General features: G+C 44.7%; 59 protein-coding genes (2 of these 59 cut by a window edge). 5 read left to right on the top strand and 54 right to left on the bottom strand.

Features of this window, described 5'->3' with window-relative positions:
* The 16 genes from sucC to smc all read right to left on the bottom strand — a co-directional run.
* Positions 1-546: the 5' end (the start) of an ADP-forming succinate--CoA ligase subunit beta gene (gene sucC, locus B9Y67_RS16140; protein WP_062445823.1), read on the bottom strand. The gene continues 615 nt to the left of window position 1, outside the view; only the first 546 of its 1,161 coding nucleotides appear in the window; its start codon is at positions 544-546; the stop codon falls past the left edge of the window.
* A gap of 157 nt (positions 547-703) precedes the next feature.
* The gene (locus B9Y67_RS16135; protein WP_085508245.1) at positions 704-967 is read right to left on the bottom strand and encodes an EscU/YscU/HrcU family type III secretion system export apparatus switch protein; all 264 of its coding nucleotides are present in this window, start codon (positions 965-967) and stop codon (positions 704-706) included.
* Complete coding sequence (locus tag B9Y67_RS16130) at positions 964-2,229, bottom strand: hypothetical protein (RefSeq protein WP_085508243.1); 1,266 nt, start codon at positions 2,227-2,229, stop codon at positions 964-966. Before B9Y67_RS16130 ends, B9Y67_RS16135 begins: the two co-directional genes overlap by 4 nt.
* A gap of 15 nt (positions 2,230-2,244) precedes the next feature.
* Entirely contained in the window at positions 2,245-3,018 is a 774-nt protein-coding gene (locus B9Y67_RS16125; RefSeq protein WP_085508241.1) for a ribonuclease HII, read from the bottom strand.
* A gap of 357 nt (positions 3,019-3,375) precedes the next feature.
* A complete protein-coding gene (ylqF, locus tag B9Y67_RS16120; protein WP_085508239.1) occupies positions 3,376-4,221 on the bottom strand; it encodes a ribosome biogenesis GTPase YlqF in 846 nt (281 codons plus the stop codon).
* A 15-nt stretch (positions 4,222-4,236) separates the two neighbouring features.
* Complete coding sequence (gene lepB, locus B9Y67_RS16115) at positions 4,237-4,797, bottom strand: signal peptidase I (RefSeq protein ID WP_085508237.1); 561 nt, start codon at positions 4,795-4,797, stop codon at positions 4,237-4,239.
* A gap of 142 nt (positions 4,798-4,939) precedes the next feature.
* On the bottom strand, positions 4,940-5,284 hold the full coding sequence (gene rplS, locus B9Y67_RS16110) for a 50S ribosomal protein L19 (RefSeq protein ID WP_028782766.1): 345 nt from the start codon (positions 5,282-5,284) through the stop codon (positions 4,940-4,942).
* A 129-nt stretch (positions 5,285-5,413) separates the two neighbouring features.
* Positions 5,414-6,145 carry a tRNA (guanosine(37)-N1)-methyltransferase TrmD gene (gene trmD / locus B9Y67_RS16105; protein WP_085508235.1) on the bottom strand — a complete coding sequence of 244 codons (732 nt, stop codon included), beginning with the start codon at positions 6,143-6,145 and terminating at the stop codon, positions 5,414-5,416.
* The gene (gene rimM, locus B9Y67_RS16100; RefSeq protein WP_085508233.1) at positions 6,145-6,660 is read right to left on the bottom strand and encodes a ribosome maturation factor RimM; all 516 of its coding nucleotides are present in this window, start codon (positions 6,658-6,660) and stop codon (positions 6,145-6,147) included. The genes trmD and rimM overlap by 1 nt, the downstream gene beginning before the upstream one ends.
* 4 nt (positions 6,661-6,664) lie before the next feature.
* Entirely contained in the window at positions 6,665-7,051 is a 387-nt protein-coding gene (locus B9Y67_RS16095; protein ID WP_085508231.1) for a YlqD family protein, read from the bottom strand.
* 101 nt (positions 7,052-7,152) lie between these two features.
* Positions 7,153-7,380, bottom strand: coding sequence for a KH domain-containing protein (locus B9Y67_RS16090; RefSeq protein WP_085508229.1), 228 nt, complete (start codon positions 7,378-7,380; stop codon positions 7,153-7,155).
* Positions 7,381-7,395: 15 nt separating this feature from the next.
* Positions 7,396-7,668, bottom strand: coding sequence for a 30S ribosomal protein S16 (gene rpsP, locus B9Y67_RS16085; RefSeq protein ID WP_062445812.1), 273 nt, complete (start codon positions 7,666-7,668; stop codon positions 7,396-7,398).
* 84 nt (positions 7,669-7,752) lie between these two features.
* On the bottom strand, positions 7,753-9,096 hold the full coding sequence (gene ffh, locus B9Y67_RS16080; protein WP_085508226.1) for a signal recognition particle protein: 1,344 nt from the start codon (positions 9,094-9,096) through the stop codon (positions 7,753-7,755).
* A 13-nt stretch (positions 9,097-9,109) separates the two neighbouring features.
* Positions 9,110-9,430 carry a putative DNA-binding protein gene (locus B9Y67_RS16075; protein WP_085508224.1) on the bottom strand — a complete coding sequence of 107 codons (321 nt, stop codon included), beginning with the start codon at positions 9,428-9,430 and terminating at the stop codon, positions 9,110-9,112.
* A 75-nt stretch (positions 9,431-9,505) separates the two neighbouring features.
* The gene (gene ftsY, locus B9Y67_RS16070) at positions 9,506-10,462 is read right to left on the bottom strand and encodes a signal recognition particle-docking protein FtsY (RefSeq protein WP_441007564.1); all 957 of its coding nucleotides are present in this window, start codon (positions 10,460-10,462) and stop codon (positions 9,506-9,508) included.
* A gap of 379 nt (positions 10,463-10,841) precedes the next feature.
* Positions 10,842-14,408 (bottom strand): chromosome segregation protein SMC, encoded by a 3,567-nt coding sequence (gene smc / locus B9Y67_RS16065; protein ID WP_085508219.1) that lies wholly within the window; start codon positions 14,406-14,408, stop codon positions 10,842-10,844.
* Between the two features lie 123 nt (positions 14,409-14,531).
* Here smc and B9Y67_RS16060 point away from each other — a divergent pair, with 123 nt between their 5' ends.
* Positions 14,532-14,753: a DUF1128 domain-containing protein gene (locus tag B9Y67_RS16060; RefSeq protein ID WP_085508217.1), complete on the top strand. Its 222-nt coding sequence runs from the start codon at positions 14,532-14,534 to the stop codon at positions 14,751-14,753.
* A 317-nt stretch (positions 14,754-15,070) separates the two neighbouring features.
* On the opposite strand, the gene rnc is transcribed toward B9Y67_RS16060, so the two are convergent.
* From rnc to sdaAB, 18 genes are all read right to left on the bottom strand, one after another.
* Complete coding sequence (gene rnc, locus B9Y67_RS16055) at positions 15,071-15,763, bottom strand: ribonuclease III (RefSeq protein WP_085508215.1); 693 nt, start codon at positions 15,761-15,763, stop codon at positions 15,071-15,073.
* 81 nt (positions 15,764-15,844) lie between these two features.
* Complete coding sequence (acpP, locus tag B9Y67_RS16050) at positions 15,845-16,078, bottom strand: acyl carrier protein (RefSeq protein ID WP_062445806.1); 234 nt, start codon at positions 16,076-16,078, stop codon at positions 15,845-15,847.
* 102 nt (positions 16,079-16,180) lie between these two features.
* Positions 16,181-16,921 (bottom strand): 3-oxoacyl-[acyl-carrier-protein] reductase, encoded by a 741-nt coding sequence (fabG, locus tag B9Y67_RS16045; RefSeq protein ID WP_085508212.1) that lies wholly within the window; start codon positions 16,919-16,921, stop codon positions 16,181-16,183.
* Complete coding sequence (gene fabD / locus B9Y67_RS16040) at positions 16,921-17,862, bottom strand: ACP S-malonyltransferase (RefSeq protein WP_085508210.1); 942 nt, start codon at positions 17,860-17,862, stop codon at positions 16,921-16,923. Before fabD ends, fabG begins: the two co-directional genes overlap by 1 nt.
* Positions 17,859-18,866: a phosphate acyltransferase PlsX gene (plsX, locus tag B9Y67_RS16035; protein WP_085508208.1), complete on the bottom strand. Its 1,008-nt coding sequence runs from the start codon at positions 18,864-18,866 to the stop codon at positions 17,859-17,861. Before plsX ends, fabD begins: the two co-directional genes overlap by 4 nt.
* Complete coding sequence (fapR, locus tag B9Y67_RS16030) at positions 18,866-19,441, bottom strand: transcription factor FapR (protein ID WP_085508206.1); 576 nt, start codon at positions 19,439-19,441, stop codon at positions 18,866-18,868. Before fapR ends, plsX begins: the two co-directional genes overlap by 1 nt.
* A gap of 249 nt (positions 19,442-19,690) precedes the next feature.
* Positions 19,691-20,653 (bottom strand): ABC transporter ATP-binding protein, encoded by a 963-nt coding sequence (locus B9Y67_RS16025; RefSeq protein WP_441007563.1) that lies wholly within the window; start codon positions 20,651-20,653, stop codon positions 19,691-19,693.
* Positions 20,654-20,700: 47 nt separating this feature from the next.
* The gene (locus tag B9Y67_RS16020; RefSeq protein WP_085508202.1) at positions 20,701-21,642 is read right to left on the bottom strand and encodes a C40 family peptidase; all 942 of its coding nucleotides are present in this window, start codon (positions 21,640-21,642) and stop codon (positions 20,701-20,703) included.
* Complete coding sequence (locus B9Y67_RS16015) at positions 21,635-22,753, bottom strand: mandelate racemase/muconate lactonizing enzyme family protein (RefSeq protein ID WP_085508200.1); 1,119 nt, start codon at positions 22,751-22,753, stop codon at positions 21,635-21,637. The genes B9Y67_RS16020 and B9Y67_RS16015 overlap by 8 nt, the downstream gene beginning before the upstream one ends.
* 20 nt (positions 22,754-22,773) lie before the next feature.
* Positions 22,774-23,691: a S66 peptidase family protein gene (locus tag B9Y67_RS16010; protein WP_139823826.1), complete on the bottom strand. Its 918-nt coding sequence runs from the start codon at positions 23,689-23,691 to the stop codon at positions 22,774-22,776.
* A gap of 139 nt (positions 23,692-23,830) precedes the next feature.
* Complete coding sequence (locus tag B9Y67_RS16005) at positions 23,831-25,459, bottom strand: peptide ABC transporter substrate-binding protein (RefSeq protein ID WP_085508196.1); 1,629 nt, start codon at positions 25,457-25,459, stop codon at positions 23,831-23,833.
* A gap of 40 nt (positions 25,460-25,499) precedes the next feature.
* Positions 25,500-26,495, bottom strand: a complete 996-nt coding sequence (locus tag B9Y67_RS16000) for an ABC transporter ATP-binding protein (protein ID WP_085508194.1) — start codon at positions 26,493-26,495, stop codon at positions 25,500-25,502.
* A gap of 5 nt (positions 26,496-26,500) precedes the next feature.
* Positions 26,501-27,463, bottom strand: coding sequence for an ABC transporter permease (locus tag B9Y67_RS15995; RefSeq protein WP_085508192.1), 963 nt, complete (start codon positions 27,461-27,463; stop codon positions 26,501-26,503).
* Between the two features lie 2 nt (positions 27,464-27,465).
* Positions 27,466-28,398, bottom strand: coding sequence for an ABC transporter permease (locus B9Y67_RS15990; protein ID WP_085508190.1), 933 nt, complete (start codon positions 28,396-28,398; stop codon positions 27,466-27,468).
* Between the two features lie 13 nt (positions 28,399-28,411).
* Positions 28,412-29,236 (bottom strand): M55 family metallopeptidase, encoded by an 825-nt coding sequence (locus B9Y67_RS15985; protein WP_085508188.1) that lies wholly within the window; start codon positions 29,234-29,236, stop codon positions 28,412-28,414.
* 207 nt (positions 29,237-29,443) lie between these two features.
* A complete protein-coding gene (gene recG / locus B9Y67_RS15980) occupies positions 29,444-31,480 on the bottom strand; it encodes an ATP-dependent DNA helicase RecG (protein ID WP_085508186.1) in 2,037 nt (678 codons plus the stop codon).
* Positions 31,481-31,484: 4 nt separating this feature from the next.
* A complete protein-coding gene (gene sdaAA, locus B9Y67_RS15975) occupies positions 31,485-32,369 on the bottom strand; it encodes an L-serine ammonia-lyase, iron-sulfur-dependent, subunit alpha (protein WP_085508184.1) in 885 nt (294 codons plus the stop codon).
* A gap of 18 nt (positions 32,370-32,387) precedes the next feature.
* Positions 32,388-33,050, bottom strand: coding sequence for an L-serine ammonia-lyase, iron-sulfur-dependent subunit beta (sdaAB, locus tag B9Y67_RS15970; RefSeq protein ID WP_085508181.1), 663 nt, complete (start codon positions 33,048-33,050; stop codon positions 32,388-32,390).
* A 231-nt stretch (positions 33,051-33,281) separates the two neighbouring features.
* On the opposite strand from sdaAB, the gene B9Y67_RS15965 reads away from it, so the two are divergent.
* A complete protein-coding gene (locus B9Y67_RS15965; RefSeq protein ID WP_085508179.1) occupies positions 33,282-34,559 on the top strand; it encodes an NCS2 family permease in 1,278 nt (425 codons plus the stop codon).
* Between the two features lie 256 nt (positions 34,560-34,815).
* On the opposite strand, the gene B9Y67_RS15960 is transcribed toward B9Y67_RS15965, so the two are convergent.
* From B9Y67_RS15960 to B9Y67_RS15945, 4 genes are all read right to left on the bottom strand, one after another.
* Positions 34,816-35,712: an IS3 family transposase gene (locus tag B9Y67_RS15960; protein ID WP_254901863.1), complete on the bottom strand. Its 897-nt coding sequence runs from the start codon at positions 35,710-35,712 to the stop codon at positions 34,816-34,818.
* Between the two features lie 11 nt (positions 35,713-35,723).
* Positions 35,724-36,032: a transposase gene (locus B9Y67_RS15955; protein WP_085505303.1), complete on the bottom strand. Its 309-nt coding sequence runs from the start codon at positions 36,030-36,032 to the stop codon at positions 35,724-35,726.
* Positions 36,033-36,225: 193 nt separating this feature from the next.
* Entirely contained in the window at positions 36,226-36,966 is a 741-nt protein-coding gene (locus B9Y67_RS15950) for an SDR family NAD(P)-dependent oxidoreductase (RefSeq protein ID WP_176224027.1), read from the bottom strand.
* Positions 36,967-37,052: 86 nt separating this feature from the next.
* Entirely contained in the window at positions 37,053-38,519 is a 1,467-nt protein-coding gene (locus B9Y67_RS15945) for a protein adenylyltransferase SelO (protein WP_085508172.1), read from the bottom strand.
* A gap of 377 nt (positions 38,520-38,896) precedes the next feature.
* On the opposite strand from B9Y67_RS15945, the gene B9Y67_RS15940 reads away from it, so the two are divergent.
* Positions 38,897-40,618: an IS1182 family transposase gene (locus B9Y67_RS15940; protein ID WP_085509221.1), complete on the top strand. Its 1,722-nt coding sequence runs from the start codon at positions 38,897-38,899 to the stop codon at positions 40,616-40,618.
* On the opposite strand, the gene B9Y67_RS15935 is transcribed toward B9Y67_RS15940, so the two are convergent.
* The gene (locus B9Y67_RS15935; protein WP_085508171.1) at positions 40,599-42,260 is read right to left on the bottom strand and encodes a DAK2 domain-containing protein; all 1,662 of its coding nucleotides are present in this window, start codon (positions 42,258-42,260) and stop codon (positions 40,599-40,601) included. The genes B9Y67_RS15940 and B9Y67_RS15935 overlap by 20 nt on opposite strands.
* Positions 42,261-42,305: 45 nt before the next feature.
* On the bottom strand, positions 42,306-42,668 hold the full coding sequence (locus tag B9Y67_RS15930; RefSeq protein WP_062445785.1) for an Asp23/Gls24 family envelope stress response protein: 363 nt from the start codon (positions 42,666-42,668) through the stop codon (positions 42,306-42,308).
* A gap of 267 nt (positions 42,669-42,935) precedes the next feature.
* On the opposite strand from B9Y67_RS15930, the gene rpmB reads away from it, so the two are divergent.
* Positions 42,936-43,124 (top strand): 50S ribosomal protein L28, encoded by a 189-nt coding sequence (rpmB, locus tag B9Y67_RS15925; RefSeq protein ID WP_028782733.1) that lies wholly within the window; start codon positions 42,936-42,938, stop codon positions 43,122-43,124.
* A gap of 126 nt (positions 43,125-43,250) precedes the next feature.
* Here rpmB and spoVM read toward each other — a convergent pair whose 3' ends face one another.
* From spoVM to B9Y67_RS15855, 14 genes are all read right to left on the bottom strand, one after another.
* On the bottom strand, positions 43,251-43,331 hold the full coding sequence (gene spoVM, locus B9Y67_RS15920; RefSeq protein WP_037985670.1) for a stage V sporulation protein SpoVM: 81 nt from the start codon (positions 43,329-43,331) through the stop codon (positions 43,251-43,253).
* 56 nt (positions 43,332-43,387) lie between these two features.
* A complete protein-coding gene (locus B9Y67_RS15915; RefSeq protein ID WP_085508169.1) occupies positions 43,388-44,035 on the bottom strand; it encodes a thiamine diphosphokinase in 648 nt (215 codons plus the stop codon).
* A 52-nt stretch (positions 44,036-44,087) separates the two neighbouring features.
* The gene (rpe, locus tag B9Y67_RS15910; RefSeq protein WP_085508167.1) at positions 44,088-44,738 is read right to left on the bottom strand and encodes a ribulose-phosphate 3-epimerase; all 651 of its coding nucleotides are present in this window, start codon (positions 44,736-44,738) and stop codon (positions 44,088-44,090) included.
* Between the two features lie 2 nt (positions 44,739-44,740).
* Positions 44,741-45,616, bottom strand: a complete 876-nt coding sequence (rsgA, locus tag B9Y67_RS15905; RefSeq protein WP_085508165.1) for a ribosome small subunit-dependent GTPase A — start codon at positions 45,614-45,616, stop codon at positions 44,741-44,743.
* Positions 45,617-45,628: 12 nt separating this feature from the next.
* Complete coding sequence (gene pknB / locus B9Y67_RS15900; protein ID WP_085508163.1) at positions 45,629-47,686, bottom strand: Stk1 family PASTA domain-containing Ser/Thr kinase; 2,058 nt, start codon at positions 47,684-47,686, stop codon at positions 45,629-45,631.
* Positions 47,686-48,444 carry a Stp1/IreP family PP2C-type Ser/Thr phosphatase gene (locus B9Y67_RS15895; protein ID WP_085508161.1) on the bottom strand — a complete coding sequence of 253 codons (759 nt, stop codon included), beginning with the start codon at positions 48,442-48,444 and terminating at the stop codon, positions 47,686-47,688. The genes pknB and B9Y67_RS15895 overlap by 1 nt, the downstream gene beginning before the upstream one ends.
* Positions 48,445-48,488: 44 nt before the next feature.
* Positions 48,489-49,838, bottom strand: coding sequence for a 16S rRNA (cytosine(967)-C(5))-methyltransferase RsmB (gene rsmB / locus B9Y67_RS15890; RefSeq protein WP_085508159.1), 1,350 nt, complete (start codon positions 49,836-49,838; stop codon positions 48,489-48,491).
* Positions 49,831-50,778 carry a methionyl-tRNA formyltransferase gene (gene fmt, locus B9Y67_RS15885; protein WP_085508157.1) on the bottom strand — a complete coding sequence of 316 codons (948 nt, stop codon included), beginning with the start codon at positions 50,776-50,778 and terminating at the stop codon, positions 49,831-49,833. The genes rsmB and fmt overlap by 8 nt, the downstream gene beginning before the upstream one ends.
* A gap of 18 nt (positions 50,779-50,796) precedes the next feature.
* The gene (gene priA, locus B9Y67_RS15880) at positions 50,797-53,214 is read right to left on the bottom strand and encodes a primosomal protein N' (RefSeq protein WP_085508154.1); all 2,418 of its coding nucleotides are present in this window, start codon (positions 53,212-53,214) and stop codon (positions 50,797-50,799) included.
* Positions 53,207-54,403, bottom strand: a complete 1,197-nt coding sequence (gene coaBC / locus B9Y67_RS15875) for a bifunctional phosphopantothenoylcysteine decarboxylase/phosphopantothenate--cysteine ligase CoaBC (RefSeq protein WP_085508151.1) — start codon at positions 54,401-54,403, stop codon at positions 53,207-53,209. Before coaBC ends, priA begins: the two co-directional genes overlap by 8 nt.
* A 148-nt stretch (positions 54,404-54,551) precedes the next feature.
* Positions 54,552-54,773, bottom strand: a complete 222-nt coding sequence (gene rpoZ / locus B9Y67_RS15870; RefSeq protein WP_085508149.1) for a DNA-directed RNA polymerase subunit omega — start codon at positions 54,771-54,773, stop codon at positions 54,552-54,554.
* A complete protein-coding gene (gene gmk, locus B9Y67_RS15865; protein WP_085508148.1) occupies positions 54,770-55,390 on the bottom strand; it encodes a guanylate kinase in 621 nt (206 codons plus the stop codon). Before gmk ends, rpoZ begins: the two co-directional genes overlap by 4 nt.
* An 11-nt stretch (positions 55,391-55,401) precedes the next feature.
* Positions 55,402-55,665 (bottom strand): extracellular matrix/biofilm regulator RemA, encoded by a 264-nt coding sequence (gene remA, locus B9Y67_RS15860; protein WP_028782721.1) that lies wholly within the window; start codon positions 55,663-55,665, stop codon positions 55,402-55,404.
* A gap of 175 nt (positions 55,666-55,840) precedes the next feature.
* Positions 55,841-56,776 carry a YicC/YloC family endoribonuclease gene (locus B9Y67_RS15855; protein ID WP_254901828.1) on the bottom strand — a complete coding sequence of 312 codons (936 nt, stop codon included), beginning with the start codon at positions 56,774-56,776 and terminating at the stop codon, positions 55,841-55,843.
* 93 nt (positions 56,777-56,869) lie between these two features.
* Between B9Y67_RS15855 and B9Y67_RS15850 the strand changes: the two genes are divergently transcribed.
* Positions 56,870-57,671, top strand: partial view of an Rqc2 family fibronectin-binding protein gene (locus tag B9Y67_RS15850; protein ID WP_085508146.1) — the start only. The gene runs 920 nt beyond the window's last position; only the first 802 of its 1,722 coding nucleotides appear in the window; it begins with the start codon at positions 56,870-56,872; its stop codon lies off the right edge, out of view.

Raw genomic sequence — 57,671 nt, 5'->3', positions numbered from 1 at the left:
CATCATGAATTTCACAGCTTTTGAAATTTGCTCTTTCGGAATGTTGATGTTGAATGCCAGACGACGGGCCTGGAAAGGAGTCAATCCGACTACTGGGTCGATGACTTCTTTAAAGATTTTTTCAGGAGTTGCTGCTGCAACTTCTTCAATTTCCGTTCCGCCTTCTTCTGAAGCCATCATCGTAACACGGCTTGTTGCGCGGTCTAATACAAGGCCGACATAATATTCACTCTTAATGTCGCAGCCTTCCTCAATCAGTAAGCGCTTTACTTCCTTACCCTCTGGACCGGTTTGATGAGTAACGAGCGTTTTGCCAAGAATCTCATCGGCATATGTACGCACTTCATCAGCATTTTTTGCGATTTTGACACCGCCGGCTTTACCGCGGCCTCCCGCATGGATTTGCGCTTTCACTACTGTGACACCTGAACCTAATTTTTCAGCTGCTTCAACAGCTTCATCTACGGTATATGCCACATGACCATTTGGTACTGAAACGCCAAATTCGCGTAGAATGTCTTTCCCTTGATACTCGTGAATGTTCATGTTCCATCCTCCCATCATTTTAACTGCATTACCATTGTATAAAAAAACGTCGGGAATTGTCCACAGTAACCGTCGGGAACTTGTCGAAAAAGTGTCACATACAGAAACAAAGAGACCATAACTTAATTATGTAAACAATAAAGGTGAACTCTTTCTATTATATATCCTGGTCTGCCCGGTAAATAAAAGCAAATACTTCTGCCACCACCTGATACAGCTCCTCTGGTATTTCTTCATTAATATTCAATTGGGAAAGCAGTTCCACTAAGGAAGCGTCCTCCTGGATGGGAACACCGTTTTTTACTGCGTTTTCAATCAGATTGGCTGCCACATAGCCTTTCCCCTTGGCCAGCACTTTAGGGGCATGATCCTGATTCTGCTTATAACCTAATGCCATAGCCTGTTTCTTTTTATCCTTCATACTTTTAAATCCACTCCGCTCTCCGAAAAATAGCTTGGAAAAGTAACACCATCACTGGAACCTTTGATTTTTTTAAATTGAATCGAAGCAAGATCAAAACCCGCTTGATTAAGCCCGTTTTCCAATTGCGACTGAAAATGGGTGGTCTTTTTTAGTGACTCATTATGTTCATTATAAACGGTCAGGAATACTTTGCGCTGACGAATGGACATATCTACCACTGTTTCCTTTAAGTGCTCTAATTCTAAATAAAATAGAACATGACAAAATTCAGGATCGATATCGCCCTTTTCATTTTTTCTGCCTTCTATATTAACCTGGATGTCCTTTGCTTTCATAAATGTACCGGGTAACACGAGGCTCCACTGTACCATTTGTGTATTATCCTGATGAGCTGTCAACTGAATTCCATTCAGAAAATGGAGAATTTGCTGCATCCGTTCTAACTGTGACTTCCCCGATTGCTGTTCATTCAGTACCTGAAGCAGAAGTGTTTTCATACTTTGATTTGACTGAAGTTCCTCGTGGTTAGATAACTGTTTCAACAACTGCATTTCATCATCACACCCTGCCAACAGCATCATGTTTTTCACTTGAAGGTAGATTTTTTGTGAAAGATTTTCCGCTTGAACCGGAGATCCTGGAGTCCCATTCAAACTGGCCAGGTTGTGAAGAAGGGCTTTTTCCGTATTGCTCAATGACGGTTTTTCCGTCAGATACCTCTCTGTTTCTTGCAGAAGGGATGATAACGTTGCATGTTGGCGTACGGTCAAGGCTTCTATGATGCCAGAACGGAAAGGAAGCTGCTTTTCAATGGCTTGAAGCAAAGCTCCCAAAGTTTTTTGTTTATCACTTGCCTTATGTAAGAGGGATGAGGCCTGCTTCAATGCTGACTGACGGAAAGGAAGGTTCCGCTCTACTAATAATGACACCAGACGTTTGTTATCTGCAGTCGCTGCTAACCCAAGTCGCTCTAACACCTGTTTAGCATCATAAATGAACTCTTTCGATTGTTTCGTTAATATTTTCAATTCGATTTTATCTTCCAGGGAAAGTATTTGAAATAGATACTGATCTCCAGATGTCACAGGAGCTTGCAACTGGGCAGTCACTTGTTGATTTCCTAACGATATGACTGCCGTATCATTTGGCATCAGTTTTATCACGCGCCCGGACAACACCTGCCCATGAAGCAGCCCTGGTCTGTTATCACTGGTCACTCGGTGTAATGCCTGAAATAACCCTGATGCTATACCTTTCAATGCGAAGTTCCTCCTTTAAGGCCGGATTGCTGCTGACACTGGAGAAAAACTGTACCTGTGATAAGGGGAAGGGCCGAATTGTTCCAAAGCCTTCATATGTGTGCTTGTTCCATAGCCCTGATTTGATTGAAAATCATACATCGGAAACTCTTCGTGAATTTTTGCCATCATCCGGTCTCTTGTCACTTTTGCGACAATGCTTCCTGCCGCAATAGACACACTTCTTTGGTCTCCTTTGATTAATGCCTCTCCAGTACAAGGCATTCCATCAAGGTTGACTGCATCAATTAATAAATGATCAGGAGTGATTCCTAGGTCGTTCACTGCTCGTCTCATGGCCATTTTTGTTGCTTCATATATGTTGTAGCGATCAATTTCCTCATTTGTTACTTCGCCAATGCCATAGGCCAGTGCATCAGCTGTAATCCGTTCAAACAACATTTCTCTTTTTTCCTGTGATAATTGCTTTGAATCATTCAGGCCTTCTAAATAATAATCTTTATGTAAAATGACACAACCGGCTACTACCGGTCCGGCAAGTGGTCCTCTTCCAGCCTCATCAACACCGGCTACATATTGTTTGCCTGCTTCGTATTGTTTCTGTTCAAATACCATCATTTCTTGATATTTAACTTGGAGTAATTTTTCTTTTTCTAACTGGCGTTCATACTGAAGGAGCAACTTTTGAACACCTTTACGAGGGTCCTGTTTTAACGCTGTCCATTCATGCTCAGCTAACTGCCTTCCTGCCAGCTTTTCTTTCACTTGTGCAATCGTCCATTTCCCCACCGTACATTCTCCTATCCTTATTCTATTTATCGGAAGTTTCTTCTTAAAATAAAGGCTCTGTTAAACGTTAAGCTCACATTTCATGCTTAGCTCACTCATTTTTTGAAGAACGATATAACGATGTTTCCGTTTCTCCTATAAACGCAAGGAGGGCCGGGAAATTGCGAGACTCCTATGGGAGGATAGTACATGGTGAGATCCCGTAGGGCTTTAGCCCGAGGAAGCTCACCGTACGCCCATGGAAAGCGAGTGATTTCCCGGACCTCCAAACCGTTACTACCGTAACGGAAACATTTTACAGATTCAATTTCAAAGAAAAAAGCGCACTTTTGAGGTCAAAAATGCGCTCTTATACTATTACTCTGTCGGAACATCGAAGGTAATCCTGCCCAGTTTGCCTGACCTCAGATCCTGAATGATGACTTCCGCTGTTTTTTCGTAATTGACACGCGCTCCTGCTTCCAGGCAGCCACGCCGTTTCCCAATCGTTTCGAAAGCCTCGATCATATCCTCAAAATTCGAGAAGCCGAACCTTTCATTTAAAAGGTCAGGATAAAAATTCTTCAGATAATCTAATATATAAGCTGCTACATCCTCAATCGGCAAGATTTGATCTTTAATCGTACCGATAGCAGCAAGGCGGTACCCTACTTCTTCATCTTCGAACTTTGGCCACAGAATACCTGGTGTATCCAATAGCTCAAAATCCTTCTTGACTTTAATCCATTGCTGGCTTGTTGTAACACCAGGACGATCGCCTGTTTTAGCGATTTTCTTATTGGCAAGACGGTTGATCAGAGTAGATTTTCCAACATTCGGTATTCCTAGAATCATAGCTCTGGCTGGCCGTGGGTTTATCCCTTTGGCTTTCATTTTGTTCATTTTATCTTCAGCCATATGCTTGGCAAGGTTGATTAGCGCCTGGATATCTTTTTTATCCTGGGCGTTAACCGCTACCGCAGATACGTTATCCTTCTTGAAGGTTTCCATCCACTCTTCAGACAACTTAGGGTCTGCAAGGTCTTTCTTCATCATAACGATCATCTTTGGTTTTGTCTGAAGTAATTGCTGAAGCATCGGATTCTGTGATGATTCCGGTGCCCGGGCATCCACAAGTTCGATGACGAAATCGACCAGCTTTAATTTTTCTGCAACTTCTCTTTTTGCTTTGGCCATGTGGCCAGGGAACCATTGTATTGTCATAACATCACCTTATTCTTAATCTACGAGCCGGATGCGATCGAGTGGCCAATAAGTAAATACTGCTTCCCCGACAATTTGATCCATAGGAACGACACCGAACATACGGCTGTCAGTCGAATTATTACGGTTATCTCCCAGGACGAATACATGCCCTTCCGGCACTGTTTCATAATCTTCTTCTGTTACTTGTTCTAACGTGAAATCCTGGGTTAGAATCTGATTCTCGGCCAGCTGATCTTTTCTTTCCTCCAGGTAAGGTTCTGCCACTCTCTCTCCATTAATATACAGCTCATCATTCTCGACAGCTACATGATCACCTGGGACCCCAATTACCCGTTTGATATAATCTCGTCTCTCTGTGGCATGAAAGACGACAATATCAAAGCGTTCCGGTTTTCCCAGCGTGTAATTGATTTTACTGACAATCAGATGATCATTATTTTCCAATGTCGGAAGCATTGATGGCCCTTCGACAACAACAGGAGCAAATAGTATAACCCTTACCAAAATGGCTAGTATGGCAGCGATCAGGAATGCTTTGATCCATTCCATCCATGCATTTTTCATGAAGGCCATCCCTTTCCTCTAAACTAACTGTTCCTACTACGTTATATTTCTTTAAGTTTAAGAAATACATTAATCTGTTAACAAAGTTAAGTTTTCTTAAAGTACAAGTAGAAAAAAGGAGCTTGGCGTCTGCAAGCTCCTTCCTGTTTCATTAGATGATTTCTTTAATACGTGCTGCTTTACCACGCAGGTTGCGTAGATAGTATAGCTTCGCACGACGAACTTTACCACGACGTGTACGTTCGATTTTCTCGATACGTGGGGAATGTAGCGGGAATGTACGCTCGATTCCTACACCGTAAGAAATTTTACGTACAGTGAATGTTTCGCTGATTCCGCCGTTTTGACGTTTGATTACAACGCCTTCGAATACCTGGATACGCTCGCGAGTTCCTTCCACGACTTTAACGTGGACCTTCACTGTGTCACCAGGACGAAAATCAGGATGGTCTGTACGAAGTTGATCTTTTGTAATTTCGTTAATCAAATCTTGCATCCTCTTTCACTCCTTCCAAACTAATGCTCTTGACTTACTAGGAGACAGCGGAACATCGTTTTCCGCTTAAACCGACGTTTAAGCACAAAATTTAATATATCATAGATTCTTTGCTACTGCAACAAGCTGTCAGCTATTTTCCCATTTTTCTATCCAGGATTTTTCTTTCTCGGTCAATTCCCTTTCTTTCAACAGATCCGGCCTGCGTTCCCATGTACGGTATAAAGATTGTTGGTGGCGCCATTCTTCAATACGGGCATGATCGCCGGACAAGAGTATGTCTGGTACTTTCATTCCCCGAAAATCAGCTGGACGGGTATAATGGGGATGTTCAAGTAAACCGTTCGAAAAAGAATCTTCAGGTGCCGATTGTTTATTACCGAGCGCATCAGGCAATAAGCGTACGACCGAATCGATCACAACCATTGCACCAAGCTCTCCACCTGTCAATACATAATCACCAATAGACAGCTCGTCCGTTACGATATGCTGACGGATACGTTCGTCATAACCTTCATAATGTCCACATAGAAAAATTAAATGATCTTCTTCGGAAAGTTCTAAAGCCTTACTCTGCGAATGTGTTTCCCCCTGTGGGCACATCAGGATGACACGAGGCTTCGTGTTCCGCTTCTTCTTTGCCGTTTCCACTGCATCGAACAGCGGTTGGGGAGTAAGCACCATTCCGGCACCTCCCCCGTATGGATAGTCATCAACTTTCTGGTGTTTATTATTACTGTAATCCCGGAAGTTGATGAACTCATAACTGAAAATATCGCGCTCTTGCGCTTTTTTTAAAATAGAGTTATTCAACACGCCTTCAAACATTTCTGGAAACAACGTCAGAATATCAATATGCATCAGTCAAGCAGCCCTTCTATTGGATCAATGACAATCCTTCCTTCTTCTATATACACTTCTTTCACGACATCATCGATATATGGAATAAGGACATCAGACTTTCCTTCTCGCTCTACGACCCAGACATCATTCGCTCCGGGGGTGAGGATTTCTTTTACTTCCCCAAGTTCTGTTCCATCCATTAGGAAGACACGGCAGCCGATAATTTCATGGAAATAATATTCTCCCTCTTCTAAATCCGACAACTGCTCCTCCCGAATCTGAAGGATGCCGCCCTTTAAGCGCTCGACATCATTAATGGTCGGGAGTCCTTCAAACGTAAGCAGATCAAACCCTTTATGCTCCCGGTGACCGGAGACAATCAATTTCTCCGGTTTCCCGCCGTCCTTCACCCAATACAAAGGCGCTCCTGGCTGGAATCTATCGTCAAAGTCAGTGATGCGAATCACTTTCACTTCTCCTTTGATTCCGTGCGTATTGACAATTTTCCCTACATTATACATCTGTTGTTCCATTTCATTACCTCGCTTGGATTACTATTCCATCTTTTATGACGATTGTCTGATGTTCATATATTTCATCCCATCTGGCACCTTCGGTTACTTCAACAATCGCTTCGACTTCTTCGATGAACAATTCGCTGCCCTCTGGCAGTATTTCTAGTTGTTGGAGTTTATATTCTACCCAGTTCATCTTTTCTTTGCGAAGTTTGATTTCCTGTGTAAACCGTTTTTCTATTTCACTTGGTGAGATGTCACTTCTTTTCTCAAGCTTTCGCTGTTCAAAACGCAACTGCTGGCATTCACGGTCATATCTTTGATACCTTGACTGGAAATCTTGTGACAGCTGTTTTTTACTGTCTGCAGTCAGTACTTGTTTTACAGGAATTTTTTTTATAATTTTCATGTTCCTGCCCCTTTTTCTCAAAGCTTCCGTTCTGTGTCCATTCTTCAATAAATAAAAAGTAAATTGTAAAAAAGGGAAAGGTAATTGCTCCCTCTCCCTCATTACATGATATCCAAGTAAATTCTCTTTTTAGAGTCTGACCCTGCTGCGTAAACAACTGTCCGGATCGCTTTTGCTATCCGACCGTTCTTTCCAATCACCTTGCCGACATCCTCCTGGTTGACCGTCAAATGATAAACGATTTTGCGTTCCTCTTCTTTGACGTCTACCTGGATGTCTTCCGGGTGATCGACAAGCGGACTGACAATAGTTTCAATCAAGGCTTTCATGGTATCACCACTACTTTACTTTTGGTTTTTTGCTTCGTGGAACTTCGTCATGATGCCTTCATTTGAGAATAGGTTACGAACCGTGTCGCTCGGCTTAGCGCCATTAGTCATCCAGTTCAAAGCTTTTTCTTCATCAATATCAACCTCAACTGGGTTTGCTACTGGATTATATGTGCCAATTTGTTCAATGAAACGTCCATCACGAGGAGAACGTGAATCAGCTACAACTACACGGTAGAATGGGTTACGTTTTGATCCCATGCGCTTTAGGCGAATTTTTACTGCCATCTTTAAGCACCTCCATAAATTATTAATGTTTCGCACAAGTTTAGATTTTAGCAGATGTTTTTCTGTGTGTAAAGGATTTTTCCATTACATGAATGGAAAATTCATTCCCTTGCCTTTTTTTCCTTTTTGCATATTGGTCATTTGTTTCATCATTTTCTTCATTTCTTCAAACTGTTTCAGCAGTCGGTTGACCTCAGATACGGATGTTCCGGAACCTTTAGCGATCCGGCGTTTACGGCTTGCATTCATCAGGGATGGATCCTGCCGTTCTTTCTTCGTCATCGACTGGATGATTGCTTCTACATGCGAGATTTGTTTGTCGTCAATCTGGGCATTCTTCAGCCCCTTCATCTTGTTGGCTCCTGGAATCATATCGAGTAATTCATCCAATGGTCCCATGTTTCGGACTTGACCCATTTGTTCCAGAAAGTCATCAAAGGTGAATGAAGCCGATCGCATTTTCTGTTCTAATTCTTTCGCACGGTTTTCATCTACACTATCCTGAGCTTTTTCAATCAGTGTCAGTACATCTCCCATACCCAGAATACGGGATGCCATCCTCTCAGGATGGAAGGGTTCCAACTGATCGAGCTTTTCACCCATACCGGCGAATTTGATCGGTTTACCTGTTACAGCCTTAATAGACAATGCGGCACCGCCACGGGTGTCCCCATCGAGTTTCGTCAATACAACACCACTGACTTCCAGCTGTTCGTCAAAACTTTCCGCAACATTGACAGCATCCTGCCCGGTCATGGCATCGACGACAAGGAAGATTTCATCCGGCTGGACATTTTCTTTGATTTGCTGCAATTCTCCCATCAAATCGCTATCAACATGAAGACGGCCAGCCGTATCGATGATAACGTAGTCGTTGTGGTTTTCTTTCGCTTCGGCGATCGCTTCATTGGCAATATCAACCGGATCGGCATCCGTACCTTTTGCATAGACAGGCAAATCCAATTGCTTGCCGAGTGTCTGAAGCTGATTGATGGCTGCAGGCCGATAAACGTCAGCCGCCACAAGTAACGGTTTACGATTGTGTTTTTTACGCAGGTGATTGGCAAGTTTACCGGTAGTGGTCGTCTTACCGGCACCTTGAAGACCGACCATCATGATGACGGTCGGGGGACGCTTCGCAACTGCGATCTTACTTTCGTCACCGCCCATCAAATCGGTCAATTCTTCTTTAACCACTTTGATTACCTGCTGACCTGGTGTCAGGCTTTCCATTACTTCCTGACCGATGGCCCGCTCTTTCACGCGTTTGACAAAGTCTTTGACGACCTTGAAGTTGACGTCTGCCTCAAGGAGGGCAAGACGGACTTCCCGGGTCATTTCTTTTACATCTTGTTCGGTTACCTTCCCTTTACCTTTGATCCGTTGGATTGTATTTTGTAAACGGTCGGCTAAACCTTCAAATGCCATAGAAGGAGCCCTCCTAATCTAATTCTTTTAATCGTTCGAGTGAATCCAGAACTTCTTTCTGATCTGTGAGTTTACCTTGCAGTTCTTCAATCAATTGCTGCCGTTCCTGGAACTTCGCATACAAGTTCAATTTTTCTTCGTATTCTTCCAGCATGGCTTCTGTACGGCGGATATTATCGTAGACAGCCTGCCTCGAGACATGGAATGTCTCAGAGATTTCACCAAGAGAATAATCTTCTAAATAATACAATTCCATATAGTTCCGTTGTTTAGGTGTCAGCAACGTCTGATAAAAATCAAAAAGATAATTAATTCTGGTCGTCTTCTCCAGCACGGCAACCACTCCTTGTTAAGTGAAATGCCTTTACATATATGAATATTACAGAATGAAAGGCATAGCTGTCAAGCATCACTGCTCTTTTTCTTCGTCATGACCTTCCACCATATCAGCGAACAGGCCATAGACGAATGCATGAGCATCAAACGGTTGAAGGTCGGTCACTTTCTCACCAAGCCCTACCAGTTTAACAGGAATCTCCAGCTCATTACGAATCGCAAGCACAATTCCCCCTTTAGCTGTACCATCGAGTTTCGTCAACACAATTCCCGATACATCAGTAGCTTCCGAGAAGGTCTTCGCCTGGATCATTGCATTCTGTCCCGTAGTCGCATCCAGCACAAGGAGCACTTCATGAGGAGCAGTTGGTACTTCTCGCTCGATGACACGTTTCACTTTAGCTAATTCATTCATCAGATTGACTTTATTCTGAAGTCGTCCGGCAGTATCACATAGCAGTACGTCTGCGTTCCGGGATTTGGCTGCCTGGATGGCATCAAAAATGACTGCAGCCGGGTCACTTCCGGCACTATGCTTCACGACATTAACGCCGACTCGCTCACCCCAGGCATCCAGCTGTTCAATGGCCCCGGCACGGAACGTATCCCCTGCGGCAAGCATGACATTTTTTCCTTCGCTTTTTAACTGGTGGGCGAGTTTACCAATCGTAGTCGTTTTTCCGACGCCGTTAACTCCGACAAACAGGACGATCGACAATCCATCATGATTAATATTCAACTCTTCCATTTCTTCGCTGTCGTCATCGCCATAATAGATTTCAACAAGCTTCTCGGAAATAACTTCCCTTACCTGTTTCGTATCTTTGATATTTCGTCTTTTTACTTCCATTTCCAGTTCATCAATCATTTCCATTACCGTGGTGACGCCGACATCAGCAGAAATTAGGATTTCTTCTAAATCCTCGAAAAAATCTTCATCAACTGTGCGGTAGCGGGCAACCAGGTCATTAATCCTTCCAGAGAAGGAGTCTCTCGTTTTTGTCAAACCTATACGGAACTTAGCTGCAATTGATTTCTCTCGTGCAGAAGGGTCTGCTTCCGGCTCTTCCACCTGAGGCGTCTCCTCTTCTACAGGAAGGGAAGGGGCAGCCTCTGGCTCTTCGAGCTGCTCTTTTGTCTCTGGGGTAGTATCCAATTGTTTTACAGGTTCTTCAGCGGTGTCCTCTTCCTCGATTTCTTTCTCTTCCTCCACAACTGGTTGATCATCAGGTAGAGAGTCTGTTTCTTGAGGCATAGCTTCTTCTGGCGTTTCTGTTTCTTCCATATCTGAATGTTGTTCTTCCAGCTCCTCTGCCTGCTCTTTCTCCATTTCTTTCAAATCTTGCTCAAAAGGATCTAAAATGAATTTGTCCTTTAACTTCTTGAAAAAGCTCATCCAACCTTCCTTTCTATACTTCTAATAAGTCGGCCGATTCTTCTAATCTCACAGAAACCAGCTTCGAAACGCCGGATTCCTGCATCGTAACACCGTAAAGCACATCCGATTCTTCCATCGTGCCTTTCCGGTGAGTTATGACGATAAATTGTGTCTTTTCACTGAATACTTTCAAATAACGGGCGAACCGGTCCACATTGGCATCATCCAGTGCCGCTTCTACTTCATCCAGCACACAGAACGGTACAGGGCGAACCCTAAGGATAGCGAATAGCAGAGCGATGGCCGTCAACGCACGCTCGCCCCCTGACAATAGACTGAGATTTTGAAGCTTCTTGCCCGGTGGCTGCGCTACAATATCCACACCAGTTTCAAGCATATTGTCAGGGTCCGTCAAACGAAGGTCGGCTCGTCCACCGCCGAATAACTCGGTGAAAACGACGGAGAACTCCTGTTTAATCTGAGTGAATGTCTCTTCGAACCTGCGATGCATTTCCCCATCCATTTCAGAAATGACAGAATAAAGTGTATCTTTCGCTTCGTTCAGGTCCGCCTGTTGGTCTTTCAAAAACTGATAGCGTTCCTGGATACGATCAAATTCATCAATGGCACCCAGATTGACATTCCCCAGCTCATCAATCGCACGCTTGATCAATTTTACTTTCGTCGTGCTGGCATTAATATCAGCTGCACGTTCATATTCCTGCTGTGCGCGTTCAAAAGTAAGGAAATATTCTTTTTGTAAATACCCAAGCATGTTTTCAAGTTCAACATCCATTCGGTTCGCTTTGACCTCTTTATCCTGGATGTCCTGAACATAGTGATGATGGGTACGATTTTGCTCTTTCAATTCCTGGTCTTTCTGTTTAATATGCTCGGCATGTTCGTTCCTTTTATTTCTTTGGCTAGCGATTTGGGCTGCTGTCTCTTCTTTGTCGGACTTTTTATCCTGAATAGAGGCTTCTAATTCGGCTTCTGTCTGTTTATTGTTGGCTATATCCATCAACTGGCTGTACTGCTGACGGTTTTCTTCCAGGCTTTGTTCCAGTTCGGCTATTTGTTCTTTCAGTCCTTGCCACTTCTCCTGATGATATTTCACATCAGAATCTTGCTCTGTGAGTTTGACCTGCAACTCATGCTGCCTGGCTTTCAAACTTTCTTCGTTTTCGGACTGTTGTTTTTCCGCTTCTGTTAACGTATCGATTTGCTGTTGAGCCTTTGTCAATTGTACTTCCAGATCCTCCAGCTCAAGAGCCAGATCAGCCAGACGAGCTTTTAATTGATCACGGTCCTGTTCGTATTGTTCCTGGTCCTGATCAAACAGCACCAATTGATCATTTACGTTATCATGCTTCACTTGGACTTCACGAAGGACTGCCCGCTTTTCCTGCTCCTGTTCTTTTAAATTGTCTTTAGAAACACGGAGTTCCTGCAATGTTTCCTTCTGTTCTTCGTTCATTCGCTTTAATTGCTGCATTTCTTGTTCTGCAGCCCTTGTTTTCTTATCAAAAGTGGACAGTTTATCATGCAGTTCCTGCAATTCTCTTTCTCTCGTAAACAAGGACTGATTTGTTTTCTTTTTTGCTCCTCCAGTCATCGCTCCGCCTGGATTGATAACGTCTCCTTCTAATGTAACAATGCGGAAGCGCCGCTGCATCGTTTGTGCCAATTTGTTTGCTGTCTCTAAATCTTCCGCGATGACAATGTGACCCAGAAGGTGACGAATGGCCCGGTCGTATTGATGGTTAAAATCAACCAAATCAGCAGCTACTCCTACAAACCCAGGCTGGCTGTTAATTCGAGCCGTCATATCTGCAGGAATAAATCGGGGCTGGATTGTTTCCAGCGGCAGGAATGTCGCTCTCCCTTTATTATGCTGACGAAGCCAGTGGATCGCCTGACGGGCAGCAGATTCATTGGTCATGATGACATGCTGCGCCTGTGCGCCCAACGCTGTCTCGATAGCTGTAATTAAATCGCCAGGGACATCGATTAACTCAAGGACTGCACCTTCAATCCCCTGGATGTATTGCTGTTCTCTCGCTTTCAATACTTCTTTAACACCTTGGAAATACCCGGAGAAATCCTCTTTCATTTCTTCCAGCATTTCTTTCTTGGATTTCAGCTTTTCGACATATTGGTACCCTTGATAAAGTTTGCTTTGCAACTCCTGGTATCTGGTTTGGCTGGTGTTCAGTTTTTCTTCCAGTGCGGTCAGTTGCTGCTCTTTTTTTACACGCTGTTCGGAGATGTGGTTGACTTCCTGTTCGATCTCTTCTTTTCTGGCAATCAACCGCTCCCTTTCTTCACGCATATCTTTGAATTTATCTCTTTGCACTTCACTTTTTGAGCCGATTTGATCCAGCTGTCGGGAAACCGACTGCTTTTCATTTCGTTTGGCAGCCTGTTCATTCAATAATTCAATATAGTCACCTTTCAGCTCTTCAATCTGTTCTCCGATATCCTGACTCTCCAGCTCCAGCTGTCTGGTTGTTTCTTTATAAGCTTTTCTTGTTTCTGCTTGCTGTTTTTTTCTTTCTTTTAGTTCTGCTTCGTGTTTTTCACACACTGCTTTCGTCTGCTCCAGACGGGACGACAGCTGAGTAAACTCTTCTTCCAGCTTCACTTTATTCTCTTCAAAATGCTTGAATTGTTCTTTGACGAGCTGCTTTTTTCCTTCGAGATTCTCCAGCTCTTGAGTCAGGGTGAGCAGTTTCTCTTGCAGCTTTTCTATCGATTCATCCAAGACCAATACCTGGTCTCGCTCTTTTTCCACTACGGTTTCTTTCTGTTCGATAGCAGCCCTGATTTCAGCTTCTTTCCCTTTCATTTCTTCCAGGTTGTCCAATAAGTCCTGCCATTCGTTGTTCAACGTTTCTATTTGTGCGATTAATAGAGATATCTCTACGTGTTTCAATTCCTCTTTTTTCTCCAGATAATCTTTCGCAATGGCCGCCTGTTCTTTTAATGGTTCGAGCTGACCTTCTATCTCATGAATGATATCTTCCACTCTGTTCAGGTTTTCCTGTGTTTCGGCCAGCTTGTATTCTGCCTTTTTCTTACGCTGTTTGTATTTCAGCACCCCGGCAGCTTCTTCAAAAATACTGCGCCGTTCTTCCGCTTTCGAACTTAAAATTTCCTCTACTTTTCCCTGGCTGATAATGGAAAAGGCTTCCCGGCCTAAGCCAGAATCCATAAACAGATCGACGATATCTTTGAGGCGGCAAGGCTGTTTATTTATATAAAAAGCACTTTCACCCGATCGATAGACCCTACGGGTAACACTGACCTCCTGGTAATCAAGCGGCAATGTCTGATCTTCGTTATCCAATGTCAGCGTGACTTCCGCCATGTTCAGGGCATTTCTCGTATCACTTCCGGCAAATATGATGTCTTCCATCTTACTGCCGCGAAGGGACCGGGCGGATTGTTCACCGAGCACCCAGCGGATGGCATCGGTAATATTACTTTTCCCGCTTCCATTCGGTCCGACTACTGAAGTGACACCTGGCACAAAATCAACGGTGACCCTTTCGGCAAAAGATTTGAATCCAATGGTATCTAAACGTTTGAGGAACATCTGCATCCTCCTATGTAATTAACTTTCCTGTAGTTTTAAGCTTGCATTTCAACTCATTTATTTTATCATAAACATTAAGGCTATAGAAGAAGCCAAACAACCCCGCAATGAGGAGGAATCGTCGTGAGCTTGAATGAACCCACGCAAAAAAACTTAGAAACGATCATTAATGACCTGGCTGACCGTCTGCAGGTAGTCAACCGTTCGATCATGGACCCTGCTGACTATGACCTGGACAATTATGATGAAATCAAATCTCTGCATGACATGATTGTTACGAAGGGACAGCTAAGTGTCTCAGAGACACAGGCATTTGTCGAAGAGTTAGGCAACTACCGGAAATAATATCGAAAGCTTAGAAAGACTGGGCTTGTCGCCAATAACTTATGGCGAAAGCCTTCGTACTTTCTTATGCTTTAATCTTTTAACAAAATTAATTTTTCTTAAAGTGCAACAGAAAGCCGCGCAGCAATTGCGCGGCTTTGTTACAGATTAGGAAATTATAAACTTGTCTTTCTGTGGACAACGTTAGGCTGCGAGTCTCATCCAGCTCCAGCGCCTACCCCCTCGAGATCTTAAGTCAATCCTCTCTGTGACAAAGAACGTCACGGCGAGGCTTGTCTTAAGCTTGTCGGGGGTGAGCAAGGCGCTTGCGCTTTTGTTTATTTACATGCTCCTGATTTTCGGAGTGCTTCTTCAGCAGCTTTTTGTTCTGCTTCTTTTTTTGTGCGGCCGATGCCGATGCCGGCGGTTTCATCCGAAATTCGGACATGGGCCACGAATTCGCGATTGTGGGCCGGGCCAAGTTCCTCCACGATTTCATATTCGATTACCCTGTTCTTCTCACGCTGCACTACTTCCTGCAATTGGCTTTTGAAATCCATCGCATGCGAAAAAGCACCTTTTTTCACCTTTGGATATACATATTTCTCCAAAAAGGCAAGGACTGCCTCATACCCCTGGTCCAGATAAAGAGCACCAATGAATGCTTCAAATACATCCGCAAGCAAGGCTGGGCGATTTCTACCGCCTGTCATCTCTTCCCCTTTTCCTAATTGGATCAGCTCACTGAAATTCAGTTCATCAGCAAACCGAACGAGAGAGATTTCACAGACGATCGAAGCGCGAAGTTTCGTCAACTCGCCTTCACTCATGTCCGGGTACTTGCGGTAAAGGTACTGGGAGACACCAAGTTCCAGCACAGCGTCACCAAGAAATTCGAGACGCTCATTATCCTTACGCTCTGTCTTACGATGCTCATTCACATAAGATGAATGGGTAAATGCTTGTTTTAAAAGTTCGATATCTTCGAAGTGGATACCTATTTTCTCTTGAAAGGTTGAAAAGTCCTCCATCGCTCACCTAAACCCTTTCAGTTAGTATTGACGACATATAGGAAGGGCTGTCCATATATAGGACAGCACCTTGCCAAACTGTTATTGGATGCTGTTTATGTAATTCACAGCGTCACCAACAGTATTAATTTTTTCTGCTTCTTCATCAGCGATCTCCGTATCGAATTCATCTTCAAGCTCCATAACAAGCTCAACTACATCCAAAGAATCCGCTTCAAGATCATCTTTGAAGGAAGCCTCCATTGTGACCTTAGATTCATCTACATCAAGACGATCGACAATGATTTGTTTGACACGATCAAATGTATCTGCCATAAGACTTCACCTCCCTTCCGTTATTATAAATGAGTTTTCATCGAAAAACTAGATGATTCAAATATTTATGATTTCAACCGGCAAAATTAACCGGATAAATCCTTACATAACCATGCCGCCATCAACATGAAGCGTCTGTCCAGTCATATAGCTGCTGTCCTCAGAAGCAAGGAAGCGAACCACATTGGCGATATCTTTTCCTTCCCCTAAACGGTTAAGCGGGATCATCTTGAGCATTTCCTCCCGCTGCTCTTCTGTCAGCTCATCTGTCATATCAGTTGTAATGAAACCAGGAGCTACAGCATTAACAAGGATATTCCTTGTTGCAAGTTCCTTGGCATTGGATTTGGTCATACCGATCACTCCAGCTTTAGCAGCTACGTAATTGGCCTGCCCCGGGTTTCCGGACACACCTACGATAGAAGCAATGTTGATGATGCGTCCGCTTTTTTGTTTCATCATCTGGCGGGTTACCGCTTTAGTAGTCAGAAACACGCCTTTCAAATTTGTATCAATGACCTGATCGAATTCCTCTTCTTTCATTCTCATCAGTAAATTATCCTTCGTGATGCCGGCGTTGTTAACTAGTATATCAAGACGGCCGAATGCTTCAATCGTAGTTTTAACCATATCTTTGACGTCGGCTTCCTTTGATACATCTGCCTGGATTTTCATAGCTTTTCCGCCATTAGCCTCTATCTCATCCACCACTTCCTGCGCCTTCGCTTCACTGCCCGCATAGTTAACCGCAACCGCGGCACCTTTATCAGCCAGTTCCAGCGCAATGGCGCGTCCAATTCCTCGGGAAGCGCCTGTGACAAGTGCTACTTGATTTTCCAGCATTATGAATCCTCCTTATACCATTCGATGAATGCTTGTAATGTCTCTGGATCCTGAATTTGGAATGTCTTCATTCTCCGTTTCACTTTTCGAACCAATCCGCTCAGTACTTTGCCGTGGCCAACTTCCACAATGGCGTCAATATCCTGTTCGACAAACTTTTCTAAAATCTGCTGGAAGCGGACAGGAGAATACAGCTGCTCAATTAACAGCTCTTCGATCATCTGCTTATCTGTTACAGGTTCTGCTGTCACATTGGCATACACCGGAATAGAAGCATCAGAAAGATCCGCGTTCTTCAGAGCTTCAGAAAAGTCCTCGCTTGCCGGTTTCATTAGACGGGAATGGAAAGGGCCACTGACATTCAGCGGCAGCACACGTTTTGCTCCTGCTTCCTTCAATTGTTCAGAAGCTTGATCCACTCCTTCTTTACTACCGGAAATAACAATTTGTCCAGGGCAATTGATGTTGGCCAAATCAACGACTTCATCGTCCTTCATACCTTCCAAAACGTTCTGGATTGCACCCTGATCCAGCCCTAACACAGCTGCCATGGCTCCCTTACCAGTCGGGTAGGCATGCTCCATCAACTGACCGCGCTTCTGTACAAGTGCTGCCGCTTCAAGCGGTTTAAGCGCCTTTGAAGCTACCAGTGCGCTATACTCACCAAGACTATGGCCGGCAGTCATTACCGGTTCAATACCTTCTTTCTCAAGCAGGCTGACAATCGCAGCACTATTGATTAACAATGCCGGCTGAGCATGTTCCGTTTTTGTCAGCTCATCCTGGGGCCCATCAAACATAAGTTTCGTTAGAGGGACTTCCAGCTCCTCATCTGCCTGTTCAAATAAGTCTTTCACTTCATCATAAGTCTCATACAAAGCCTTCCCCATGCCGACTTCCTGAGAACCCTGGCCTGGGAAAACAAAAGCTACGCGTTTCATGCTTCTTCCTCCTCTGTTCCATGAATACTTTTCACTGTTTCAGCTATTTTCGAGGTAACATCCTCTTCGGCCATATGGGTCGCTTGCCTGATTGCATTGAAAATTGCCCGGGCATTGGAAGAGCCATGCGCCTTGATTACCGGAGCAGACAGCCCAAATAGGCCGGCGCCTCCATATTCCGAATAGTCGAGTTTATCTTTCAGCTGTTTCAAATCATTTTTGACAAGACCAGCCGCAAGTTTCGTTTTGAAATTGGACATGAATGTTTCTTTAATCATCGAAAACATCGTCATCGCAGTACCCTCAATTGTTTTGAGAGCAATATTGCCACTGAATCCGTCGGTTACCACAACATCTGCCACTCCATCAAGGAGGTCTCGGGCTTCGACATTACCGACAAACTCTACTGGTGCTTCTTTCAGTCCGGCAAAAGCTTTTTTGGCAAGGTCACTTCCTTTGCCCTCTTCCGTACCAACATTCAGCAAACCGACTTTTGGCTGCTTGATTCCTCTGACTTTCTCCGAATAGATGGAACCCATGATCGCATACTGGACGAGGTGCTGCGCTTTAGCATCAACATTGGCACCGACATCAAGGAGAAGGAATCCTTTCCCGTCTACCGTCGGGAGTGTCGGACTTAGTGCCGGACGTTCGATTCCTTTGATTCTGCCGACAATAAACAGCCCTGCACTCATCAATGCTCCCGTATTGCCTGCAGAAATACAAGCATCCGCTCTTCCTTCTTTCACTTCCTGTGCCATCAGCACCATGGAAGCTTGTTTTTTACGGCGTACGGCCCGGACCGGTTCATCTTCACTTGTAATTTTTTCTTTCGTATGTATAATCGTTATATTTTTTGTATCCTTTATTAATGGCTTGATTTGTTCCTCATCCCCAACCAGGGTGATTTGAAGCTGTTCATTTGCCTCAACTGCCTGGATAGCACCTTTGACGATTTCCACTGGTGCATGGTCGCCACCCATCGCATCGATTGCGATTCTCATTATTCCTGCCCCCTCTGTTGATTCGAACGAAACATCTCAAAAATTCCGGAGAACACTTTTTCATTATCCACAAAACTGTTCACTTCTACAACCGTCCGTCCTTTTTCGTCTACACCGGTAACCGATGCTTTAGCAACGACCCTTTCCCCTTTTGTAACCTGTCGGGTAAACCGTATTTCCGCTTTCGCCGTGAGCGCCAATTCATCATTGATGACCGCTACCGCCAATGAATTTGCCTGAGCAAACAAATGATGGCCACGGGCAATATCGTTTCTGGAAAATACATGCTCCCGGTCTATATCCAAAATGGAAATAGCTCGCTGATCCAACTCTAAATCTACTATTTCACCGATCACTTCTTCAATGGGTAATGCTTTTACGGTTTCATTCCATTCATTTCTTGCAACAGACTTGATCCTTTCCCTAAGTTCCGGAATGGAAAGCTCCATCCGATCCAGCCGTATCGTCTGGATACTGACGCCGAACTTCTTAGCCAGGTCTTCATCGGTAATGAATGGCGTGGATTCGATTGTCTCTTTTAATTCTATTTGCCTTGTGCGTTTATCCTTTTTCATAGCTTTAATCCACCGTCCGAATTATGACTAGGTACTAATAGTAATATATAATACCAAATGGGTGAATGCAAGGATAAGCATTCTAAAAAGGCTCGAAACGCTCATAGCCATGTCCTGGTGGAAATCCCATCGTTTTTAAAAATTTTAGCGCGCCTGTTTAAGAGATTTATTTGCTTTACGGCAGTAATTATTACCAAAAAAAGGCTGCCCCGATTAGTCCTCAGATACTTGACGGAGAGCCTTTCTTGTTTAATTCATTTGTTTTCGTTTATCTTTTAACGGCGTCTTATCTTCTATGTCATCATTATAAAGGTGGCATGCTACAAAATGGTTGTCCCCGACGGCCTGCCAGACAGGGTTGGTCGTGGCACAGGCTTCCATCGCCATAGGGCAGCGTGTTCGGAAAACACAGCCACTCGGAGGGTCGATCGGGCTTGGAAGTTCCCCTTCGAGAATCATACGCTCCCGTTTCTCTTCGACATCAGGATCTGGTATTGGAATCGCTGACAGCAAGGCTTGCGTATAGGGATGTTTCGGGTTTTCATAAAGGCTGTCACTGTCCGTCAACTCTACCAAATGTCCTAAATACATGACACCAATACGATCTGATATATGGCGCACCATCGAAAGATCATGAGCGATAAAAAGATAGGTCAGCCCTTTTTCTTCCTGCAGCCTTTCTAATAGATTTACGACTTGGGCCTGAACAGAAACATCAAGCGCGGAAATCGGTTCATCTGCGATGATGAAATCTGGATCCAGCGCCAAGGCACGCGCAATTCCAATCCGCTGCCTTTGACCGCCGCTGAATTCATGGGGGTACCTTGTTGCGTGGTCCCGGTTCAGTCCTACTTCTTCCAGCAGTTCATAAACCCGCTCCATCCGTTGTTTTTTATTAGAATATAAATCATGCACAATCATCGGTTCAGAGATTATTTCTCCGACTGTTGAGCGTGGGTTCAGTGAGGCATAAGGATCCTGAAAGATCATCTGCATGTTCCGGTAAAACTGGAATTTTCCCTCTTCATCCATTTGATGAACGTCATTACCTTCATATAACACATTTCCGTCTGTACGATTGTACAGCCCCATGATCGTTCTTCCGATCGTAGACTTCCCACAACCGGATTCACCTACAAGCCCAAACGTTTCCCCCTGATACACATCAAAGCTCACGCCATCGACAGCTTTAAGTAAACGTCCTTTCCCCATGTTGAAATGCTTCTTCAATTCGTTTACTTGCAGAATCGTTTTGTTATTCATGCTGGTCCCTCCGTCTCCTGCCAGTAGCGTCTGGCTGCACAAAGTTCTTTTTCATAAATGGTACCTGTTAATGAAATGATTTCGATTCCTTTGCCGGTACTTGGAGAATGGATCATCTTCCCTTCTCCATGGTAGATCCCGACGTGATGAATCCTGCCTTTTCCTTCTTCATATGCAAAAAACAACAGGTCGCCTGGCATCAGGTGATCGAAAGATATTTCCACCCCTGCCATCGCCTGGTCAGTGGCATCCCTCGGTATTTGATAGCCTGCAGCTTTATGCATATTGTAGGCAAAACCGGAACAGTCGTAGCCATAGGCACTCATGCCACCCCAGAAATAAGCAAGTCCTGTGAATGCCTCTCCCATACGAACAATGTTCGTGCCATTCTCTTTCTTCATCCCAAGGGATTCCGAATAAATGGTGATATCCTTTTTCTCCAGATAAGCTGTGCCATGTGGAGTGCTGACACGGACGGAATCTTCCAGAACCTCTTGTACAGGAAGTGTCGTCATATAGCTTAATTCGAGAATTGGTTCGCCAGTTTCCTTTTGCAGGGTACACTTCTTTGCAGCGACCACGGCTGATTTTTCTCTTTCCCAAAACTCCCTCGTAATCGGCTGCAGTTGCGTCATTGGAACCCAGCCAGGGTAGCCGCGCTCATCTTTTTTTGATGGCTGTGACGGTATGATGACATGCGCCCAGTCTTCACTTTTATCCGTCACCAGCACTTCTTCTCCATATAATAGTTGAGATTGTACCAGGTTTTTATCGCACAGCTCGAGCCGCTTTTCTTTTGTTAACAGGGCCAGCCATTCCTCTAGTTTCACAGGATTGGTCAACCCCGGTTCATCAAGTTCCCGTGGGGAATTCGGTGATGTCCATACCGTAGCGACGGAAACGTTGACGATGTAGTTTTCATGTGTTCCTTCAAGCATTGGAAACACTCCCTTTATTCTGGATGTATTGTTTTTTTATCTCCGAAATACCAAGGCCGCTGCTTTCTTCCGTCAAGTGGATCCGTTTCCCCTGGTATTGGATGCCGCCTTTCACTATGTCATCTGTCAGCATTAACGGTGCATCGAAATCGTAACGGGTGACATTTTTCTGACTGGCAGCAAAATGGCTGGCAGCGGTTATTCCAAGCTTCGTCTCAATCATGCTCCCTACCATGCATTCTACTCCAAAGCTTTCTGCCAAGGTGCATATTTTCATAGCCTGATAGATGCCACCACTTTTCATGAGCTTGATGTTAATGAAATCGGCACTCTCTGTTTCCAGCACTTTTCTGGCATCATACATGGAGAACACACTTTCATCAGCCATGATTGGTGTATCAACATGGTCTGTCACCTGTTTCAATCCTTGAAGATCATGAGCCTTAACCGGCTGTTCTACCAATTCTATGTTCAACCCAAGGTCTTCCATTTTTCTGATGGCATAGATGGCTTCTTTCGGTTTCCAGCCTTGATTGGCATCGAGGCGAATCACGGCAGCTTCCCCTGCTGCCTGACGTACCGCCTTGATTCTTTGAATATCCGTTTCGATATGATCTTTGCCCACTTTCACCTTTAAAGCAGTAAACCCCTTTTGTATGTAGCGTGCAGTGTCGTCTGCCATTTCTTCGATTTCATTGACACTGACGGTATAGTCGGTTTCCAAACGGTTGCGATAACCACCAAGAAACTGGAACAGAGGCATACCAGCATACTGACTCAGACAATCATATATAGCCATATCTACTGCTGCTTTTGCACTCGTATTTCCAACCAAAACTGTGTGGAGGATGTCAAAAACCCTCTCCCGTTCCAAAAGAGATTGTCCAATCAATTTTGGAGCAATAATTTTTTCAATAGCAGTTTCAATACTATCCAGACTCTCTCCTGTAATCACATGCGTTGGAGGTGCCTCTCCCCATCCGGTAATTCCGTCATCACAGATTATTTTCACTACGATCGCTTCCGCTTCGGTTACTGTCCGGAGTGCAGTCTTGAAAGGGGTATGTAAGGGAACAGCAATACGCATCGTTTCTATTTTTTTAATATCCATTAGAGCACTCCTCTACTGATTTACTTAACACCAGGCGAAATTTTCAACTTCCCGTTGGAAGAAAGTTCTGCTTCAACACCCAATGGTACGGCATAATGCGGCTGACAGTGACCGATCTTGAAGCCTGCCACCACTGGTTTTGCAAGTCCACCCAAATAGTCTGTCAATACTTGTGATAGACTGAGAGATGCTTGTCGTTTGGATGGTTCAGCATTCTTGAAATCACCAACCACAATACCAGCAGCGTCCTGAAGTTTGCCACTTAACCTTAATTGATTCAACATGCCATCGATCCGGTAAGGTTCTTCATCAATATCTTCGATTAACAGTAATTTTCCCTTCGTGTCGACCTCAAAAGGAGTTCCAAGTGTACTGACAAGCAGCGAAAGATTGCCGCCGGTCAATTCGCCACTTCCATCCCCTTCTGAAATTACGGTTAACGGAGCAAGGGATTCGTTGTAAGTCAAAGGCTGCGGAAAAAATAATTGATGAAACATTGTTTTTGATTCGTCATGAAAGTCATCTTTTCCAATATCGGAACTGAGCATCGGGCCATGGAAAGTAACTAGTCCTGTTTTTTGTCGGATTGCTGTATGTAAGTAAGTGATATCACTGTAACCCCAGAAGATTTTCGGATTTTTCCTGATCAGCTCATAATCAATCTTATCAGCAATTCTTCCTGTTCCATAACCGCCGCCGGCACAGAAGATTCCTTTTATATCAGCTCGTTCAAACATATCATGCACATCAGCTAAACGGTCCTCATCTGTTCCTGCAAGGTAACCATGAACATCTTCCACATGGTCAGCTATAACAACTTCGAGGCCAAGTGTTTCCATAAATGGAATCGCCCTGTTCAATTGATCAATATTCGGCGGGCTGGCCGGTGCGATTACGCCTACTTTATCACCTTTATGTAACCGATTCGGTAATACCATTTCCATTCCCTCTTCCTATGTAAAAATAGGCCGGGAGCAGGGATCAGCCAATGATCTGCACCCAGATCCTGCTTCCTCGACACCTGCCCCGGCCATTTCTTCGATCTAAAAAGTTATGAAACTCTTATTTTTTCTATTATTAGTTTTTGTCTGCCCACTTTAATTCCAGGTATCCGACAGGGTGACGGACGATATTTTCTACTTCATCTTTCTGAAGTACTACCTGGTTGTAGAAGTGGATCGGGAAGATTGGCATTTCTTCAAACAGAATTTTTTCTGCTTCATACATGTATTCGAAACGCTGTTCTTCATCCGCTTCGGACTTGGCTTGTTGAATTAATTCGTCATACTCTTCATTCGACCAGCCTGTACGGTTCATGGATGAATCAGTTGTGAAGCTTTCCAGGAAGTTGATCGGATCTGCGTAGTCAGCAAGGAAAGAGCTTCGGGACAATTGATGTTTCAAGTCTTTCTGATCCTGTAAAAATACATTCCACTCGGTATTTTCCAACGTAATATCGACATCTAAATTTTCTTTATACATGCTTTGAACAGTCTCAGCGATCGACTTATTTACGTCACTGGTATTATATGTTAGCGTGACCTTTGGCAATTCCTCATAACCCTCTTCTTCCATGCCTTCTTCTAAAAGCTGCTTTGCTTGCTCAGGGTCATACTCCACTAAGTCTCCGTTTTTATCACGGAAATCTTCACCAGAGGGGTCAGTGAACCCATAAGATACGAAACCATAGGCAGGTTCCTCTTTATTCTTCGTTACATACTCGACAATTTCCTCCTGGTTGACGGCCATAGCGAATGCTTTACGGATTTTTTCATTTGTAAACGGTTCTTCGTTTACATTAAAACGGTAGAAGTGAGTTCCTGCCTGCTCCTCAATTACTACGTTTTCACTATCAATCAACTCTTCAGACATTTCACTTGGGATATCGGACGTGTCCAGGTCTCCGCTTTCATACATTTGGTATTCTGTATTGGTGTCATTTACCATCGCCCACTCAACTTTATCCAATTTGACGGTGTCTGCATCCCAATACTCGTCGTTCTTTTCCATGACAAGCTCGCTGTCATGAGTCCATTTCGCTAACTGGAAGGGTCCGTTTCCTACAAATGAATCTGCTTCTGCGAACCATTCTTCATTCTCACTTTGCACTTCCTCATTAATCGGGAAAAACGCCGGATTAGAAATCACATGCAGGAAATACCCGGTTGGAGCTGTCAAGGTAACCTCGAGTGTCTTTTCGTCTACCGCTTCAACCATCACGTCATCTTTAGAGCCTTCCCCATTATTATATGCTTCTGCTCCTTCAATGAAGTAACCAAGAAATGCTGCTGGGGACGCGACTTCCGGGTCAACCAGACGTTTCCAGGCGAATTCAAAATCTCCTGCTGTTACAGGATCTCCATTGGACCAGTTGGCATCTTCACGAATATGGAACGTATAAACCTTTCCATCTTCTGAAACATCCCATTTTTCAGCGGTTGCTGCTGCAGGTTCGTGGGACTCATCCAAACGAGTCATTCCTTCCATTAAATTGTTCAATACATTCCAAGAGTAGGAATCGAAACCGATTGGAGGATCCAGGGATGTAGGTTCAGAGCCATTGTTCAGTTTCAATACTTTTTCTCCCCCTGAAGCTTCCTCTCCTCCATCATTCTGCTCCCCACTATCAGAGCTTCCACTGGTTGTGCAGGCAGCCAGAACTACAGCCACCATCACGGCTAGTAACAACATCAGCCATTTTTTCATTTCTTTTTCTCCCTTCTGAATATGTATTTATCTTGAGGCCTCACTTGGAAGCCAACAATTTATTCGCACGTTCATCCTGAAGCCAGCATTCAACCTCGTGTGTGGATGAGAGTTTTGTCTCCAATGGGTAAACGCGGTCACACACTTCCATCGCCTTTGGACACCTTGCAGTGAAAGGGCACCCTGCCGGCGGTGAAAATAAATCCGGAGGAGTTCCATCGATTGGTATCAGCTTTCCTTCTCTCCTGTCCAATCGCGGAACAGAATTTAACAATCCTTTCGTATAAGGATGCTGAGACTGGTAGAAAATTTCTTTCTTCGTACCAACTTCGATGATCTTACCGGCATACATTACCGCAATCCGGTCAGCAATTTTCGCTACAACACCCAAATCATGGGTAATCAATATAATCGCTACCCCTGTCTGTTCCTGAATACGCTCGAATAATTCCAGTATTTGCGCCTGAATGGTGACATCGAGCGCAGTGGTCGGTTCATCGGCAATCAACAGTTCCGGTTCGCAAATGAGTGCCATTGCAATTACAATACGCTGTCGCATACCTCCACTGAACTGGTGAGGATACAGGCTGAGGCGTTCCTCAGGGTTAGGGATACCGACTAAGTCAAGAAGTTCCACAGCTTTTTGCTTTGCTTGTTTGGCAGAAACAGAAGTATGCTGTTTCAATCCTTCTGTAAGCTGGTTCCCGACCGTCAAGGTAGGATTCAGCGCTGTCATCGGGTCCTGAAAAATCATCGATATGTCTACGCCTCTAATCTTTCTCATCTGATTTTCAGGGAGGGTGATTAGCTCTTTGTCTTTGAATTGAATAGTTCCATTCGTTATACGTCCGGGTGGCTGGGGGATCAGGCGCATGATCGAGTTTGCTGTTACACTCTTGCCACACCCCGATTCACCTACAATCGCCAGCGTCTCACCTCTATGTAAGTCAAAGCTGACACCCCTGACAGCTTGTACTTCCCCTCCATAAGTTAAAAAGGAAACTTCAAGGTCTCTAACTTCCAGTAATTTTTCCAATGTTGTCACCTCCTGAGCTTAGGATCAAGTGCATCCTGAAGCCCGTCTCCAAGTACGTTAAAAGCAAACATCGTTGCAGAAATAAAAAATGCCGGGAAAAACAGCCTCCACCAATGGCCGGACAGTATCGTACCTAATGCGTCATTGGCCATTACACCCCAGCTGGCATATGGGGATTGTATGCCAAGTCCCAAGAAGCTCAAAAATGCCTCCGCAAAGATCGCTGTCGGGACTGTGAGGGTCATTTGTACAATGATCGGACCCATTGTGTTTGGAAGAAGGTTCTTCCGGATAATACGCGAGGTTTTTGTCCCGAATGATTTAGATGCCAATACAAACTCATAATTTTTTATTTGCATGACCTGTCCCCTCACGATACGGGCCATCCCAACCCACCCTGTCACTGTCAGGGCGATAATGATCGTCATAAGGCTAGGTCCCATTACAACCAATAACAGGATAACAACCAGTAAATAAGGAAGCCCGTATAAAATTTCAATAATGCGCATCATGACATTATCCGTACGACCGCCTTTATAACCGGCAATACCTCCATAGATAACACCGATAAAAAAATCGATCAAAGCTGCCATCAATCCGACAAACAAAGAAATTCTCGCTCCGTACCATGTCCGGGTAAATACATCTCTCCCAAGGTTATCCGTCCCAAACCAATGACTGGGAGAAGGTGGCTGATTTTGATTGGCCCGGACACTTTCACTCACACTATAAGGGGAAAGCATCGGTCCAAAAATTGCCATAAAGGTTAAAAAAATCAGAAAAACCAGTCCGCCAATGGCAAGTTTGTTCTTTAGCAGCCTGCGCCATGCATCCTGCCAGTAAGATAGGGATGGACGAACAACTTTTTCTGAGTCGTTTTCATTTTTTTCTTTAGGTTTGAACCATTCATCTGGAATATCATTGCCAGCAGGAGAATGTTTCTTTTGTTTTTCTGCAAGGTGGTTCATGCTCATTCCCCTTCCTTCTTATGCATCTTTATTCTAGGATCCAGCAAGCCATAGGCGATATCGACCAAAAATAACATGAAAACCAGGAAAAAACTGTAGAAGACAGTAGTCCCCATGATTACAGGATAATCCCTCTGGTTGATGCTTTCGATGAAATATCGTCCCATGCCAGGAATTGCGAAAATCTTTTCAATGACGAATGTACCGGTTAGAATTCCTGCTAACAGCGTGCCTAAAATCGTGACTACGGGCATCAGGGCATTTTTCAATGCGTGTTTGATAATAATCTTATACGGCATCAGGCCTTTTGCTCTTGCAGTTTTAATATAATCCTGTGTCAAAACCTCAAGCATGCTCGAGCGTGTCAGTCTTGCAATGATGGCCATCGGTCCTGTCGCGAGCGCCAGCGTCGGCAGTACCATATGTAAGGGACTCGACCAGGTGGCAGCGGGAAAGATGTCCCAATCGACTGCAAGTTTTTGAATTAACAAGGTGGCTAACACGAAGTTTGGAATAGAAATACCCAGGACAGCTATCGTCATTGCCAAATAATCGATGATACCGTTATGTTTTAAAGCTGCCAATACACCGAGGATAATCCCTGAAATAACAGCAACGAGAATAGTGACAATCCCTAATTCGAAGGAAATCGGAAAGCCTCTCCCTAATAAATCATTGACTGTCTGTGTCGGGTGTTTGATCGATGGTCCGAAGTCCAGCGTAGCAATCGATTTCAGGTAGATAAGATATTGGATAAATAATGGTTCATTTAAATGGTAATGCGCTTCAAGGTTAGCCTGGACCACTTCATTAGAGTTTCTTTCTTCGTTGAATGGTGAACCTGGAATGGCATGCATCAAAAAGAAAGTCAATGTAGCAATGATTAATACGGTTCCGATCATGATCAGAAAACGTTTGATTATGTACTTTGTCATATAGGCACCCTCCCTAACTGAAAGACGTATGCATCGCCAGTTCAGTCATGACGATCATCGCCTGATAGGCTTCTATGATATCTTTTGCTTTATATTTCACAATGGTGGTGCCTGGTTCAATTTCTGTATTTGGCATCAGGTTTGCCCATTCTGCCTGGCCGTAATTATTAAATTCTATCCGCAGTACCGGGTTATCAGGAGGTGTCAGCGGCTTGACCAGGTTACGTTTTTTCAGGGCTGCCGTAACTTTTTCCTGGATCAGCTCTCCCGCTTTTTCCGGGGTAAGGCTTTTCACTGACGATCGTGATATGGTTTCTTTGACGACAGCTGTCGTTATGTTTGGTATAAGCGCCTCTGCTTCTTTGGCTGCGCAGTCATCGCCAGCGACTAATAATACCGGCACGCCGTAATAACCGGCGATATAGGCGTTAAATCCTAATTCCCCTACTTCGGTATCGTTTATGTAAAAATTTCTTACTCCGAAAATCATCGAATGGGACATCACTCCCCGCTGACCGGCTCGTGCGTGATATCCGATAAACATTGCTCCTGCGAAACTGTCATCAAGGCTTTGGACCATTGACAGCGGTTTCACATCTCCTGTAATCAGTTGAGCATCGGGGTGGAGCTGGTCGATCAACAGGTTATTCATCTTTGAATGGCTGTCATTCACTAATACTTCTTCACAACCTGATTTCCTGGCTGCTTCGATTACGTAATTCGTCTCTTCTGTCATGATGCGGCGGGCCCGGTCGTAATTCAGTTCCGATGAGTCTACATATGTATAATCGGGCAGACCGGTTATTCCTTCCATATCCACGGAAAGAAATAGTTTCATAGATGCAACACTCCTTTGGTCGTTTAAATGGTTAAGTTTTTTGGGGGAATTTTCTTAAAATTCTATCAAATTTTTCCTTAATTAGCAATGCAGTTCATAAATATGTAGAAATTTGAAAAAGGTTGTTTCCGTAGCGTTACACTGATACCGCCAATCAAACTCATTGGTGCATCAGTCTTTCGCCACTGAAACAACCCTATTTCTCCATCAATCCAGTATTTCTCCTTGCAGGGCTTCGTCCTTGTACAGCATGTTTTTCAGTGCTGTCCATTCTTTCTCCGTCTCCAGCTGACCGGAAGATATAATATCTGCAGCATCTTGCCGGGCGGTCTCGAGTGCGCGGTAATCATGAACCATATCCCCGACTTTAAATTCCGGGACGCCACTTTGTTTCTTTCCAAAAAAATCACCTGGCCCACGGAGCTGAAGATCCTGTTCCGATAATTCAAACCCATCCGTCGTCTCTGTCATGATCCGCATTCGTTCCTTGCCGACTTCGCCTTTTGGCTCTGCCAATAAAATACAGTAGCTCTGCGCATCACCACGGCCGACACGGCCTCTAAGCTGATGCAGCTGACTGAGACCAAAACGTTCTGCATCATAAATGACCATCACGGTCGCATTAGGGACATTCACCCCTACTTCTACAACCGTCGTGGAGACGAGAACCTGGATATCGTTGTCTACAAACTGCTGCATGACGGCTTCTTTTTCCTCCTGATGAAGGCGTCCGTGCATCAACCCTACTTGGATGTCAGGCTCATAAAACGTCTGCAGCTGGTAATGCAAATCGACAGCATTCTGAATATCCAATTTATCGGATTCCTCGATCAAAGGTGAAATAACATATGCCTGATGGCCCTGGGCAACCTCTTTTTGAATGAATTGAAGGACGCGATCCATCATGTCACCTTTCACCCAATAGGTTTCGACGGGTTTACGGCCAGCCGGCATTTCATCGATTACCGATACATCCATATCCCCGAAGGCCGTAATAGCAAGTGTCCTCGGAATCGGGGTTGCCGTCATGAACAAAACGTCCGGGTGAAGCCCTTTATCCCGTAATGTCCTGCGCTGGTTAACACCGAAGCGGTGCTGCTCATCTACAATGACCAGGCCGAGTTTGGAAAAGATAACTTCCTCCTGGATCAGCGCGTGTGTACCAACAATAATATCTGCCTCTTGGGTGCGGATCTCTTCGAGAATAGCTTTTCGCTGTTTCCCTTTAATAGACCCCGTCAATAAGACGATCTTGACCCGGTCACCGAACATTTCCTGTAAGGATTCATAATGCTGTTCCGCCAGTATCTCCGTTGGCACCATCAACGCACCCTGATTGCCGGCTGTAATGGAAGCATATAGAGCGATAGCTGCAACAGCTGTTTTCCCTGATCCCACGTCCCCTTGCAGGAGGCGGTTCATCCGATGTGGGGATTTCATATCTTTTAAAATTTCTGCCAGCGATCTCTTTTGCGCTTTGGTCAATTCAAAAGGGAAGGAATCTACAAAGGCTGTCAGTTTATCATTATCATAGGCCTGTCTGTTACCTTCTGTAGCTTCCCGCTTCATTTTCCTCAACAGCTGCATTTTTAACTGGAAAATCAGGAATTCTTCATACGTAAACCTTCTTCTCGCATGTTTTAATAATTCCCGGCTTTCCGGATAATGCATTTGCCAGAGTGCTTTCGTTCGTTCCGGGAGTTTATAGCTGTCAATCAGCTGCTCTGGCAGAATCTCTGTTACTTCGTGGCCATATGCTTCTAAGGCAGTCAGGATTACTTTCCGCATTTTTTTCATGGTGATGTTTTCTTTCAGTGAATAAACGGGCTGAATCGGGTTCTGTGCTTCCGCCCGTCCTTTCTTGTATTGGCTGACCGTTATTTGAAGCCGGTGCTGATCCCATTTTCCCGTGACCGTAATAATGTCGCCGGCACTGATCTGTTTTTTTGCAAATGCCCGGTTGAACATGACGGCCTTTACGGCGAATTGATCTACCTGCAAGGTCATTGTCAGCCGGGATTTTTTCCGCCCATAAAAAGTAAGGGAAGGTTCCCCGATGACCTCCCCTTCAATCGTGGCATTTTCATTATGCACAAGTTCCGTCAATGGTTTAACTTCGTAGGTGTCATAGCGATAAGGAAAATAGAACATAAGATCTTCTACTGTGTAAACTCCTAGTTCATTCAAGGTTTCTGTCAATTTTTCCCCGACACCATTCACCTCAGAAACTGGTTGCGTCAACACACTATCACTCTTTCTTCAAAGAAATTCCGTACACTTTCGCTTCTAGCTCCCTGCCTGTCGGTGTCGCAGCAAGCCCCCCCTGGGCTGTTTCTCTTAAAGCCACAGGCATGGTCTGTCCGATTTTATACATCGCATCGATCACTTCGTCACATGGAATCCGGCTTGTAATGCCTGCCAGTGCCATATCCGCTGCTGTAATTGCGTTGGAGGCGCCCATGGCATTTCTTTTCACACAAGGAACTTCAACGAGACCGGCAACCGGATCACAAACAAGTCCGAGCATATTTTTTAATGTAATGGCCATTGCCTCTGCTGACTGCGATGGTGTACCGCCAGCCATCTCCACGATAGCAGCAGCAGCCATTCCGGCAGCAGAACCTACTTCCGCCTGACAGCCGCCGGCAGCCCCGGAAATAGATGCATTATTGGCAACAACAAAGCCGAATGCTCCGGAGGTAAAAAGATAACGTACCATTTGTTCTCTCGTCGGGTTCAGTTTATTTTTCACTGCAAATAGCGTACCCGGAACACATCCGGCACTTCCCGCAGTAGGCGTGGCACAGATGGTTCCCATTGCGGCATTGACTTCATTGGTAGCTACGGCTTTACTGACAGCATCAAGCAGAATCGTACCGGACAAAGGTTCGTGGTTTTTCATATACTCCTGCAGCAGTACAGCGTCCCCGCCAGTTAAACCACTGTGAGATTTTACCCCTTTCAAGCCATCTTCGACCGCTTTTTCCATAACATCGAGATTGCGTTCCATCTGTCCGACAACCTCTTCCCGTGTCTTCTCTTTTACTTCCATTTCCTGACGAATCATCACTTCTGATATTTGAATGCCTTCGCTTTCCGCCATTTCGACGAGTTCAGCTACATTACGAAACATAAATCATGCTCCTTTCTATTAGTCGACGATCTTGGCAACCTGTAAGATATGGTCTGCTCTCTCCAGCTCTTTCAAAATGCTTTCGTCTATGTTTTGATCGACTTCGATCACCATCAACGCCTGCTGGCCTTCCTGCTTGCGTGACACTTCCATATGTCCGATATTGATTTCATGTCGTGCCAATATACCGGTAACAGACGCAATCGCTCCGTACCTGTCATTATGAATCAACAGGACAGCCGGGTGGCTTCCGGATAAACGTAATTCAAAGCCGTTCAGCTCCGTGATTTCCGCCATACCTCCGCCAATGGAGATTCCGACAAGCTCCAGGTCTCCTTTATCGTCACCGATACGTATTCTCGCTGTATTCGGATGGTCGGTATGAGATTCTTCTTCATGAAATCTCACTTTCATTCCTTTTTGTTTTGCTGTATCTAACGCATCCCTGATCCGGGTATCGTGCGTATCATAATCCAATAATCCGCCGACGATGGCAACGTCTGTACCGTGGCCTTTATAGGTTCGGGCAAAAGAACCGTACAAATGAATTTCTGCCCACTTCGGTTCCCGTCCGAACAGGTTCCTTGCAGCCCGTCCGATTCTGGCTGCTCCAGCTGTATGTGAACTAGATGGTCCGATCATAACCGGACCCATAATATCGAAAACTGATTTATATTTCATCCAATCACCTTTCCCTTCCACAAGATAAGCCGTTATGTATGGTATCTACACACGCTTATTCCCTATTCTATTTTAGCGGGAAAACGTTTACTTGAACAGGAGTATTCCCTACTATTTTTACCATAAAGTTGAAGGTATTGCCAGAATACGAATGAGGTATTATAATTAAACTTTGTGGGTTGCATGAACAACCGGGTGGGAGAGGGCTACAAATATATAGAGGAGTAAACCATGTTTAACAAGCGTAAACATGCCATTGATGCTGCTCCGTGGAAAAATGACATCCTTGCTGGTCTGATCGGCTATTTTACAACTGTCTACATTGTAGCAGTCAATAGCTCGATCCTGAACGATGCAGGGATCGGCGTCGAGAATGCGATGGTCGCTACCATCCTTGCCAGCTTTGTCGGTACATTGCTGATGGGGTGGCTCGCTAATGCCCCGATGGTGCTGATACCAGGGATGGGAGTCAACGCCCTGTTCGCCTATACGATAGTCGAAGGCACCGGTATGAGCTTCCAGGAAGGGCTGGCAGTCGTCATCGTATCTTCTTTGATTTTCCTTGTGACGGCATTTACGAAACTCGGGGAGTGGCTGAAAGAAGCGATTCCAGATTCCCTGAAGCATGCCATCACAGTAGGACTTGGGTTGTTCCTGACCCTGATCGGTCTTGAAAAAGGTGGGCTGGTTGTCAGAGGGGAACACTCCTTGATTGCACTGGGAAACCCTTCTTCCGAAATGGTGATTACCAGCCTGTTGACCTTATTCATCGGGATATTTCTGTTCACAAGAAACGTTCCCGGCAACTTCCTGGTCACGATGATCATCGGAACCGTGATTGCCTACTTTTTTGGACTGCTTGGCGAACCGGGAACAGGCATTTCCATGGATATGGGGTCTTTCATCTGGGTGCCTTCGTTTGAAGGAATCGGGACTTTGACCTTTTGGATGGCTGTCTTCCCGTTAAGTATCGTGCTGATATTTGAGAATATGGGCCTGATACATGGACAACTTGCGATGCTGGGAGATGAAAGCAAGTTCAAACGCGCTTATAAAGCAACCGCTTTTTCGGCACTTGCAAGTGGTTTTCTTGGCACTTCCCCAACGGTATCATCCGCTGAAAGTGCCGCTGTCATTGCATCAAAAGGGAAAACCGGCCGCGCAGCATTTACAATGGCTATCCTGTTCCTCGCCACGTTATTATTGATACCATGGATATCGGTGGTTCCAGCTACTGCTATCAGCCCGATTTTGATTATTGTCGGGGCTTTGATGGTGCAGAACATCAAACATATCGAATTTGATCAGTTATCCGAGACAATGCCTGCTTTCTTGATCATTGTCATGATTCCTTTCACGTATTCGATTGCTGATGGGATGGCTTTTGGATTCATCGCCTATCCGCTGGTAAAGCTGGCGATTGGCAAACAAAGGGAATTATCTTTCCCAGTCGTATTCATAGCCATGATGTTCTTATTCGAATTTGTCATGCGATCAGTCGGACATTAATAGTTAAGGTGCTCAGAGTTAATGGCTAACTCTGAGCTTTTTTTATAGTTAAAAGAATGATATTTTAAGGCGTAAGAGAGACAACCGGCATAGTATGTGAGAAGCTTCGCCCGGATGCGTGACACTTTGGAATTCTGTCAATAAAGTGGACAAAAATAGATCACTCATCGGGCCATTTTTTTCTTCCGCGTGTTTTCTTCCGAAACACTTGGATGCCTCCGCATAAAGGGAAGGATACCAAAAACGATCCTACCCTTTATGCAGAGGGAATGTGTGCTGAAGCGAGCTTCTGACTTTGGCTCGAATAATAGGCCTTTTCTTTTTCGATAGGGCTCTTATCATCCAAGAAGGAATGCATACGCTTCTGGTTATAAAATTTAATATAAAATTGAACAGCTAAAATAGCTTCAGCTTTTGTAGGGAATACGTATTTATACAGGTACTCCTTTTTAAAAGAGGCAAAGAAGCTCTCGACACAAGCGTTATCATAGGGTGTGCCTTTCCGGCTCATGCTGATAGTGGCTTGGGCTTCTTCAAGGGTTTTTACATATGCCCTGGAACAGTATTGGGATCCTTGATCTGAATGATGGATCCATCCTGCTTCTGGCTCCCGAAGGGAGATAGCTTCTTCTAAGGCATGTAGAGATAGCGATTGTTTCATATGGTCGTCAATACGAAAACTGATAATACGGCGAGAATACAGGTCCATGACAGGATTTAGATACAAGAATCCTTCACCAGTATGAATATAGGTAATATCTGTAGCCCAGACCTTGTTCGGAGCTTCTGGTTGAAACTCTCGTTTCAAATGGTTAGGAAAAGTTTGATTGGCATGTTTCGAATCGGTAGTCGCTACAAATTTCTTTGGTGGCACTGCATACAGTTCTAACTCTCTCATACGGTTAGTCACTTTCTTCAAGGAAACCGATAGTCCATCCTCATCCCGGATTTTTTTATGAATACGAGGGCTGCCGTAACACCCATGATTATCGTGATAGTGAAATAGAATTCGCTCATCTAAATAACGATTGAATGCTTCCCGCTCTGTTTCTGGCCGCTCTAACCTGTGGAGGTAAGCATAATAGCCGGATGTAGACACACCAAGAACTTCGCACATCTTCGATACGGTGTGTTCTGTACGATGTTCATAAATGAACTCGAACTTTACTCTTTTTCTTGCGTGAAGATGTGCATTGCCTTTTTTAATATTTCGGCTTCCTCCTGAGCTTCAAGCTTCTCTTGCCGTTCTTTTTCATACATCTCTTTGTACTCAGAAGCCGTTAATAGCTGGTTTTGTTCCTCTTTTTCTGCGTTCTTCTGCTTGTCACGATAGCTCCCTACCCACCGCTTAACGGTACCGTAAGGTAAATTGAGCTTGTTGCAAATATCAGTCATTTTATGTCCGTCTAGGACAATCATTTTAGCTACATACTCTTTAAATTCCGAACTGTAACTCTTCATTTTTTTAGTCAAGTGAACACGTCCTTAATTTAAGCTTTAGGTCGATTAAAACATGGCTCACTACCTGTGTCCACTTTCTATACTAGTTCCAAAAATTAAAAATAAGTGAGATAAAATTATGGGAAGAGAGAATGATCATTTATATAAGAGACAATTTAACCAGATTGGCTACCTCCCCTAATTAACTCCTCACGGAACCAGCTTGTTAATGTTCATAAATCATTTTCCGAGTCATCCCGCCGTCAATGACGATATTCTCCCCATTGATGAAATCATTTTCTTCCTGACTTAAAAATACACAGGCTCTGGCGACATCTTCTGGTCTGCCAACTCTTTTGGAAGGGTGCTGAAAGTGGTCGATTTCTCTTAAGTCTTCATAATGCTCTGTTTCGATCCATCCGGGGCTGATGCTATTCACCCGGATATAGTAGTCACTCAACGTCATCGCTAAAGAATGGGTCAGTGCGACTATGCCTCCCTTACTTGCAGAGTAGGCTTCCGTGTGGGGTTCCGCCATCGAGGCTCTCGTGGAGGCAATGTTGATAATGCTTCCCCCATGTTCCTTCATAAGTAAAGCTGCTTGTTTGGTAAGAAAAAATACACTGCTCAAATTCGCAGCAATCACTTCATTCCAGTCTTCTTCTTCCATATCCCAAAAATTTTTGAATTTAGAAATTCCCGCATTATTGACTAAAATGTCAATGCGATTATATTCGCTTTCCATTTCATTAAATAACTTTTGGACTTCCCTGTAATTCCCTACATCACATTTTTTGAATTCCACTAAACCGCTGTTTTTCTGCGCTTGTTCACAAACTTCTCTCCCTTTTTTTTCATCTTTGTCAACCAGTAGAACTCTATAGCCTTCTTCTAAAAAGGAGTTTACGATGGATTTTCCAATGCCATTAGCTCCTCCAGTTACGATCACAGTTTTTCTGTCTTTCATTATCCTGCCTCCTTTTCTACTAAGTTACCGAAACAGCTGACCTGTAAACGATGCTTCCAAAAAAAGACAGTAGGTTTTCCACTGTCTTAGGTCCCGCAATAGGTTCGGTATGGGAGCCTGGATGGTGCTGGCAAGGTCGTGTATTCTTCCTGTTCCGGTGAATAGGCATAGGGATCAGAAAGAACCTCTAAAAGCCGTTCCGTCACACTGTAGTCACTATTTTGGACAGCCGCTTCCAACGCCTCTTCCACCCGGTGATTACGAGGGATGATGGCTGGATTGACTTTCTTCATCTCCTGATAGGCAGAGGTTTTTGATAAGTCCTGTCTGTCTAACCGATGCTGCCACCGCTCATACCATTGCTTGAATTCCGGACTCTCATTCATAGCAGTATCCTCCGGTTTACCCAACGTTAACAGGCGGAACGTATTGGTAAAATCAGCACGGTGATTCTTCATGATATCAAGAAGGTCTTCAATCAATTTCTCATCTTTCTCCTCTTCATTTTGTATGCCCAGTTTCTTTCTCATTCCTGCCAGCCAATAGTTATGATAAAATTCCTGGTAGTGTCCCAGAATCTCTTGAGCCAGTTCCACTGCATGGTCCTGGTCTTCATGAATCAATGGTAAAAGGGCCTCGGCTAAGCGCGCCAGGTTCCATTGACCAATTGCCGGCTGGTTTTGATAGGCATAACGGCCTTGCACATCAATCGAGCTGAACACGGTCGCCGGGTCATATTCATCCATAAAAGCACAAGGCCCATAGTCAATCGTTTCTCCACTGATGGTCATATTATCCGTATTCATCACCCCATGAATAAACCCAATCAACTGCCAATTTGCTATTAATTTGGCCTGGCGTCTGACCACTTCTTCATAAAAAGCAAGGTATCGGTCTTCATTTAGTTCAATTTCAGGAAAATGGCGCTCTATGGCATAGTCAGCAAGCTCCTGGAGTTTTTCAATATCATCCAGTCTTCTGGCATATTCAAAGGTGCCGACTCGAAGGTGACTGGCAGCAACACGGGTTAATATGGCACCTGGCAATGGTGTTTCCCGGATGACCGATTCTCCTGTTGTTACTACAGCAAGGCTTCTATTGGTCGGTACACCTAAAGCATGCATCGCCTCACTGATGATATATTCCCGCAGCATTGGGCCAAGGGTTGCCCGGCCATCGCCTCTGCGCGAAAATGGGGTACGTCCTGAGCCCTTGAGCTGAATATCTAATCGTTTTTCTGATGGTGTGATTTGTTCACCAAGCAAAACGGCACGGCCGTCTCCTAACATAGTAAAGTGCCCAAACTGGTGACCTGCGTACGCTTGTGCAATCGGCTCCGCCTGATCGGGCACGTGGTTCCCTGCCAACACCTTTACTCCTTCTTCCGTTTCGAGGCTGTCACCGTTCAAACCTAAAGTTGCTGCCAAAGACTTATTGATGATGACGGGCTTCGGTGAAGGAACCGTCTCTGGTTTTACTTGTTCAAAAAATGGCTTTGGCAGTCGTGCATAACTATTTTCAAAGTTCCATCCAATTTCTTTATGATGTGTCATTATATCTCCTTTACATAGTTAAGGTTTATAGTTTTCTATTCACTTATAGTCCCCTGCACAAACTAAATATAATCAAAAGGGGCTGTCCCATAAGTCTAAAAAAGACTTATAGGGGCAGCCTTTTTTCATTATTGTTGATACCGAAAAAGTGGGGCTGGGAAACGATTCCCTTTCCACGGGGAAGACGACAAGTCTCCTCGGGCTTCGCCCTGCGGGGCCTCGTCAGCCTTGCCTCTCCCGTAGGAGTCTCATCGTTTCCCTGCCCAAATTAGCAATCAACAATGCAGAAACTTCATTTTTACATACAAAAAAATCGCCTCATTCGTTATAATGTAAGCGACCAAACAAACAAAAAACGAAAAGTGAGGCGATTTTTTATGAGTAACTCTTCAGCTACTTTTATTGATTATAACATGGGGCAGTTAGTTCTACCAATGGACTTCAGTGATTTAATTCCTGAGGACCATGTGGTCCGTGTCATTCATGCCATGGTGGAACAGGTCAACGATGACATCTTTTTCTCTCAATATCAAGGCGGCGGTCGGAGCTCCTATCATCCCAAAATGATGACAAAAGTTATCTTATACGCCTATACGCAAAAAATCTATTCCTGCCGTGAAATCGCCAAATCCCTTAGAGAACATCTGCCGATGATGTGGCTGGCCGGCCAACAGACACCAGATTTCCGAACTATCAACCGGTTCCGTTCAGAACGGATGAAAGCGATCATTGAACCTTTATTCACGGAGTTGATTAAACTTCTGATCGACCAAGAATACATATCCATGGACAACTACTTCCTCGATGGAACCAAATTCGAGGCGAATGCCAATAAATACACGTTTGTGTGGAAAAAATCCGTCCAAGGTTACGAAGAAAAACTACAGGAAAAATTGAATCAAACTTTCGCGGATATTGAAGATGCCATTGAGTTGGATGAAAAAATACTCACTGATGAGGGGTCTTCTGCCAAGCGAGTAACTTCCGAACAATTAGAAAAAGTTGTCGAGCAGGTAGAAGCACAGGTAGAACAAGCGGAAAAGGCGGTCGAAGAGGAAACTGATAAGGTGAAGAAGAAAGAAAAAAAGGAAATATTCCGTGCCAAACGACGTATCTATAAATCGTTGAGACAGGACTACCTTCCTCGTTTGAAAAAGTATGAAACCCAGCTAGCCACCTTCGGTGATCGCAATAGTTTTTCCAAGACAGATACCGATGCCACTTTTATGCGAATGAAAGAAGATCACATGAAGAATGGGCAGTTAAAACCTGGTTATAATGTGCAGGCAGGAACAGAAAACCAATTCATTATCGGCTACTCGATCCATCAGCGTCCTACGGACACCCGTTGTTTTGAACCGCATATTCAAAAGCTACAGGCTGCAGATCTTCCATTCCCCAACACAATTGTCGCTGATGGAGGTTATGGCGGAGAATCCAATTACAAATACGCGAAGAAGGAAGGGTTTGAGACACTCATCCCATACAACACGATGCGAAAAGAGCAGTCTCGTTCGTTCAAAAAAGACCTGAGTCAGGTTATGAACTGGGAGTACAAGGCAGATGGAGATTATTACATTTGTCCGAATGGACGCAAGGTTCCTTTTCAATTCCATTCTCACCGTACCGACCGGTACGGATATACGCGAAGATTCAAGGTCTATGAATGTGAAGAGTGTACCGGATGCCCTTTAAAAGAAAAATGCACGAAAGCAAAAGGAAACCGGCGTGTTTACTATAACCCGGAATATGAAAAACTGAAGAAGGAAGCAAGAGAAAGCCTTTGGTGTGACGAAGGAGCACGCATCTATGCCAGACGAAAAGTTGAGGTAGAAAGTGTGTTCGGTCATATCAAAGGCAATCGGTCGTTCCGGAAATTTTCTCTCCGGGGCATGGATAAAGTGAATATAGAGTTTGGGCTGGTCGCCATCGCCCACAACTTCCTGAAACAGGCGGAGTGGAACCGCCTGTTTCACTGGGGAAATAAGCTCACAACGAAAAAACCACGAAGAAAAATTAATTTCTTCGTGGTTTTTTTCATTTTAAAGAGACTTTTGGGACAGCCCCTTATTTTGATAATTATTCGACTGAGAATATGAAGGAATAGATCGGCTGGTCGCCTTGATGGACTTCTACTTCGATATCTTCAAATTCTTCTTCCATGAAAGCTTCGAGTTTCTCGATTTCTTCCTGGGTTGCTTCTTCACCGGCTAAAACGGTAAGAATTTCATCTTCATCTTCATCAATCATTTCTTTCAGGAGTTTCTCAACGGTAGTTATTTTATCTTTGTCGGTCGCTTTGATATCCCCATCGAAAATTCCCATGAAGTGATCTTTTTCAATGGTCATGCCATCGATTTGGGTATCCCGGACCGCATAGGTGATCTGCCCGGTTTTCACCTGTTCCATCATGCCGGACATTTCCTGTTGATTTGTTTCCAGATCAGCATCCGGGTTGAATGCCAATAAAGCACTCATACCCTGAGGGATCGACTTACTAGGAATCACCGCCACATTGTCTTCCGCAAGATCAGCCGCCTGTTCGGCAGCCATGACGATATTTTTGTTATTAGGCAGGATCAGTACATTTTTAGCATGAGCCTTTGACACAGCTTCCGAGATGTCCTGTGTACTTGGGTTCATTGTCTGGCCTCCCTGGATGACAACAGTGGCGCCAAGGCTTTCAAACATCTTTTTCAGGCCGTCCCCCATAGAAACAGTGACAATTCCATATTCCGCTTTTGCTTTTGGCTGCTTCTCTTTTTTATCACCTACGATAGAAGTGTGCTGTTCGCGCATGTTTTCAATTTTCATATTCACGAGACTGCCGTAGCGCTGACCGAGTGTCATCGCTTCGCCAGGGTATTCGACGTGCACGTGTACTTTTATCAATTCATCATCGGAAACGACAAGCAGAGAGTCTCCCATTTCACTCAATTCATTGCGGAATTGGTCTTCATCATAAGGGTTATCCTTAAGCTTGTCCTCTTCGAACTTGACCATGAACTCGGTACAGTAGCCAAACTCGATATCTGCTGTGTCCATGAAATCCTGAGCGAGCTTATGATGCTCGGCATTCACCATTTCATCCATGGAACCAGCAGTGTCAGGTTCCGGCAGTGTTTCCCCTTTCAGGTTTGCCAGAAATCCTTCATAGATAGTCAATAGACCTTGCCCGCCACTGTCTACAACTCCGACTTCTTTCAGGACCGGAAGCAGTTCCGGAGTGCGTTTTAAAGAAGCCTGAGCTTCTTTTACAACCGTCTCAAGAAAAACGATCATATCCTCTTCTTTTTTTGCTGTCTTGACAGCAGCTTCTGCCGATTCCTTAGCAACTGTCAAAATGGTCCCTTCCACAGGCTTCATCACCGCTCTATAAGCCGTTTCAACACCTGCTTGCAACGCCTGGGCAAATTCTTTTGTATCACAGGATTGCTTCTGAGCGAGTTCTTTTCCGAATCCACGGAATAATTGAGAGAGAATGACACCTGAATTGCCTCGCGCACCCATTAATAAACCCTTGGCCAGTGCCTGGGCAACATCCCCTGTATGATTTTCCTTTACATTCTTGACTTCATTAGCACCTGAAGTCATCGATAAATTCATATTCGTACCCGTATCACCATCAGGAACGGGAAAGACGTTCAACGCATCAATCATATCCGCGTTATTGGTTAGATGCTGCGCGCCTGCGAGCACCATTTCAGCGAACGTTTTACCGTCCAACAATTTAACCGTCACACCTGCTTCCTCCTCTATATCTGCTAGTTTGTCTGTTATTATTGTTTAGTTAGTAGAAACGCGAACACCCTGAATATAAATGTTCACTGAGTTTACGGATAATCCCACTGTTTTATTCAACGTATATTTGACTTGAGATTGGACGTTGTGAGCAACTTCAGAAATTTTCGTCCCGTAGCTTACGATGATATACATATCAATATGCAATGAATCATCTTCCTGTCTGACCACCACGCCTTTAGAAAAGTTCTCTTTTCTGAGGATTTCTGCAATACCATCACGCAGCTGGCTTTTTGAAGCCATCCCTACGATTCCATAGCATTCAACAGCGGCACCGCCTGCGATGGTAGAAATTACTTCGTTACTGATTGTTACTTGACCATATTTAGTATTCATATCAACAGACATGATGATCCTCCTTCGTCCCTGTTCGTTTATTCCCTATATTATAACACATTCACAAGCTTGTCAGGATTATCGCTGGTACTTATCCGTTCTGGGCATCTATCGTGTCTTTTTCAAAGATTGCCCCTATAATACTTTGGATGAATTCAAGCGTTCTGTCAAGTGAAAATTCTTGATATAATTTAACAGCAATTATTGCAATCCTGATTGCATTATGATACATTGTATAAGTATTTCAAGATATACTTGTAAGCACTAGGAGGGATTACCATGGGACGTAAATGTGTAGTAACTGGACGCAAAACAACTTCAGGTAACAATCGTTCGCACGCTATGAACGCTAATAAACGTAATTTCAAGGCTAATGTACAAAAAGTACGCATTCTAGTGGATGGAAAGCCTAAAAAAGTTTATGTATCTGCCCGTGCACTTAAATCTGGTAAAGTAACACGCGTATAATCACGCAGTAGTATGCCTGTCACTGACAGGCATTTCGTTTACTTTAATACAGTAATTTTTTACATTTTTTCTATTAAGCTTTCTTAAAGTACAAAAAAAGCACCCTGCGCCGGGGTGCTTTTTTTGTTACCCTTTTTTAAAGGTTCCTATGACAGCTCTGACAAAGCCACCAATAAATTTTGGGAGTTTAATGGTATAAAATTTCAATGAGTCCCCCTCCTCTTTCCTGAATCAACTGCGGACAAGCTGTATGGTGCGCATTCTCAACTATCTCGACTCCTTATTAACAATAGTATGCCTTGGTCGTAGGAAAAAGTACCATATTCTTTTACAAGCTTATTTGACATACAAAGAGTGGACCCGAGGGGCAGGTCCCTGTCGTTCAATGGGTAATAAAAACCATCGAGTGAGAGCTTCTTTACCGTCATAGATATCGGAATAAAAGAGATATAAGGGTAACCATCGACTTTTTTGACTCGATGATTACCTGGTGTAGTAAGTTCAATCTGGTTCTGTTGATCAATTATTACAGCCGGTACATTCGCCCGTTCTGTCTGATGCAGCAAATGAATATTGGCGAGCGTATGATCGATTCGGCCGCCGGTCACCCCAAACAGGTAAATCTGGTCAGGTTTTTCTTTCAAAGCTGCTTTGACTGCCAGCTCGAGATCGGTGTCGTCTTTTTCTTCCGGATGAACGTCCATATGTTTGGCACAATTCCTGATTTCTTCCAGACGATTTTCGGTCACCGAATCAAAATCACCGACAGCCAGGCTGATGGGAATGCCCTGTTCCAGTAATACTTCCGCTCCTTGATCCGCACCAATCCATATCATATTGTCTTTATCATATTCCGTTAAATCAGGGATATACCGTTTCGGTCCCCCTCCGACTATGGCTACGTGTTTCATCTGCCACACTCCTCACTGAATGGAAACAGCCGCACCATGTGCGGCTGTCTGATTAATAGGCGTTCTTGATCGCATCAATGGCTGCTTTTCTGTCTTCTTTATTGAAGACGGCACTACCGGCAACCAGTACATCAGCACCAGCTTCCACACAGGTGCGGGCTGTATCTTTGTTGACCCCTCCATCAATTTCTATTTCAAAGGATAACCCCAATTCTTTTCTCCAATGGGAGATCTGTTGTATCTTAGGCACGACGGAGTCAATGAAAGATTGCCCGCCGAAACCAGGGTTGACCGTCATCAACAATACGAGATCGACATCCTGAAGAATTGGTTTGATCGTTTCTGCGGGGGTCGCCGGATTAATGACAACGCCTGCTTTCACGCCATGACTTTTGATCAATTGAATGGTGCGATGCAGGTGTACATTCGCTTCCTGATGTACGGTAATAATGTCAGCGCCTGCTTTTGCGAATGCTTCAACGTATTGTTCGGCATTTTCTATCATTAAGTGAACATCTAATGGAAGATCCGTAACTGGACGGACAGCATCGACAATTAATGGGCCGATGGTGATATTGGGAACGAAATGTCCATCCATCACATCAATATGGATGTAGTCCGCTCCTCCATTCACTACTTCTTCGATTTCCTGTCCCAGCTTTGCAAAGTCTGCAGACAATATAGAAGGTGCTATCTTTGTCATAGTCAATACCTCGGCTTTCTGGTTTGGATTTCTTCTAAAAACTGTAAGTAATGGTCGTAACGCTGGCTTGATATCTCTTCATTATCTACAGCAGCTTTTACGGCGCATTTCGGCTCTTTTTTATGGAGACAGCCTCTGAATTTGCATAAATGCTGTACTTCCCGGAATTCCGGGAAACATTCCGGCAGCTGATCTTCTTCCAGGTCCTGAAACTCCAATGAGCTGAACCCAGGCGTATCAGCTACCAGCCCACCTGCAATTTCAAATAGTTCTACATGGCGGGTTGTGTGTTTCCCACGACCGAGACTTTCTGAGATCTCATTGGTTTCAATAGCCAAAGCAGGATCCAGGTGATTCAAGAGAGTGGATTTTCCTACACCTGACTGACCAGCAACTACGGTGATCTTGTCAGTCAAATGTTTTTCAATTTGATCGAGTGCCATATCTGTTTCCTTAGACGTAAGGATGACGGGATAGCCGATTCTCTCGTAGATGGCTTGAAACGCTCTGATCTTCTCTTTTTCTTCCGCTCCATCAACCTTTGAGATGACAATCAAAGGTTCAATACGGTTCGCTTCAATCAGGACAAGAAAACGGTCCAGCAGCAAAGGGTTGAAATCCGGGTTCTTGGCAGAAGTCATGATTAATGCTTGATCCACGTTGGCGATTGGCGGGCGTACCAGTTCGTTCCTCCGGTCTTCAATAGAAAGCACATAGCCCTCCTGTTGGTTTTCCGCTTCAAACGTGACTTCATCACCTACCAGCGGAGTGATCTTTTGCTTCCGGAATACGCCTCTTCCTCTACACTGATAAACTTCTCCGTCTGAATAGACATAATAGAAGCCGCTCAACGCTTTTATTATTTTTCCTACTGGCATTTTTTCACCATCCTAATATGCAACCGTTTCTTCGGCAACTGTTTCTCCATCTCGTACAACTCGGTAACTTGCTTCTGAGCCAGGGGCAATAATCAACTCGATATCAAATTCTGTATCTTCTGTTATCATCGTTTTTTCGTAAACTTCGGAGATATCATTTTCCATATCATTCACATAGATGATTACTTCCTGTTCCTGTGGTTCTTCTTCGTTATTTTCATCCTGTCCTTGTTCGTCTGTATTCTCTTCTTCATCTGTTTCTTCCTGTGCCGGCTCGTAAGGAACCTCGACCGTCACCGTTTTAGTATGCGGCTTCGCTTCCGGGCCTTTGGAAATGACAATCGTAACAGTCGAGCCTTCATTCACTTCCTGGTATGGGTCTGGCTTCTGGGACATGACCAGTCCTTCTCCGGTACTATCGGAAAAAGATTCTTCTACTTCGACCCCGAGGTTGTTCTCTTCTAAATACCTTTCCGCATCAGCCTGTGAACGCCCCCTTAAATCCTGTAACATGACAGTAGGCGGACCAGCACTGACTTCAAAGATGACCCGGGTATCTTCAGGAACTACGTCTTCATCCGGCTGGGGCTGGATCTGTTCGATAATGGTCCCGGCAGGATATTCCGTGGAACGCTCCTGGATGCTTCTTACACTGGCATAGCCATTTTCCTCCAACTCGGTCTTAACTTTTTCAAAATCCTCACCGACATAGTCGCCAAAAGTCGCGGTCTCTTTTCCATCGCTGGAAAAAACGGTCACGGTCGATCCCTCTTTGATCGTCTTCCCTGCCTCAGGGTTCGTTCTAACCACATATCCCTCTTCTACTGTATCGGAGTACTCCGTTTTTCTTTCGACTTGCAGATTCAAGTTTCTAAGTTCACTAAACGCTTCTTCATATTCCATCCCAGTCACATCGATCATTTCAACATCTTTCGGCTCTAACAATCCCGGTATTAGCAATAACGCGGCAATGCCGCCAGCCAGCAGCACTAGAAATATTGTCAGCAGCCAAGGCCAAACCTTCTTTTTCTTTTTCTTTTTCTTCTTCTCTTTCAGTTCTTCTGAATTTTCCCGGGGCTGTTCATTCATGATCGGTACTGGCTTGGTACCATGGCTGTTTCCATTGGTGTGGACGATTGTTTCATCACTGTGATGATTTTCGAATGCTTCTTTTGTAATGACGGGGATCGCTTTCGTTTTTTCGTCTATATCATCCTCATCAATAGTGAAAGGAGCTTCATCTTTTCTTGCAGGGTCCAGCGATGTTTCTAAATCCATTTCCATCTCATGGGCGTTGCCATACCGTTGCAGCGGATCTTTGGCAGTCGACTTCAAGACAACGTTTTCCACGCTCTGCGGCAGGTCAGGGTACCAACGCTTCATGGAAGGTGTATCATTTTGAAGGTGTTTCAATGCCACCGAAACCGCCGATTCACCAGAAAATGGGAGCCTGCCAGTCAATAATTCAAATAATACGATTCCCATGGAATAAATATCTGATTTTTTGGTAGCAACGCCTCCCCTGGCCTGTTCCGGTGAAAGGTAGTGGACCGAGCCAAGGATTGAATTCGTTTGGGTGAGCGCTGTAGCACTAAGTGCCATCGCTATACCAAAATCGGTTACTTTTACTTGTCCAAAATGATCGATCAAAATGTTTTCTGGTTTGATGTCCCGGTGGACAATTCCGTTCTCATGGGCATGAGCGATTGCGGATGTCACTTGCTGCATGATAGCAATGGCATCGGAAACATCTACAGGACTGTTCAGCTGTATGTATTTCTTCAATGTCATCCCGTCGATATGTTCCATGACCATATAATAAATGTCATCTTCTTCGCCTACATCATAGATATTCACTATATTGGGATGAGAAAGACTTGTTGCTGATTGTGCCTCCCGGTGGAACCTTGCAATGAATTCTTCATCGTTTCCATATTCCAGACGAAGCACTTTGATGGCAACATCCCGCTCAAGAATGGTGTCTTCAGCTAAATAAACGTTCGCCATCCCACCGCCGCCGATCATTTCTTTAACCAGATACCGCTCGTTCAACAGGCGGTTGTTCAACATTACATGCCACCCTCTTTCTCATTGGGGTGATCATAATGCACGAGTGCCAAGGTAATGTTATCTTCTCCGCCTCTTTCATTCGCGATAGTAACCAGCCTGTTTGCAGCTTCTTCCAGTTCAAGCGGGTGTTTGACAAGGTCATATAATTCTTCATCTGTTAATTTGTTCGTCAGTCCATCACTGCATAACAGTAAAACATCTTCTTTTTCCCAGCCTATCGACTGGACATCAATAGACAGTTCCGGTTCCGTACCAAGCGCCTTCAGTAAAACGTTCTTCCGTGGATGCTGTTCCGCATCCTCTTTAGTAATTTGGCCGGATCGGACAAGTTCGTTCACTAATGAATGGTCCTCTGTCACCTGCTTGAATCCATATTGATTGGCTAAATAACATCTGCTGTCTCCAATATGGGCAATGGTTACAAATTCATTCGTACATATGGCTGCTACAACCGTCGTACCCATCCCTTTACATTCTTCATTTGTAGTGGAATGGTCTAATATCGTCTGGTTGATGGAATGGATGGCCTGTTTCAGCCATTCTTCCGCCTGCTCCGGTGAAGTTATTTTTTCGGCACTCTGCCAATGGTTATGTAAATAAGAAGTGGCCATTTCACTAGCCACATCTCCTGCACGGTGACCGCCCATCCCGTCCGCTACTACTGCGAGAGTCTGGTGACGGCCGTTAACAAAGAGGCCGCCCGCGTCTTCATTATGGTTTCTCACCTGGCCTCTATCGGTCAAAAAGTACCCGTTCATCCTTTCACCTCGTCTTCAAATACAAAATTTTTTTATAGGTTATTCTAGCTTTGTTTAAGCAATCTCGTCAGAAAGAACCCATCTGTATCATAGTGCTGGGGGAAAAGCTGCAAGCCATAGTCACTCAGCCCCGGCGCCTCCTTCAGTTCATCAGGGAGATCGTTTCTGAAAGCAGGGTCGACGATATATTCCGGGTGGTTGGTCAAAAACCGCTCAATGACCTGCTCATTTTCACGAGCATCTACTGTACATGTACTATAAACGAGTTTGCCGTCCTTCTTCAACAATGGGGCCATACTCTCCAGCAATTCATCCTGTATGGAGGATAGCACCAGGATATCTTTTTCTTGTTTATGGTATTTAATGTCCGGCTTGCTGCGCAACACGCCAAGCCCGGAACAAGGGGCATCCAGGAGAATCCTGTCAAAGCTTTCCGGCTTATGTTTGTCACCGAGAGCTCTGCTGTCGGCCTGTCCGGCGGTTATGATAGAGAGATCAAGCTGTTTCGCCTTTTCAGCCACCAGTTTTGCTTTTTTGGCATGAAGGTCGTAAGCGATGACGTTCCCTTCATTTTGCATTTTTTCAGCTATATGGGTAGTCTTTCCCCCAGGAGCGCTGCAGGCATCAAGCACGGTCATCCCAGGATTCACGTCCATCATTTCTCCCACCAGCATCGAGCTTTGATCCTGAATCGTAAGGGTCCCATTATGAAATAAATCATGCTTTAGTATGTTGCCTTTATGGATTAAAATACCTTGCCCCGAGAGCATCGAAGGCGATACCTCAAAGCCCTCGTTCATCAGTTGTTCCATTACCTCACGCCTGTCCGCTTTCATCGGCTGGACACGGACACTGACCGTTTTGTGAGTAAGGTTCGTATGACACATGTCGCTCGTCGTTTCTAATCCGTACATATCCACCCAACTGGCTACCAGCCATTCCGGGTGACTGGTTTCAATGGCAAGCCGACGGATCGGGTCTTCGATTTTACTTGTGTCCGGGACTCCTTCCCGCTGTATGTTACGAAGTACGCCATTGACGAGAGAAGCGATTCCTTTGTGGCCTCTTTTTTTGGCTATTTCTACAGCTTCATGAATAATGGCATGGTCGGGTACCTTATTTAAAAACTGCATTTGATACACCGACATATAGAGCAGCCACTTCACCCAGGGACGCAGCTTCTTCTTTCCTTTGAGACGGTCATCAACATAATAGGCTAAAAGATTGCGGTGCTGCAAGGTTCCATAAACAATTTCTGTCAAAAGTGCTCCGTCCCGCTCCATGAGCTCTTCCTGTTTCATCGCCCGGTCAATCAATACGTGACTGAAACCGCCTTGTTCACCGATCCTGGTCAATAAATCCAGGGCGGTTTCCCGTAATACAAATTTACTCATTGCCTTCTCCTAACTTATCCCCACGCTGTAATTTACTTCCTGCGCCATTCAGGAAATCAGCAGCAGACATGCGTTTTTTTCCCGTTGGCTGCAGTTCTGTTATTTTAATTCCGTTCTCATCACCGGTCATGACGACAAAGCCGTCTTCCTGTACATCCGTTACTTCACCAGGTTCACCTTTCCCAGGTGCAGCCACTTTTTCTCCCCACCATACTTTCATCGGCTTTCCCTTCCAATAGGTGTAGGCGACAGGCCATGGGTGCAGACCGCGAATCTGGTTATAAACGGTCTCATAGTCATTTGTCCAGTTGATCTCTTCCTGCTCCCGTTTGATATTGGAAGCGAAGGTGACGAACGTTTCATCCTGCTTCTTCGGCTCCAGCTCTCCGTTTAAAAGCTTTGGCAGGGTCTCATGAAGAAGTTCTGCGCCGGCAAGAGACAGTTTGTCATGGAGTGAACCGACGTGGTCATCTTCTTCGATCGTTACTTTTACTTGTGAGAGAATATCACCAGCATCAAGTTTCTCCGCCATGTACATGATGGTGATCCCCGTCTTTTTTTTCCCTTGTAAAATCGCGTAGTGGATAGGGGCACCACCGCGAAGTTCGGGTAATAAAGAAGCATGCACATTGATACATCCATGCTTTGGTGCTTCAAGCAAATCTTTCGGCAATATCTGACCGAAAGCTGCGGTTACAATGAGATCCGGTTCATACGCCAGCACCTTCTCGTACTCATTTTTTATTTTTTCCGGCTGAAATACAGGGATGCCGTGCTTCTCGGCTGCTGTTTTTACTGGAGGGGGGGTCATTACCCGCTTTCTCCCTTTTGGCCGATCCGGCTGTGTAACGGCCAGTACAACCTCATAACCGTCTGTGATTAGTTGTTCTAAAACGGGAACAGCAAAGTCTGGTGTTCCCATGAATGCGATTTTTGTCATGATTGGCGGCTCCCTTCTTTACATGAGCTGGTATGGTTGAAAATCAATCGAAATCTGCAGCTCATTCTTTCTGATATCTTCATCGTAATAATGTAGCACTTTTTTCAATAATTTCCGCTGCTCTGGTTCTTGCTTGTATTTTATCATGCATTGGTAACGATATCTATCTTTGATACGGGCGAGCGCAGAAGGAGTCGGACCAAGGATGGTGGTACTGTCTGATAATTTCCCTTTCAGGAACTTGCATATTTTCTGAGTGACCTCCTGTGCCTTCAATTGATTAGGATGGGACACGGTAATCAGGGTCAAATAATAAAAAGGCGGATATTGGAATGCCTTCCGCAGTTTCATTTCATGATTGAAAAATTGATCATAGTCATACTGGCTCGCAAGTTCAATGCTATAGTGTTCTGGGGTGTATGTCTGTACCACTACCTCCCCTGGTTTCAAGTGCCGTCCTGCACGCCCGCTGACCTGGGTCAATAGTTGAAATGTTTTTTCAGCTGCACGAAAATCCGGGAGGTTCAGCAGCGAATCTGCAGTCAATACCCCAACGAGTGTCACATTTTGAAAATCAAGTCCCTTCGCAATCATTTGCGTTCCTAGCAGGATATCCGCTTCTCCTCGCCCAAACTGGGAGAGCAGTTTTTCGTGGGCGCCTTTTCTTCTGGTGGTATCGACATCCATCCGAACGACTTTCGCCTCAGGGAGCAGCTGCTGGAGGTTTTCTTCCACCTTTTGAGTCCCTGTGCCAAAATAGCGGATCGATTCACTTTCACATTCTGGACAGCGGCTAGGCAAAGGTTCTTCAAAGCCACAATAGTGGCATTTTAAACGCTCCTGCTTCCGATGATAGGTGAGAGCAATGTCGCAATGAGGGCACTCGCTGACATAACCGCAATCCCGGCACATGACGAAGGTCGAATAGCCGCGCCGGTTTAAAAACAAGACAACCTGCTCCTTACGATGTAACCGTTCCTGTATTTTTTCCATCAACACCCGTGAAAACATGGACCTGTTACCGGCATGCAGCTCTTCTCTCATATCGACCAGTTCAACTTCCGGCATGGAAGCATCATTCATTCGTTTCGAAAGCGTCAACAGACGATAATTCCCTTTCTTCGCGCGTGCGAAGGTTTCGAGTGTCGGTGTGGCACTTCCAAGTACAACCGGACAGTTATGCCGCTCCCCACGATAGATAGCTACATCCCGGGCATGGTAACGCGGGTGGTCCTCCTGCTTGTAACTGGTCTCGTGTTCTTCATCGATGATAATGATGCCCAGTTTCGTAAATGGGGCGAAAATAGCCGAACGGGCGCCAACGACCACTTGCACTTCTTTCCGCTGGATCTTCCGCCACTCATCATATTTCTCTCCCGCTGACAACGCACTATGCATGACCGCTACACGGGAACCGAACCGCCCCTTGAAGCGCTCGACCATTTGCGGTGTCAAAGCGATTTCCGGAACAAGCATAATCGCTTCTTCTCCCTTATCGATAACTTCCTGGATCGACTGGAGATAAATCTCGGTTTTTCCGCTGCCAGTCACCCCGTGAAGCAGCATGACTTCATGGCTATTCGTTTCGATATCCTTAAGTACCGGCGTTATCGCCGCTTGTTGCTCCTCTGTCAGTGGAAAGGGGTCTGTTCGTTCAAATTCTCTGTTCTTATAAGGGTCGCGGTAGACTTCCTGTTTGAATTCCACGATTAACCCTTTTTCTAACAATGGTTTTAACGAAGCCCTTGTGGTTTTCAGCTCAGCCAGCAAATGTTTCTGGGAGACCGGTTCCGGATTTTCGATGAAGTAGTGGATGACTTCTTTTTGTTTCACCGCCTGTTTCGGGAGATCAACGGCAGATTCTTCCAGTTCTAAGGAGCTTTTTCCAGGCTGTATCATTCGGGTTGTCTTTTTCGTTTCCTTGCTTTTCACTTCATAATGCACATCGATCAATCCATCATGAACTACCTTCTGCAATTGATGGTAGCTGATGCCAGCCTGTTCAAACTCTTCAAAATCGATGACATCACGGCCGGCGAACAGCTGCTCTAACGCCTGAGGCAGTTCCTCTTCGTCCAGGCGCCATAGTTCTTTTTTGTATTTAGCTTTCAGCACCTGGGGCAGCATTACTTGAAACGATGAAATGTAAAAGCTCAGCGTCTTATCGGTCAGCCACTTACCAAGATTAAGCAGTTCACTGGTAAGAATCGGGGTCAAATCAAGCACGTCCGAGACCGGCTTTAATTTGTCAAATTCACTTTCATCCGTTAATGCAACGACATACCCCATCACTTTACGGGGACCGAACGGAATGATGACTCGCACTCCAGGCTGCACAATCCCCTGATACTTGTCCGGAATACGATAATCGAAGGGACGATTCGTCTGGGATGAGGGTACATCGACAACAACCCGGGCAATGTTCTGGCTACTCATGAGTGATATCCAACTTTATCTGATTGAAAATATGTTGAGCCAATTGTTGCTTACTCATCATCGGGAGCTCCGTTTCCTCAAAATTACGGTTTATATATACTGCTGCATTAGTATCATAACCAAACCCCGCCCCTTCAACTGCGACATTGTTCACGACGATGGCATCCAGATTTTTCTTTTCCAGCTTCTCTTTGCCATAGTCTAAAGGATTGGTTGTTTCCGCGGCAAACCCTAACAGGAATTGATGCTTTTTTTCCTCGCCAAGGGTTTTTAGAATATCTTTGGTACGTTCCATTTCTACTACATAATTGCCAGGCTGCTTTTTCATCTTTTGTTCGTAAGTGACTGCCGGCCGGTAATCTGCCACTGCAGCCGATTTGATGACAATATCCTGGGCATCAAAACGATCGTGGACAGCCTGATACATCTCTTCGGCAGTAATGATACCTATCCGATTGACCCCTGGGGGTGTATCAAGCTGGACTGGACCTGCAACCAGTGTTACGGAAGCTCCCAGCCTCGCCGCTTCCTCTGCCAGGGCAAAGCCCATTTTTCCGGTGGATGGATTGGTGAAATATCGGACGGGATCGATTTTTTCTTGTGTCGGACCTGCTGTTACCAGTACACGCTTCCCTTCCAGCCAGCCGGGACGATCGACCTTCTCCAACACCGATACAATCGTTTCCGGCTCTTCCAGCCGCCCTTTGCCAACATAGCCACAGGCAAGATAACCTTCACCAGGTTCAATGAATTTATAGCCCCACTGTTCCAGTGTCTTCATGTTTTTGATGACAGCAGGGTGGGCATACATATGTACATTCATTGCCGGGGCTACATAAACCGGAGCTTCTGTAGCCAGCAGGGTTGTGGAGAGCATATCATCTGCAATCCCATTGGCCAGCTTCCCAATGATATTTGCGGTCGCAGGTGCAATTAAAAATAAATCCGCCCAGTCCGCTAAATCAATGTGGGCAATATACCGGGGATCTTTTTCATCAAATGTATCGGTATAGACCGGATTTCGTGACAACGCCTGGAAAGTTAGGGGTGTGACAAATTCCATCGCACTCTCCGTCATGATTACTTTAACCTCAGCCCCCGCCTGTACGAGTTTACTTGTTAATGCACTTGCTTTATAAACGGCAATACCCCCGGAAACACCGAGCACAATCCGCTTTCCCTTCAGCATAACCATCTTCTCCCTTTACTTCTTAATCGATTAGTCCTTATCTATAGGGAAAGCCGCGCTAAGTACAGCATTGAGCGCGGCTTTCTTTCATACTAAAAGTTTTCAGCTTCCCACTGAATTGTTTTCATGAACGTTTCAGTTTCTGAGATTAGAATTGACGTTCCTGAATTTCATCCGCGAATGAATAGGTAAGTTTTCCTTCACGGATTTCTTCCAGAGCCACTCCAACAAACTTATCAGACTGAGGTTTTTGAATCATCGGTTCGCCCTCCTGTTGAAGTTCGCGTGCTCTGCGAGCGGATAGTGTTACTAACGTATACTTGGACTTGATTTGCTTTTGCAATGAATCGATAGATGGTTCGAGCATCATGATTGACCAGCCTCCAGTGCTTTTTTATATTGTTTGGCGACACGTTCCCGTTTGCAATGTTCACTCATGACGATGGATTGTACTTTTTTGACCGCATGATCAACCTCATCATTAACGACTACATAATCATAGGCATCCATCATTTCAATTTCTGTTCTCGCCTGATGCAGACGGTTTTTGACCTTCTCTTCTGTTTCCGTACCACGGCTTACAATCCTGTCTTTTAAATCTTCCAGGCTCGGTGGAATGAGGAAAATGAATACGCCTTGCGGAAAGTTCTCTTTCACCTGAAGAGCTCCCTGGACCTCAATTTCCAGGAATACGTCTCTCCCTTGCTCCAGTGTCTCTTCCACATAATCCCTCGGTGTCCCATAATAATTGCCTACATATTCAGCATGCTCGAGCAATTTACCCTCTGCTATCAATCTTTCAAATTCTTCACGGCTTTTGAAAAAATAATCGACACCGTCAGTTTCCCCTTCCCGGGCGCCCCGAGTGGTCATAGATATCGAGTACCTCAGATCTGTCGATTGTTCGAAAAGAGATTTCCTGACGGTTCCTTTTCCAACACCGGATGGACCTGAGAGTATGAATAAAATGCCTTTCTCTTCAATCACTTTGTGTCCTCCTAGTTTTCATCAGATATATCGTCATGACTGATCACCCGTTGCCCTACTGTTTCTGGTTGAACAGCGGAGAGGACGACGTGGTCACTATCCGTAATGATGACCGCTCGTGTACGGCGGCCATATGTAGCATCTACTAATTTATTATTGTCTCTTGCAACGGTAATAATACGTTTAATCGGAGCAGACTCCGGTGATACGATTGAAATCACCCTATTTGCAGAGACGACATTACCGAATCCTATGTTGATCAATTTCAGACTCAAAACAGTTCCTCCTTCATGACACGTTCTCTTTGCATTACTTATATTATAAGGAAAAAATGCAAGCAGTGTAAATTGTATGATTCCTATGGTTGTTTTTCAAGCTGGTGAAGGAGGTGGCTCCCTATTCCGCTTGTGAAAAAATCGCTTTGCCCGTACAGGGGAAAGAACTTCATCCTTATTCTACATTTTGGACTTGTTCTTTGATTTTTTCAATTTCACTCTTTAATAATACCACCCATTCGCTGATTTTGGCATCATTTGATTTAGAGCCGATGGTATTTACCTCCCGATGCATTTCCTGCACGATGAAGTCCAGACGACGACCAATGGCATCCGTCTTTTCTATTGTAGCGCTAAATTGTTCGATATGGGAACGAAGCCGCGTTAATTCTTCTGTAATATCCCCTTTTTCAGCGAGCAAAGCGACATCCTGCAAAATCCGGGATTCCTCCGCCTTCAATTCTTCCTGAACATATTGTTCAATACGATCCTTTATCCTTTCCCGGTAGGCTTCGATGACTGTTTCCCTTCTATCGGACAGTTTGTCAATGACCTGGTGAATCCGGGATAAACGATCAAGCATATCCTGTTTTAAAGCAGCACCTTCCTGTTCCCTCATTTGCACTACTTTTTTGACTGCCGCCCCGAGTGTTGTTAACAGGGTACGTTCCAGCCGGCTTTCATCCTGCTCTTCTTCCTGCACGGTAAAGACATCTTCCAGCTTTGTTACAAGATCGACTGTCAATTCGCCGGACAACCCATATCGCGCCTGCATTTCCTCCAGACGTTCCATATATTGGTCCACCAGGCTCCAATTCACCTTCAGTTTTTGGCTGCCCAGTCCTTCACCGTCAACCGTGACGAAAACATCTATTTTTCCACGCCGAATCGACTGTTGTATCACTTTTTTCATTTTATCTTCTAAAAACAAAAATGACCGTGGCATTTTCGTCGATATATCCAGAAATCGATGGTTAACTGCCCTGACTTCCAGACTTACCCGCGTTTCTTCCAGATCGACCGTTTCTCTTCCATATCCTGTCATACTTGTTACCATTACCATCACACCCGTCAACTCATTATCTTTCCATGCTGTTCTCCATTTTATCAAAAAGACTTCCTCCATGGCTACGAAAAACACGCAGGATGATAGAGAACCCCCCCATAAACATGCTATACTAGCAACATTGAGAGGTGAACGCACATGTCATTTGATGGAGTTGTAACTCGAGCCGCAACCAATGAATTGAATGAAACGTTAGCAACAGGAAGAATCATGAAAATCTATCAGCCAACAGAAACAGAATTGGTTTTTACGGTGAGATCCCATCGCAAAAACCATTCATTATTATTATCTGTGCATCCAAGCTATGCCAGATTTCACCTGACCGATGATAATTATTACAACCCGAAGGAGCCGCCGATGTTCTGCATGTTATTACGCAAGCATCTGGTCGGTGGTTTCATTGAAGAAATTGAGCAGGTCGAGATGGAGCGGATTGTCCGTTTCCGTATCAAAAGCAGGAATGAACTGGGCGATGAAACGACCAAAATACTGATCATCGAAGTGATGGGAAAACACAGCAACATCATCCTCGTTGATGAAGAAAAAGGCCATATCCTGGACAGTATCAAGCATCTTCCGCCGTCCCAAAACCGCCACCGGACGGTCATGCCCGGCCAGCCCTATAAATTTCCGCCGGAACAAGGGAAAATCAACCCGCTTAAAATCGACGGTGACTCATTCGTCCGGAAACTTGATTTCAATGCAGGAAAAATGGACAGGCAGATATTGAATATTTTGATGGGGTGCTCCCCATTGATTACCAGGGAACTCGCCCACCAGGCAAGGCTGGGGTCAGTGGATAGGTACAAGGAAGCTTTCCTATCATTTCAACAGCAATTGGCAAACCATGATTATACGCCAAGCATTTTATATGGAAACAAGGAGCAATTCTATGTGCTCCCTCTTTCAACGCTGGAAGGAGAACGCGAAACTTTCGACC

It is taken from the genome of Thalassobacillus devorans (assembly GCF_900176565.1).
GTDB lineage: Bacteria > Bacillota > Bacilli > Bacillales > Halobacillaceae > Thalassobacillus > Thalassobacillus devorans_A.
Note: the sequence above shows the minus strand (reverse complement) of the source record. Positions and strands in the feature narration are given on the sequence as shown.

Excerpts from the sequence above, each read along its gene's own strand:
- B9Y67_RS16135 (WP_085508245.1), bottom strand. The coding sequence starts at position 967 with ATGAAGGATAAAAAGAAACAGGCTATGGCATTAGGTTATAAGCAGAAT.
- ylqF (WP_085508239.1), bottom strand. The coding sequence starts at position 4,221 with ATGACAATACAATGGTTCCCTGGCCACATGGCCAAAGCAAAAAGAGAA.
- lepB (WP_085508237.1), bottom strand. The coding sequence starts at position 4,797 with ATGGCCTTCATGAAAAATGCATGGATGGAATGGATCAAAGCATTCCTG.
- rplS (WP_028782766.1), bottom strand. The coding sequence starts at position 5,284 with ATGCAAGATTTGATTAACGAAATTACAAAAGATCAACTTCGTACAGAC.
- trmD (WP_085508235.1), bottom strand. The coding sequence starts at position 6,145 with ATGCATATTGATATTCTGACGTTGTTTCCAGAAATGTTTGAAGGCGTG.
- rimM (WP_085508233.1), bottom strand. The coding sequence starts at position 6,660 with ATGGAACAACAGATGTATAATGTAGGGAAAATTGTCAATACGCACGGA.
- B9Y67_RS16095 (WP_085508231.1), bottom strand. The coding sequence starts at position 7,051 with ATGAAAATTATAAAAAAAATTCCTGTAAAACAAGTACTGACTGCAGAC.
- B9Y67_RS16090 (WP_085508229.1), bottom strand. The coding sequence starts at position 7,380 with ATGAAAGCCTTGATTGAAACTATTGTCAGTCCGCTTGTCGATCACCCG.
- rpsP (WP_062445812.1), bottom strand. The coding sequence starts at position 7,668 with ATGGCAGTAAAAATTCGCCTAAAGCGCATGGGATCAAAACGTAACCCA.
- ffh (WP_085508226.1), bottom strand. The coding sequence starts at position 9,096 with ATGGCATTTGAAGGTTTAGCCGACCGTTTACAAAATACAATCCAACGG.
- smc (WP_085508219.1), bottom strand. The coding sequence starts at position 14,408 with ATGTTCCTCAAACGTTTAGATACCATTGGATTCAAATCTTTTGCCGAA.
- rnc (WP_085508215.1), bottom strand. The coding sequence starts at position 15,763 with ATGGAGGACTTTTCAACCTTTCAAGAGAAAATAGGTATCCACTTCGAA.
- acpP (WP_062445806.1), bottom strand. The coding sequence starts at position 16,078 with ATGGCAGATACATTTGATCGTGTCAAACAAATCATTGTCGATCGTCTT.
- fabG (WP_085508212.1), bottom strand. The coding sequence starts at position 16,921 with ATGCTGGAAAATCAAGTAGCACTTGTCACAGGCGCTTCCCGAGGAATT.
- fabD (WP_085508210.1), bottom strand. The coding sequence starts at position 17,862 with ATGAAACGCGTAGCTTTTGTTTTCCCAGGCCAGGGTTCTCAGGAAGTC.
- plsX (WP_085508208.1), bottom strand. The coding sequence starts at position 18,866 with ATGAGAATCGCAATCGATGCGATGGGTGGCGACCATGCACCAGTGGAA.
- fapR (WP_085508206.1), bottom strand. The coding sequence starts at position 19,441 with ATGAAAAAGGATAAACGCACAAGGCAAATAGAATTAAAAGAGACAATC.
- B9Y67_RS16025 (WP_441007563.1), bottom strand. The coding sequence starts at position 20,653 with ATGGGGAAAGGACGTTTACTTAAAGCTGTCGATGGCGTGAGCTTTGAT.
- B9Y67_RS16020 (WP_085508202.1), bottom strand. The coding sequence starts at position 21,642 with ATGCTTGAAGGAACACATGAAAACTACATCGTCAACGTTTCCGTCGCT.
- B9Y67_RS16015 (WP_085508200.1), bottom strand. The coding sequence starts at position 22,753 with ATGGATATTAAAAAAATAGAAACGATGCGTATTGCTGTTCCCTTACAT.
- B9Y67_RS16010 (WP_139823826.1), bottom strand. The coding sequence starts at position 23,691 with ATGGTATTACCGAATCGGTTACATAAAGGTGATAAAGTAGGCGTAATC.
- B9Y67_RS16005 (WP_085508196.1), bottom strand. The coding sequence starts at position 25,459 with ATGAAAAAATGGCTGATGTTGTTACTAGCCGTGATGGTGGCTGTAGTT.
- B9Y67_RS15995 (WP_085508192.1), bottom strand. The coding sequence starts at position 27,463 with ATGAACCACCTTGCAGAAAAACAAAAGAAACATTCTCCTGCTGGCAAT.
- B9Y67_RS15990 (WP_085508190.1), bottom strand. The coding sequence starts at position 28,398 with ATGACAAAGTACATAATCAAACGTTTTCTGATCATGATCGGAACCGTA.
- B9Y67_RS15985 (WP_085508188.1), bottom strand. The coding sequence starts at position 29,236 with ATGAAACTATTTCTTTCCGTGGATATGGAAGGAATAACCGGTCTGCCC.
- sdaAA (WP_085508184.1), bottom strand. The coding sequence starts at position 32,369 with ATGTTTCGTAATGTAGCTGAACTCGTCGAAATGGCGGAAAGCGAAGGC.
- sdaAB (WP_085508181.1), bottom strand. The coding sequence starts at position 33,050 with ATGAAATATAAATCAGTTTTCGATATTATGGGTCCGGTTATGATCGGA.
- B9Y67_RS15965 (WP_085508179.1), top strand. The coding sequence starts at position 33,282 with ATGTTTAACAAGCGTAAACATGCCATTGATGCTGCTCCGTGGAAAAAT.
- B9Y67_RS15950 (WP_176224027.1), bottom strand. The coding sequence starts at position 36,966 with ATGAAAGACAGAAAAACTGTGATCGTAACTGGAGGAGCTAATGGCATT.
- B9Y67_RS15945 (WP_085508172.1), bottom strand. The coding sequence starts at position 38,519 with ATGACACATCATAAAGAAATTGGATGGAACTTTGAAAATAGTTATGCA.
- B9Y67_RS15940 (WP_085509221.1), top strand. The coding sequence starts at position 38,897 with ATGAGTAACTCTTCAGCTACTTTTATTGATTATAACATGGGGCAGTTA.
- B9Y67_RS15930 (WP_062445785.1), bottom strand. The coding sequence starts at position 42,668 with ATGTCTGTTGATATGAATACTAAATATGGTCAAGTAACAATCAGTAAC.
- rpmB (WP_028782733.1), top strand. The coding sequence starts at position 42,936 with ATGGGACGTAAATGTGTAGTAACTGGACGCAAAACAACTTCAGGTAAC.
- B9Y67_RS15915 (WP_085508169.1), bottom strand. The coding sequence starts at position 44,035 with ATGAAACACGTAGCCATAGTCGGAGGGGGACCGAAACGGTATATCCCT.
- rpe (WP_085508167.1), bottom strand. The coding sequence starts at position 44,738 with ATGACAAAGATAGCACCTTCTATATTGTCTGCAGACTTTGCAAAGCTG.
- rsgA (WP_085508165.1), bottom strand. The coding sequence starts at position 45,616 with ATGCCAGTAGGAAAAATAATAAAAGCGTTGAGCGGCTTCTATTATGTC.
- pknB (WP_085508163.1), bottom strand. The coding sequence starts at position 47,686 with ATGTTGAACAACCGCCTGTTGAACGAGCGGTATCTGGTTAAAGAAATG.
- B9Y67_RS15895 (WP_085508161.1), bottom strand. The coding sequence starts at position 48,444 with ATGAACGGGTACTTTTTGACCGATAGAGGCCAGGTGAGAAACCATAAT.
- rsmB (WP_085508159.1), bottom strand. The coding sequence starts at position 49,838 with ATGAGTAAATTTGTATTACGGGAAACCGCCCTGGATTTATTGACCAGG.
- fmt (WP_085508157.1), bottom strand. The coding sequence starts at position 50,778 with ATGACAAAAATCGCATTCATGGGAACACCAGACTTTGCTGTTCCCGTT.
- priA (WP_085508154.1), bottom strand. The coding sequence starts at position 53,214 with ATGAGTAGCCAGAACATTGCCCGGGTTGTTGTCGATGTACCCTCATCC.
- coaBC (WP_085508151.1), bottom strand. The coding sequence starts at position 54,403 with ATGCTGAAGGGAAAGCGGATTGTGCTCGGTGTTTCCGGGGGTATTGCC.
- rpoZ (WP_085508149.1), bottom strand. The coding sequence starts at position 54,773 with ATGATGCTCGAACCATCTATCGATTCATTGCAAAAGCAAATCAAGTCC.